The organism is Monashia sp. HAY1-11D, from assembly GCF_056868035.1.
This window is the reverse complement of the sequence record NZ_CP200320.1, coordinates 3243776-3300683: the sequence shown is the minus strand read 5'-3', so window position 1 is coordinate 3300683 and position 56908 is coordinate 3243776. Positions and strand designations below refer to the sequence as shown.

The 56908-nt window shown below is 72.9% G+C and carries 52 protein-coding genes and 1 pseudogene (2 of these 53 cut by a window edge); 16 read left to right on the top strand and 37 right to left on the bottom strand.

Annotated elements, in window-relative coordinates; translation table 11 throughout:
• Positions 1–698, bottom strand: the 5' portion of a protein-coding gene (locus AC1VM9_RS15245; protein ID WP_483123215.1) for a thymidylate synthase. Its footprint begins 115 nt before the window's first position; 698 of the gene's 813 nt are visible here — the first part of the coding sequence; it begins with the start codon at positions 696–698; its stop codon lies off the left edge, out of view.
• A gap of 258 nt (positions 699–956) precedes the next feature.
• On the opposite strand from AC1VM9_RS15245, the gene ilvA reads away from it, so the two are divergent.
• Entirely contained in the window at positions 957–2480 is a 1524-nt protein-coding gene (ilvA, locus tag AC1VM9_RS15240; protein WP_483124030.1) for a threonine ammonia-lyase, biosynthetic, read from the top strand.
• Here the strand turns inward: ilvA and AC1VM9_RS15235 are convergent.
• The 7 genes and pseudogenes from AC1VM9_RS15235 to paaA form a co-directional block, all read right to left on the bottom strand.
• On the bottom strand, positions 2477–3565 hold the full coding sequence (locus AC1VM9_RS15235) for an NAD(P)-binding domain-containing protein (RefSeq protein WP_483123213.1): 1089 nt from the start codon (positions 3563–3565) through the stop codon (positions 2477–2479). The two genes, ilvA and AC1VM9_RS15235, sit on opposite strands and share 4 nt — an antisense overlap.
• 72 nt (positions 3566–3637) lie before the next feature.
• Positions 3638–4126 (bottom strand): 2Fe-2S iron-sulfur cluster-binding protein, encoded by a 489-nt coding sequence (locus AC1VM9_RS15230; protein ID WP_483123212.1) that lies wholly within the window; start codon positions 4124–4126, stop codon positions 3638–3640.
• 148 nt (positions 4127–4274) lie between these two features.
• Positions 4275–4772, bottom strand: a pseudogene (locus AC1VM9_RS15225) (FAD-binding oxidoreductase); the annotation flags it as partial.
• Positions 4773–5321, bottom strand: a complete 549-nt coding sequence (paaD, locus tag AC1VM9_RS15220; RefSeq protein WP_483123211.1) for a 1,2-phenylacetyl-CoA epoxidase subunit PaaD — start codon at positions 5319–5321, stop codon at positions 4773–4775. It abuts the pseudogene before it with no gap.
• 5 nt (positions 5322–5326) lie between these two features.
• Positions 5327–6133, bottom strand: coding sequence for a 1,2-phenylacetyl-CoA epoxidase subunit PaaC (gene paaC / locus AC1VM9_RS15215; protein WP_483123209.1), 807 nt, complete (start codon positions 6131–6133; stop codon positions 5327–5329).
• Complete coding sequence (paaB, locus tag AC1VM9_RS15210; protein ID WP_481340526.1) at positions 6130–6447, bottom strand: 1,2-phenylacetyl-CoA epoxidase subunit PaaB; 318 nt, start codon at positions 6445–6447, stop codon at positions 6130–6132. Before paaB ends, paaC begins: the two co-directional genes overlap by 4 nt.
• The gene (paaA, locus tag AC1VM9_RS15205; protein ID WP_481345043.1) at positions 6444–7496 is read right to left on the bottom strand and encodes a 1,2-phenylacetyl-CoA epoxidase subunit PaaA; all 1053 of its coding nucleotides are present in this window, start codon (positions 7494–7496) and stop codon (positions 6444–6446) included. The genes paaB and paaA overlap by 4 nt, the downstream gene beginning before the upstream one ends.
• A gap of 80 nt (positions 7497–7576) precedes the next feature.
• Here paaA and AC1VM9_RS15200 point away from each other — a divergent pair, with 80 nt between their 5' ends.
• From AC1VM9_RS15200 to AC1VM9_RS15190, 3 genes are all read left to right on the top strand, one after another.
• Positions 7577–8230 carry a GNAT family N-acetyltransferase gene (locus AC1VM9_RS15200; protein ID WP_483123208.1) on the top strand — a complete coding sequence of 218 codons (654 nt, stop codon included), beginning with the start codon at positions 7577–7579 and terminating at the stop codon, positions 8228–8230.
• 107 nt (positions 8231–8337) lie between these two features.
• Positions 8338–9105, top strand: coding sequence for an AzlC family ABC transporter permease (locus tag AC1VM9_RS15195; protein ID WP_481345059.1), 768 nt, complete (start codon positions 8338–8340; stop codon positions 9103–9105).
• On the top strand, positions 9102–9416 hold the full coding sequence (locus tag AC1VM9_RS15190; protein WP_481345045.1) for an AzlD domain-containing protein: 315 nt from the start codon (positions 9102–9104) through the stop codon (positions 9414–9416). Before AC1VM9_RS15195 ends, AC1VM9_RS15190 begins: the two co-directional genes overlap by 4 nt.
• Positions 9417–9510: 94 nt before the next feature.
• On the opposite strand, the gene dapB is transcribed toward AC1VM9_RS15190, so the two are convergent.
• Positions 9511–10299 carry a 4-hydroxy-tetrahydrodipicolinate reductase gene (dapB, locus tag AC1VM9_RS15185; protein ID WP_481340590.1) on the bottom strand — a complete coding sequence of 263 codons (789 nt, stop codon included), beginning with the start codon at positions 10297–10299 and terminating at the stop codon, positions 9511–9513.
• Between the two features lie 172 nt (positions 10300–10471).
• On the opposite strand from dapB, the gene AC1VM9_RS15180 reads away from it, so the two are divergent.
• From AC1VM9_RS15180 to AC1VM9_RS15170, 3 genes are all read left to right on the top strand, one after another.
• A complete protein-coding gene (locus tag AC1VM9_RS15180; RefSeq protein WP_483123207.1) occupies positions 10472–12133 on the top strand; it encodes an FG-GAP-like repeat-containing protein in 1662 nt (553 codons plus the stop codon).
• A 68-nt stretch (positions 12134–12201) separates the two neighbouring features.
• Positions 12202–13656 (top strand): YncE family protein, encoded by a 1455-nt coding sequence (locus tag AC1VM9_RS15175; protein WP_483123205.1) that lies wholly within the window; start codon positions 12202–12204, stop codon positions 13654–13656.
• Complete coding sequence (locus tag AC1VM9_RS15170; RefSeq protein WP_483123204.1) at positions 13653–14729, top strand: cytochrome c oxidase assembly protein; 1077 nt, start codon at positions 13653–13655, stop codon at positions 14727–14729. The genes AC1VM9_RS15175 and AC1VM9_RS15170 overlap by 4 nt, the downstream gene beginning before the upstream one ends.
• Before the next feature lie 125 nt (positions 14730–14854).
• Here AC1VM9_RS15170 and AC1VM9_RS15165 read toward each other — a convergent pair whose 3' ends face one another.
• Positions 14855–17128, bottom strand: coding sequence for a polyribonucleotide nucleotidyltransferase (locus AC1VM9_RS15165; RefSeq protein ID WP_481345049.1), 2274 nt, complete (start codon positions 17126–17128; stop codon positions 14855–14857).
• A gap of 186 nt (positions 17129–17314) precedes the next feature.
• Positions 17315–17584 (bottom strand): 30S ribosomal protein S15, encoded by a 270-nt coding sequence (gene rpsO, locus AC1VM9_RS15160; protein WP_076261108.1) that lies wholly within the window; start codon positions 17582–17584, stop codon positions 17315–17317.
• 242 nt (positions 17585–17826) lie between these two features.
• Between rpsO and AC1VM9_RS15155 the strand changes: the two genes are divergently transcribed.
• Entirely contained in the window at positions 17827–17982 is a 156-nt protein-coding gene (locus AC1VM9_RS15155) for a DUF6131 family protein (protein ID WP_481340542.1), read from the top strand.
• Positions 17983–18084: 102 nt separating this feature from the next.
• Here the strand turns inward: AC1VM9_RS15155 and lpdA are convergent, their stop codons facing one another.
• The gene (lpdA, locus tag AC1VM9_RS15150) at positions 18085–19482 is read right to left on the bottom strand and encodes a dihydrolipoyl dehydrogenase (protein WP_481340544.1); all 1398 of its coding nucleotides are present in this window, start codon (positions 19480–19482) and stop codon (positions 18085–18087) included.
• 197 nt (positions 19483–19679) lie between these two features.
• Here lpdA and AC1VM9_RS15145 point away from each other — a divergent pair, with 197 nt between their 5' ends.
• Complete coding sequence (locus AC1VM9_RS15145; protein ID WP_481340546.1) at positions 19680–19985, top strand: DUF3311 domain-containing protein; 306 nt, start codon at positions 19680–19682, stop codon at positions 19983–19985.
• The gene (mctP, locus tag AC1VM9_RS15140; protein WP_483123202.1) at positions 19982–21631 is read left to right on the top strand and encodes a monocarboxylate uptake permease MctP; all 1650 of its coding nucleotides are present in this window, start codon (positions 19982–19984) and stop codon (positions 21629–21631) included. Before AC1VM9_RS15145 ends, mctP begins: the two co-directional genes overlap by 4 nt.
• Before the next feature lie 133 nt (positions 21632–21764).
• Here mctP and AC1VM9_RS15135 read toward each other — a convergent pair whose 3' ends face one another.
• The 12 genes from AC1VM9_RS15135 to ileS form a co-directional block, all read right to left on the bottom strand.
• Positions 21765–22901: an FUSC family protein gene (locus tag AC1VM9_RS15135; protein WP_483123201.1), complete on the bottom strand. Its 1137-nt coding sequence runs from the start codon at positions 22899–22901 to the stop codon at positions 21765–21767.
• Between the two features lie 24 nt (positions 22902–22925).
• Positions 22926–23543 (bottom strand): penicillin-binding transpeptidase domain-containing protein, encoded by a 618-nt coding sequence (locus AC1VM9_RS15130; protein WP_483123199.1) that lies wholly within the window; start codon positions 23541–23543, stop codon positions 22926–22928.
• A complete protein-coding gene (locus tag AC1VM9_RS15125; RefSeq protein ID WP_483123198.1) occupies positions 23453–24955 on the bottom strand; it encodes a peptidoglycan D,D-transpeptidase FtsI family protein in 1503 nt (500 codons plus the stop codon). Before AC1VM9_RS15125 ends, AC1VM9_RS15130 begins: the two co-directional genes overlap by 91 nt.
• Positions 24952–25452 carry a rod shape-determining protein MreD gene (locus AC1VM9_RS15120; RefSeq protein ID WP_481345052.1) on the bottom strand — a complete coding sequence of 167 codons (501 nt, stop codon included), beginning with the start codon at positions 25450–25452 and terminating at the stop codon, positions 24952–24954. The genes AC1VM9_RS15125 and AC1VM9_RS15120 overlap by 4 nt, the downstream gene beginning before the upstream one ends.
• The gene (gene mreC / locus AC1VM9_RS15115) at positions 25449–26045 is read right to left on the bottom strand and encodes a rod shape-determining protein MreC (RefSeq protein WP_483123197.1); all 597 of its coding nucleotides are present in this window, start codon (positions 26043–26045) and stop codon (positions 25449–25451) included. Before mreC ends, AC1VM9_RS15120 begins: the two co-directional genes overlap by 4 nt.
• A gap of 309 nt (positions 26046–26354) precedes the next feature.
• Positions 26355–27386: a rod shape-determining protein MreB gene (gene mreB / locus AC1VM9_RS15110; RefSeq protein WP_481345054.1), complete on the bottom strand. Its 1032-nt coding sequence runs from the start codon at positions 27384–27386 to the stop codon at positions 26355–26357.
• Between the two features lie 115 nt (positions 27387–27501).
• Positions 27502–27924, bottom strand: coding sequence for a nucleoside-diphosphate kinase (gene ndk, locus AC1VM9_RS15105; RefSeq protein ID WP_481340560.1), 423 nt, complete (start codon positions 27922–27924; stop codon positions 27502–27504).
• The gene (locus AC1VM9_RS15100; RefSeq protein ID WP_481340562.1) at positions 27921–28346 is read right to left on the bottom strand and encodes a DUF4233 domain-containing protein; all 426 of its coding nucleotides are present in this window, start codon (positions 28344–28346) and stop codon (positions 27921–27923) included. Before AC1VM9_RS15100 ends, ndk begins: the two co-directional genes overlap by 4 nt.
• 108 nt (positions 28347–28454) lie before the next feature.
• Positions 28455–28901 carry a hypothetical protein gene (locus tag AC1VM9_RS15095; RefSeq protein WP_481340564.1) on the bottom strand — a complete coding sequence of 149 codons (447 nt, stop codon included), beginning with the start codon at positions 28899–28901 and terminating at the stop codon, positions 28455–28457.
• A gap of 29 nt (positions 28902–28930) precedes the next feature.
• Positions 28931–30268 carry a bifunctional folylpolyglutamate synthase/dihydrofolate synthase gene (locus AC1VM9_RS15090; protein WP_481340592.1) on the bottom strand — a complete coding sequence of 446 codons (1338 nt, stop codon included), beginning with the start codon at positions 30266–30268 and terminating at the stop codon, positions 28931–28933.
• Between the two features lie 53 nt (positions 30269–30321).
• The gene (locus tag AC1VM9_RS15085; RefSeq protein WP_483123196.1) at positions 30322–30924 is read right to left on the bottom strand and encodes a GNAT family N-acetyltransferase; all 603 of its coding nucleotides are present in this window, start codon (positions 30922–30924) and stop codon (positions 30322–30324) included.
• Between the two features lie 89 nt (positions 30925–31013).
• Positions 31014–34280 carry an isoleucine--tRNA ligase gene (gene ileS, locus AC1VM9_RS15080; RefSeq protein ID WP_483123195.1) on the bottom strand — a complete coding sequence of 1089 codons (3267 nt, stop codon included), beginning with the start codon at positions 34278–34280 and terminating at the stop codon, positions 31014–31016.
• Positions 34281–34625: 345 nt separating this feature from the next.
• Here ileS and AC1VM9_RS15075 point away from each other — a divergent pair, with 345 nt between their 5' ends.
• Positions 34626–35159, top strand: a complete 534-nt coding sequence (locus AC1VM9_RS15075) for an NUDIX hydrolase family protein (protein ID WP_481340570.1) — start codon at positions 34626–34628, stop codon at positions 35157–35159.
• A gap of 34 nt (positions 35160–35193) precedes the next feature.
• Here the strand turns inward: AC1VM9_RS15075 and AC1VM9_RS15070 are convergent, their stop codons facing one another.
• The 10 genes from AC1VM9_RS15070 to AC1VM9_RS15025 all read right to left on the bottom strand — a co-directional run bounded on the left by AC1VM9_RS15070 (position 35194) and on the right by AC1VM9_RS15025 (position 48622).
• Positions 35194–37185 carry a TIGR03960 family B12-binding radical SAM protein gene (locus AC1VM9_RS15070; protein ID WP_481340572.1) on the bottom strand — a complete coding sequence of 664 codons (1992 nt, stop codon included), beginning with the start codon at positions 37183–37185 and terminating at the stop codon, positions 35194–35196.
• A 50-nt stretch (positions 37186–37235) separates the two neighbouring features.
• The gene (locus tag AC1VM9_RS15065) at positions 37236–39101 is read right to left on the bottom strand and encodes an AMP-dependent synthetase/ligase (RefSeq protein WP_481346984.1); all 1866 of its coding nucleotides are present in this window, start codon (positions 39099–39101) and stop codon (positions 37236–37238) included.
• Positions 39102–39538: 437 nt separating this feature from the next.
• On the bottom strand, positions 39539–40624 hold the full coding sequence (locus AC1VM9_RS15060; protein ID WP_481340576.1) for an FtsW/RodA/SpoVE family cell cycle protein: 1086 nt from the start codon (positions 40622–40624) through the stop codon (positions 39539–39541).
• 74 nt (positions 40625–40698) lie between these two features.
• The gene (locus AC1VM9_RS15055) at positions 40699–41739 is read right to left on the bottom strand and encodes a bifunctional riboflavin kinase/FAD synthetase (protein ID WP_483123194.1); all 1041 of its coding nucleotides are present in this window, start codon (positions 41737–41739) and stop codon (positions 40699–40701) included.
• A 56-nt stretch (positions 41740–41795) separates the two neighbouring features.
• Positions 41796–42824 (bottom strand): tRNA pseudouridine(55) synthase TruB, encoded by a 1029-nt coding sequence (truB, locus tag AC1VM9_RS15050; protein ID WP_481346982.1) that lies wholly within the window; start codon positions 42822–42824, stop codon positions 41796–41798.
• Entirely contained in the window at positions 42821–43333 is a 513-nt protein-coding gene (gene rbfA, locus AC1VM9_RS15045; protein ID WP_481340582.1) for a 30S ribosome-binding factor RbfA, read from the bottom strand. The genes truB and rbfA overlap by 4 nt, the downstream gene beginning before the upstream one ends.
• A 188-nt stretch (positions 43334–43521) precedes the next feature.
• The gene (gene infB / locus AC1VM9_RS15040; protein WP_483123193.1) at positions 43522–46392 is read right to left on the bottom strand and encodes a translation initiation factor IF-2; all 2871 of its coding nucleotides are present in this window, start codon (positions 46390–46392) and stop codon (positions 43522–43524) included.
• 172 nt (positions 46393–46564) lie between these two features.
• Positions 46565–46783: a YlxR family protein gene (locus AC1VM9_RS15035; protein WP_483123192.1), complete on the bottom strand. Its 219-nt coding sequence runs from the start codon at positions 46781–46783 to the stop codon at positions 46565–46567.
• Between the two features lie 175 nt (positions 46784–46958).
• Positions 46959–47987, bottom strand: a complete 1029-nt coding sequence (gene nusA / locus AC1VM9_RS15030) for a transcription termination factor NusA (RefSeq protein ID WP_481343754.1) — start codon at positions 47985–47987, stop codon at positions 46959–46961.
• The gene (locus AC1VM9_RS15025; protein ID WP_483123190.1) at positions 47987–48622 is read right to left on the bottom strand and encodes a ribosome maturation factor RimP; all 636 of its coding nucleotides are present in this window, start codon (positions 48620–48622) and stop codon (positions 47987–47989) included. The genes nusA and AC1VM9_RS15025 overlap by 1 nt, the downstream gene beginning before the upstream one ends.
• Positions 48623–48792: 170 nt before the next feature.
• On the opposite strand from AC1VM9_RS15025, the gene AC1VM9_RS15020 reads away from it, so the two are divergent.
• From AC1VM9_RS15020 to AC1VM9_RS15010, 3 genes are all read left to right on the top strand, one after another.
• Positions 48793–49746: a hypothetical protein gene (locus AC1VM9_RS15020; RefSeq protein WP_483123188.1), complete on the top strand. Its 954-nt coding sequence runs from the start codon at positions 48793–48795 to the stop codon at positions 49744–49746.
• Positions 49743–50720, top strand: a complete 978-nt coding sequence (locus tag AC1VM9_RS15015; protein ID WP_483123187.1) for an aminoglycoside phosphotransferase family protein — start codon at positions 49743–49745, stop codon at positions 50718–50720. Before AC1VM9_RS15020 ends, AC1VM9_RS15015 begins: the two co-directional genes overlap by 4 nt.
• Before the next feature lie 258 nt (positions 50721–50978).
• The gene (locus AC1VM9_RS15010) at positions 50979–52283 is read left to right on the top strand and encodes an MATE family efflux transporter (protein ID WP_483124029.1); all 1305 of its coding nucleotides are present in this window, start codon (positions 50979–50981) and stop codon (positions 52281–52283) included.
• A gap of 100 nt (positions 52284–52383) precedes the next feature.
• On the opposite strand, the gene AC1VM9_RS15005 is transcribed toward AC1VM9_RS15010, so the two are convergent.
• Entirely contained in the window at positions 52384–52626 is a 243-nt protein-coding gene (locus AC1VM9_RS15005) for a helix-turn-helix domain-containing protein (protein WP_481347149.1), read from the bottom strand.
• Between the two features lie 239 nt (positions 52627–52865).
• On the opposite strand from AC1VM9_RS15005, the gene AC1VM9_RS15000 reads away from it, so the two are divergent.
• A complete protein-coding gene (locus AC1VM9_RS15000) occupies positions 52866–54839 on the top strand; it encodes a thioredoxin domain-containing protein (RefSeq protein ID WP_483123185.1) in 1974 nt (657 codons plus the stop codon).
• A 209-nt stretch (positions 54840–55048) separates the two neighbouring features.
• Positions 55049–55945, top strand: a complete 897-nt coding sequence (locus AC1VM9_RS14995) for a response regulator transcription factor (protein WP_483123184.1) — start codon at positions 55049–55051, stop codon at positions 55943–55945.
• A gap of 72 nt (positions 55946–56017) precedes the next feature.
• Here the strand turns inward: AC1VM9_RS14995 and AC1VM9_RS14990 are convergent, their stop codons facing one another.
• Positions 56018–56410 carry a hypothetical protein gene (locus tag AC1VM9_RS14990; RefSeq protein ID WP_481347502.1) on the bottom strand — a complete coding sequence of 131 codons (393 nt, stop codon included), beginning with the start codon at positions 56408–56410 and terminating at the stop codon, positions 56018–56020.
• Positions 56403–56908: the 3' portion of a S24/S26 family peptidase gene (locus AC1VM9_RS14985; protein WP_483123183.1), read on the bottom strand. Its footprint extends 181 nt past the window's final position; the window shows 506 of its 687 coding nt (coding positions 182–687); the start codon falls outside the window, past its right edge — the gene reads right to left on this strand; it ends in the stop codon at positions 56403–56405. Before AC1VM9_RS14985 ends, AC1VM9_RS14990 begins: the two co-directional genes overlap by 8 nt.

Below are 56908 nucleotides of genomic sequence, written 5' to 3'. Positions count from 1 at the left end.
AGCGCGTGCGGTGTGCGGGTCAGCTGCAGCCGCGCCTGCTCGAGGTGGTTGAGGTAGAGGTGGGCATCGCCGAGCGTGTGGACGAACTCGCCGGGCTCGAGGTCGGTCAGCTGCGCGACCATCTGGGTCAGCAGGGCGTAGGACGCGATGTTGAACGGCACGCCGAGGAAGATGTCGGCGCTGCGCTGGTAGAGCTGGCAGGAGAGGCGGCGCCGGCCGTCCGGGCCGGGCGGCGCGACGTAGAACTGGAACATCGTGTGGCACGGCGGCAGGGCCATGTCGTCGACGTCGGCGACGTTCCACGCGGACACGAGGAGGCGGCGGCTGTCGGGGTTGGTGCGGATCTGCTCGATGACCTTGGCGACCTGGTCGACGCGTCGGCCGTCGGGCGTGGGCCACGAGCGCCACTGGTAGCCGTAGATCGGGCCGAGGTCGCCGTTCTGGTCGGCCCACTCGTCCCAGATGCTGATGCCTCGCTCCTGCAGCCAGCGCACGTTGGTGTCGCCGCGCAGGAACCAGAGCAGCTCACCGATGATGGAGCGCAGGTGCAGCCTCTTGGTCGTCATCGCCGGGAAGCCATCGGCGAGGTCGAACCGCATCTGGTACCCGAACGTGCTGAGGGTGCCCGTCCCGGTCCGGTCGGCCTTCTCCTGGCCGTGGGTGAGGACGTGGTCGAGGAGGTCGAGGTACTGCCGCACGCCCGCAGCCTAACCCCGGCGTGCGACAGGGCCGCGTGGACACGCAGCGGCCTGGCGCGGGGCCGGGCCGACCCGTGCATCTCGTCCGCTGGTCCGTGCGGACGACTCCGGTCCGGCGGCCCTAGTCTCGGTCGCATGTCGACCGTGCCCGACGAGGCTGGCAGCGAGGCTGCCGGCGCGCCAGGCGATGCCGGCGCGACAGGGGCGGCAGGGGCTGCAGGGACTGCGGGGGCTCCGGGGACCTCCGGGGCGGAGCACCTGCGTGAGGTCCTTCGCGCCCCGGTCTACGAAGCCGCCGTGGTGACGCCGCTGGAGGTCATGGAGTCGCTGTCGAGGCGTCTGGACAACACGGTCGAGGTCAAGCGCGAGGACCGCCAGCCGGTCCACTCGTTCAAGGTGCGCGGCGCCTACACCTTCATGCGGCAGCTGGACGAGGCGCAGCGCGCCCGTGGCGTCGTGGCCGCCTCGGCCGGCAACCACGCCCAGGGCGTAGCGCTCTCGGCCGCGATCCTCCACATCGAGGCCGACGTGGTCATGCCGAAGACGACCGCTCCGATCAAGGTCGACGCGGTCCGTGCCCACGGGGCCCGGGTGGTCCTCCACGGCGACACGTTCGACGACGCCAAGGCCGAGGCGATGCGGCTCGCCGCCGAGCGCGGACGCGTCTACGTCGCCCCCTTCGACGACCCGCTCGTCATCGCCGGCCAGGGCACGCTCGGGCTCGAGCTGCTCCAGCAGGACGCCCACCTCGACCGCATCTTCGTCCCCGTGGGCGGCGGCGGCCTCGCCGCGGGCGTGGCCACGCTCGTCAAGTACCTCATGCCGGCCGTTCAGGTCATCGGGGTCGAGCCCGACGACGCCGCCTGCCTCACGGCGGCCCTCGCCGCCGGGCGACCGGTCGAGCTGCCGGAGGTGAGCAGGTTCGCGGAGGGCGTCGCGGTCAAGCGCATCGGCGACCGCACGTTCGAGCTGTGCCGCGAGCACCTCGACGACGTCGTCACGGTCAGCTCGGACGAGATCTGCGCGGCGATCAAGGACATCTTCGAGGACGTCCGAGCCGTCGCCGAACCCGCCGGAGCCGTCGCCCTCGCCGGGCTCAAGAAGTACGTCGAGGAGCACGGCCTTCGGGGCGAGCGCCTCGCGCACGTGCTCTCCGGCGCGAACGTCAACTTCCACACGCTGCGCTACATCTCCGAACGCGCCGAGGTCGGTGAGCACCGTGAGGCCCTGCTCGGGGTGACGATCCCCGAGCGGCAGGGGTCCTTCCTCACCTTCGTCGAGGCCCTGGCGGGGCGGGCCGTGACGGAGTTCAACTACCGTCTCGACGACACCTTCGAGGCACGGATCTTCGTCGGCGTGCGGCTGGCCCGTGGGCTGGCCGAGCGCGCGGAGATCATCGCCGCGATCGCCCTGGCCGGCTACGAGGTCGTCGACCTGTCCGACGACGACACGGCCAAGACCCACGTGCGCTACATGATCGGCGGGCACCCGCCGCAGTGCCGCGAGCGCGTCTACTCGTTCGAGTTCCCCGAGCACCCGGGCGCCCTCCTGCGCTTCCTCACCGAGCTCGGCACCCGCTGGAACATCACGATGTTCCACTACCGCAGCCACGGCGCCGACTCGGGCCGCGTGCTCTGCGCCTTCGAGGGGGTGGACGACCCCGCCGACGCGGAGGACTTCCAGCGGCACGTCGAGGACCTCGGCTACCCGTGCAAGGACGTCACCGCGAGCCCGGCGCTCTCCTACTTCCTGCTGTCGCGCCCGCGCCGGCCGTCGGCCTAGGCGACGGACTCCCGGTTCCGCGTCAGCTGCTGCCGCACGGCACGCGCGGCGGCACGTCCGGCCCGGTTGGCGCCGATGGTCGATGCCGACGGTCCGTACCCGACGAAGTGCACGCGCGGGTCGGCGGTCGACGTCGTGAACGTGTGCTCGTCGAACGGGGCGACGAGGCGGATGCCGCCGTGCTCGCTCCGGAGCCGGAGGGGTCCCAGGTGCCGCACCGTCGGCCGGAAACCGGTGGCCCAGAGGATGACGTCGGCAGGCTCGAACGACCCGTCCGCCCACCGCACGCCGTCCGGCTCGATGCCCTCGAACATCGGCCGGCGTGCGTACGCGCCGAGCTCGGCAGCCCGCTGCTCCTGCGGACGCAGCAGCAGGCCGGTGACGCTGACGACGCTGCTTGGGGGCAGGCCCCGAGCCACCCGCTCCTCGACGAGAGACACGGCCCGACGCCCTGCGTCCTCGGTGAACGGCCCGGTGCGCCAGACCGGTTCACGTCGGGTCACCCAGATGGTGTGTGCGAGGGGGGCGAGCTCCCCGAGCAGCTGCACCGCCGATGCGCCCCCACCCACGACGACGACGCGCTGACCCGCGAGCTCGTCGGGGCCTCGGTAGTCGACGGTGTGCAGCTGCCGTCCGCGGAAGGTCGCGATGCCCGGGTAGTGCGGCAGGAACGGGGTCTGCCAGGTGCCGGTCGCGTTGACGACCGAGCGCGTGAGCCAGCGCCCCTGCGTCGTCTCGACCCGCAGGAGGCCGTCCGGGTCGCCGTCGAGGGGTGCGACGGACGTGACGCGCACGGGCCGCAGGACGGGACGCTCGAGGTGCTGCTCGTACTCGCCGAAGTACCGGGGGACGACGACGTTGGCCGGGTCGGCCGCATCGTGCTCGGGCACGGGCATGCCGGGCAGCTCGGCGATGCCGTGGACGTCCGACATCGTGAGGCTGTCCCAACGATGCTGCCACGCGCCGCCCGGGCGGTCGTTGGCGTCGAGCACGACGAACGGCCCGACACCGAGGCGTCCGAGGTGGTGGGCCGCCGACAGGCCGGCCTGACCGGCACCGATGACGACGACCTCCACGCGTTCCACGTCCGTTGAACGCGCCAGGGGCCGGTGCTCTTCCCCCCGCCACGCACCGGGCCGGCGCCGCCGGGCCGGAGGTCAGGCGTCGTAGTCGAGCGACACCTCGTCGGTGACGGGGTGGCTCTGACAGGCGAGGACGATGCCGGCCTCGACCTCCTCCGGCTCGAGCGCGTAGTTGCGGTCCATCCGCACCTGCCCGGAGACGAGGCGCGCCCGGCAGGTGCCGCACACACCGTTGGTGCACGAGAAAGGCGCGTCCGGCCGTGCCCGCAGGGTCGCGTCGAGGATGGACTCCTCCCTGCTCGGCATGGGGATGACGGTGGTGCGGCCGTCGAGGTTGACGGTCACCGTGGCCTCGGGCGGCGCGCCCTCCTCGACGACGACCCTGCGCCTCGGCTCGGTGCCGTCGTCGACGTGGAAGATCTCGTGGTGCACGTGGTGGACGTCGACGCCGTGCTCGCGCAGCAGCGCCTCCGCACCGGTGACCATGCCGAACGGCCCGCACAGGTACCACTCGTCGACGGTCTCGACGGGCACGAGCCGCTCGAAGATCGCCGCGAGGCGCACGGCGTCGAGCCGACCGTGGAACAGCTCGACGTCCTGGGCCTCGCGCGACAGGACGTTGACGAGGTGGAACCGGCCGGGGAAGCGGTTCTTGAGGTCCTCGAGCTTCCTCGAGGAACATGATCGAGCTGGTGCGGCGGTTGCCGAACAGGAGCGTCGCCCGCGACAGCGGCTCCTCCTCGAGCGCCGTGGTCAGGAGCGACAGAACCGGGGTGATGCCCGACCCCGCCGCGATGGCGACGTGGTGGCGGGCGAGGTCCGGACGCGTCGGGCACGTGAACGAGCCCAGCGGCGTCATGACGTCGAGGACGTCCCCGGGAGCGACGACCTCGTTCATCCACGTCGACATCCGGCCCTCGGGCACGCGCGCGACCGCGACGCGGCGCAGGTGCTCCATGCCGGCAGCCCCGCGCGACTGGCAGATCGAGTACGACTGGCGCACCTCCTCGCCGTTGATGGTCGCGCGCACGGTGAGGTGCTGGCCGGCCTCGAACGCGAACTCGTCCGCAAGGTGCGGGGGCACCTCGAAGGCGACCGCGACGGCGTCGTCGGTGAGCCGCTCGACCGACGCGACACGCAGCGGGTGGAAGCGGGCCCGGTGGCGGCTGCCGGCGGGCACGGTCGAGGGCGAGGTGGTCAGGTCGGTCATTCAGAGGGCCTTGAACTCGTCGAACGGCTCGAGGCACGCGTTGCAGCGGCGCAGGGCCTTGCACGCGGTAGAGCCGAAGTGGGCGATCTCGGTCGTGTCGTCGGAGCCGCACCGCGGGCAGGCCACGACGTGCCGGCCGAGGCTCACGGGGACCGGGCCCGGGACGGTGGTACCGGAGGCCGGGCCCGGCGGCGCGATGCCGAAGCGGTGCAGCGCCTCGCGTCCCTCCTCGGTGATCCAGTCGGTGGTCCACGGGGGCGACAGTCGCGTCCGCACCGTCGCGGCGTACCCGTGTGCGTGCGCGGCGAAGACGATGCGGTCGGCGATCGCCTCCATGGCCGGGCACCCGCTGTACGTCGGGGTCACGGTGACGACGACCGCACGGGCCGACTCGTCGACCTCCACGCCGCGCAGGATGCCGAGGTCGAAGATCGTGACGACCGGCACCTCGGGGTCCGGGATCCGTGAGATCGCCTGCGCCACAGCGCTTTCGGCGAACCGGGCGGCGCCTCCGGCAGCACCGCGGTCCGTCGCCCGGTCGGTGGCCACGGCCGTCACCACGTGGCCCCGGGATGGGACCGGGCGATGTGCTGGAGCTCGGCGAGCAGGTAGCCCATCGGTCGCGAGTGGACGCCGCTGCGCCCACCGCGCGCGCGCCAGCCCGGAGCGGCCGGCACCGTCAGCGTCGCCGCGGCGAGGACCTCGTGCACGCGACGCGTCACCGGCTCCTCCAGGCCCGACGGCAGCACGCCGAAACCGGACTCCGCGACGAGGACGGCGGCGTCGTCGTCGGTGAACAGCTCAGGTACGTACGGGGCGCTGCGCTCGAGGGCGGCCTGCATCCGTTCGTGCGACTCGTCCGTGCCGTCGCCGAGGCGGCAGACCCACAGCGTGGCGTGGTCGAGGTGGTAGCGGACCTCCTTGACCGCCTTGGCCGCGACGCCGGCGACGACGTCGTCCGTGGATCCGGCCAGCCGCGTGTGCAGCTCGACCTGGCGGGCGGAGAACCACAGGAGGCGGGCCATCTCGTCGGCGAAGTCGCCGCGCTCCTGCTCGACGAGGTGGACGTTGCGCCACTGCCGCTGGTCGCGGGACATCGCGAAGTCGTCCTCGAGGCGACCGGTGCCGTCGAGGGAGCCCGCGTAGGGGTAGAGCGCGCGGGCCTGGCCGAGGAGGTCGAGCGCGATGTTGCCGAGCGCCATGTCCTCCTCGATCTGCGGCGCGTTGGTCATCCACTCGGCGAGGCGCTGGGCGTAGACGAGGGCGTCGTCGGCGAGGCCGACGAGGTAGGTGGCCCGCGGGTCGTCGGACCCGAGGGCGCGCGGGGCGGCCATGGCGTCGGTGCGGGTCACGTCGCTCACAGGTACTCGACGTCCTCGGGCACGTCGTAGAACGTCGGGTGCCGGTAGATCTTGTCGGCGGCGGGGTCGAAGAACGAGTCCTTCTCCGTCGGACTGCTCGCCGTGATGTCCTCGGCACGCACGACCCAGATCGACACGCCCTCCTGGCGGCGCGTGTAGAGGTCGCGTCCGTTGCGCAGGGCCAGCTCGGCGTCCGGCGCGTGCAGCGACCCCACGTGCACGTGGGACAGGCCACGCTTGCCCCGCACGAAGACCTCCCAGAGCGGCCAGCTCCTCTCCGTCGAGGGTGCGACGGCGTCCGAACCTCCGCTCACGCGGCACTCTCCTTCGTCCTCGCGGCCTGCTTGGCGGCGTACGCGTTGGCGGCCTCACGGACCCAGGCGCCGTCCTCGTGCGCGCGACGGCGGTGCGCGATGCGCTCGGCGTTGCACGGGCCGTCGCCGCGCAGCACCTGCCAGAACTCGTCCCAGTCGACCTGGCCGAAGTCCCAGTGACCGCGCTCCTCGTTCCAGCGCAGCTCGGGGTCGGGCAGCGTCAGGCCGAGCTTCTGGGCCTGGGGCACCGTCATGTCGACGAACTTCTGGCGCAGGTCGTCGTTGCTGAAGCGCTTGATGCCCCACGCCATCGACTGCTCGGTGTGGCCACCCTTGACGCTCTCACCGGTGTCGGGCGGTCCGAACATCGCCAGCGCCGGCCACCACCAGCGGTTCGCGGCATCCTGGGCCATCTCGCGCTGCGCGTCGGTGCCACGCATGAGGGTCCACAGGATCTCGAAGCCCTGCCGCTGGTGGAAGCTCTCCTCCTTGCAGACCCGGATCATGGCCCGCGCGTACGGCCCGTACGAGCAGCGGCACAGCGGCACCTGGTTCATGATCGCCGCGCCGTCCACGAGCCAGCCGATGGCGCCGCAGTCGGCCCACGTCAGCGTCGGGTAGTTGAAGATCGAGGAGTACTTCTGGGTGCCGTTGTGGAGCCGGTCGAGCAGCTCCTGGCGGTCGACGCCGAGGGTCTCGGCGGCGCTGTAGAGGTAGAGCCCGTGGCCGGCCTCGTCCTGGACCTTGGCGATGAGGATCGCCTTGCGCCGCAGGCTCGGCGCGCGGGTGATCCAGTTGCCTTCCGGCTGCATGCCGATGATCTCCGAGTGGGCGTGCTGGGCGATCTGGCGGATGAGCGTCTGGCGGTACTTGTCCGGCATCGCGTCCCGCGGCTCGATGCGCTGGTCCGCCGCGATGAGGGCCTCGAAGTCGCCGCCGTCCCCCGGACGCTGCTCGGCCTGCCGGCCCTGCTCGACCGTCGCATCGTAGTCGGCGGTCTCGGCCGCGTTGAGCGGCTCGTTCGGGTCGATGACGTCGTTGCCATACATGTGTCCAGTATGCGAGAAGGGCGCCACCGGCGACAAAGTGGCCCCTCCGGGCGTTGCCGGCCGGCTGAGAGGATGCCGGGGTGACGCACCCGCACGACGCCGACCTTCCCGAGACGACGCCGGACCCGACGCGGCACGGGCACGGACACGGACACGGGCACGGGCACGACCACGACGCCGCGCGTGGCCCGGTGGCGGACGCGAGCGTCCGCGTGGCGCGCAGCTCGGACGCGCCCGCCGTCGGGTTCGTGCAGGCCGTCGTTTTCCGCGAGGCGTACGCCGCTGTCCTGGCGCCCGAGGTGCTCGAGCAGCTCGAGCCGAAGGTCTTCGCCGGCGCCTGGCGCGACAGCCTCGAGGGCGAGGCCGCCGGCGACGGCGTCCTGCTCGTGGCCTGCGCCGGCGACCAGGTCGTCGGCTTCGCGGCGGTCGGCGCCTCTAGCGACCCCGACGCGGGCGAGGCGACCGCCGAGCTGCTCGTGCTCGCGGTCCACCCGGACGCCCGTCGGCAGGGCCACGGGTCCCGGCTGCTCCACGCGGTCGTCGACACCGCCCGGGCCCGAGGCCGCGACCACCTCACCGCGTGGTTGCTCACCTCGGACGACACCGTGCGGACCTTCCTCACGGCGTCGGGGCTCGAGCCCGACGGGGCGCACCGCGAGCGCGTCGTCGACGCCGACGGGCGCACCGTCCGCGAGCTGCGTCTCGCCGCGTCCGTCGCGCCGGAGCCGTCGTGACCGGTCCCGCCGCGGGGGACCGTCGGCGTCCCGCCGCGAACAGCGCCGACGCCTCTGCGGCGGAGCGGGCCGCACCGGGGGCCCTCGGCGCGCCGTCGGCCGGTCCACTGCCACGCGCGGAGCGACGGGTCGTCGTCCGTGAGGCGCTGTCGGTCGGGCTCGCGACCGGCGCGTACGGCATCAGCTTCGGCGCGCTCGCCGTCGCCGCGGGGCTCGACGTCTGGCAGGCGATGGCGCTGTCGCTGCTCATGTTCACCGGCGGGTCGCAGTTCGCGTTCGTCGGCATCGTCGCCAACGGACTGCACGCGGCACCGGCCGCCATCGCGGCGTCGTCGCTGCTCGGCGTCCGCAACGGGCTCTACGCCCTCGAGCTGACCCAGCTGCTCACGCCCCGCGGGGTGCGACGCCTCGCGGCCGCCCACCTGACCATCGACGAGTCGACCGCCGTGGCGGTGTCCCAGGAGGACGTCCGCGCGTCGCGCGTCGGCTTCTGGCTGACCGGCGCGGCCGTCTTCTCGCTGTGGAACCTCACGACGCTCGTCGGCGCGCTCCTCGGCGACGCCCTCGGCGACCCGCGCCGGTACGGGCTCGATGCCGCGGCCTGTGCCGCGTTCACGGCGCTGCTGTGGCCGCGCCTGCGCAACCGGGACGCCGTCGCGACAGCGGGTGTGGCGGCGGTCGGGGCCGTCGTCCTCGCTCCGAGCCTGCCGGCCGGGGTGCCGGTGCTCGTGGCCGCGCTGGCCGCCCTGCTCGCCTGGCGGGCGCCCCGCAGCGGCGCGGGGTCCGACCCGGGGCCGGAGGACGCAGCGGCGGACGTGGGCCGGAGCACGGACCTGCGCGAGGGCCGCGTCGCGCGGGACGGGGGCCGGCGATGAGCCTGTGGGTGGCGATCCTCGTGGCAGCCGGGTTGGCGTTCGGGCTGAAGCTCGCCGGCTACCTCGTGCCCTCGAGCGTCCTCGCCGAACCGCGCGTCAAGCGTGTGACGGGCGCGCTGCCCATCGCCCTGCTCGCCGCGCTCATCGCGACGCAGACGTTCACCCTGGCCGGCGGCGCCCTGACGGTCGACGCCCGGCTCGCGGCGGTCGGCGTCGCGGTCGTGGCGCTCCTGCTGCGGGCGCCGTTCATCGTCGTCGTCGTGCTGGGGGCCTGCACGGCAGCCCTGCTGCGCGCCCTCGGCTGGGGCTGACGGCCCGGCGCCCGGGACCGCAACCGGGACCGCGACCCCGACGACGACGCCATCGGCGGCACGGTTCGGGCCCGGCAGCCGTGGGTCGGTCTGCTCAGTCCAGGCCGAGGTAGTGCTCGAGGCCGACGGTGAGGCCGGGGTGGTCGGCGACGGCGCGCACGGCCGCGACGACGCCCGGCATGAAGGAGGCGCGGTCGAACGAGTCGTGGCGGAGCGTCAGCTGCTCCCCCGCGTTGCCGAGCAGCACCTCCTGGTGCGCGGTGAGCCCCCGCAGGCGGACCGAGTGCACGGGGACGCCGTCGACGCGGGCGCCGCGGGCTCCGTCGGGGTCGTGGGTCGTCGCGTCGGGACCGGGCGCCACACCCGCCCCCGCACGTGCTGCGGCGATCATCGCCGCCGTCCGGGCGGCCGTGCCGGAGGGCGCGTCGACCTTGGCGGGGTGGTGCAGCTCGATGACCTCGACCGACTCGAAGAACGGGGCCGCCTTGGCGGCGAACGCCATCATGAGCAGGGCACCGATGGCGAAGTTCGGCGCGACGAGGACGCCGACGCCGGCACCGGTCCGCGAGGGTGGCGCCTGCGCGAGCCGGCCTCGCAGCGTCTCGAGCCGGTCGTCGTCCCACCCCGTCGTGCCGACCACGACGTGGACGCCGCGCTCGACGCAGTGGGCCACGTTGCCGGGGGACGCCGCCGGCACCGTCAGCTCGACGGCGACGTCCGCGCCTCCGAGGTCACCGAGATCGTCGGAGCTGCCGTACGCGCCGACGAGCCGCAGCCCCTCGGCCGCCTCGACGGCCCGGACCGCCTCGGACCCCATCCGCCCGTTCGCACCGATGACCGCCACCGCGATGGCACCGGTGGCCGCGGTGGGATCGTCACGCATCGGGCCCTCGTCGTTCGTCGTCACCACGCCTCGAGGGTAGTGGCGCCGCCACCTGCGAGGACGGCCGGTCCCACCGCGCTCCCCGGCCCGTGCCCCGAGCGAGGACCACGGGACCGCTGGGGATGGTGGCGCGGCGGCCGGCGGAGCACACTGTCACCAGGAAGTGATCGCCATGCCGAACCGCGCCCACCCCGCCTCCTCCACCACCCTCCGACGCACCTCGGTGCTCGTCCGGACGCGCACTCCCGGCACCGCTCGCCACCGGGTCGCTGCCATGGTGGCGGCGCTCGCCCTGGCCTTCTCCTTCGGGGTGGTCACCGCGCCGACGGTCCACGCCACCGTGCTGTTCGGCAACGACATCTCCTGGCCGCAGTGCCCGACCACCCAGGGTGGTTACGGGCAGCCGATGCCGCCCGCCTCGACCCAGTTCGTCGTCGTCGGGCTCACCCACGGCCTGCCGTTCACCGAGAACCCCTGCGTGGGCTCGCAGCTGCAGTGGGTCAGGGACCACGCCACCCCCGCGCACGCCTACACGATGGCGGGCTTCCCGACCGCGGCGCAGCTGTCGACGTACGCCACGCGAGGCCCGTGGTCGAGCACGACCCGGGCCGGACGCCTGTCGAACGTCGGCTACGCCGAGGCGAGCTATGCCGCAGCGACCCTGGACCGCATCGGCTGGCGGCCGCCGGTGGTGTGGATCGACGTCGAGCCCCGGCCCGCCCAGCCGTGGCCGTCGACGACGCGGTCCCAGCGCATCGAGAACCGGTACGTCGTGGAGGGGCTCATGCGCGGCCTGCGTGACCAGGGCTACGCCTACGGCCTCTACTCCAACGCGTCCGGCTGGCAGGCGATCACCGGGTCGTGGCTGTTGCCGGGCGTGCCGGTGTGGGCGACGGCCGGCACCCTCGACTACCCGAACGAGGCGCTCGACCGGTGCACGCAGCCGAGCTTCTCGGGCGGCAGGGTCTACCTGTCGCAGTGGTGGAACACGACCACCGACTTCGACCGCACCTGCGAGCCCTACGCCTTCACGGCGCTGCCCATCGCGGCGTCGACGCTGACCGCGTCCACGGGTGACGTCGACGGCGACTGGCGCACCGACGTCGTGGCCCGGTGGGCGAGCACGGGGACGCTGCGCCTCTACTCGGGCACCGGGACGGGCAGCCTGTCGCTCGGCCGGCAGGTCGGTACGGGGTGGAGCGGCTTCGACCTCCTCGACACCGCGGGCGACCTCGACGGGACCGGAACCCTCGACGTCGTGGCCCGCCAGCGGACGACCGGGGACCTCTGGCTCTACCGCGGCGACGGCCACGGTGGCTGGACCCTGCCGGCCCTGCGCATCGGCACCGGATGGGGCGGCATGAGCGCCGTGCTCGGCCCGGGTGACCTCACCGGCGACGGACGCCCCGACCTGCTGGCCCGCCGTGCCTCCGACGGGACGGTCTGGGTGTACCCCGGCACCGGGCGAGCCTCGTTCCAGCCGCGCCTGCAGGTCGCCTCGGGATGGAACCGGTACGACCGCGTCGTGCCCGTCGGCGACGTCACCGGAGACGGCCGTCCGGACGTCATGACGCGCGAGCCCTCGACCGGGCGCCTCTGGCTGCATGCCGGCACCGGCACCGGGGGGTTCGCGGCACCGGTCGTCGTCGGGACGGGCTGGAACGGCATGACGGCGCTCGCCTCCCCCGGCGACTTCGACAGCGACCGCGTCGGCGACGTCCTCGCCCGCGACCGCGCGGGTGTCCTCTGGCTCTACCCGCGGACGGCGTCCGGCGGGTGGTCGCCGCGGCGCCAGGTCAGCACCGGGTGGAACGTCACGGACGCCATCTTCTGAGCCGCCCTTCGACGACGCGGTCAGGTGGCTCTCAGCCAAAACCCAGCCTCGGGAGCGAGCATCCGCCCGTGACGACCGACCCGGCCGCCCCGCACCGTCCTGACACCGTCGACGCCGCGCCCGTCGGCACCGTCCGCGCCGCCGTCCCCGCCGCCGTCGGGCTCGCGGACGACCCGGTCTCTGCCGCCACCCGGCGAGCCCGCCTGGGCGCGGTGGCGCTCGCGGTCGTGCTGCTCGGCTCGGCCTGCTCGGCGGTGGGCGCCGCGCCGGGCGCCGAGGCACCCAGCTCGGGGCCCACGTCAGCACCCACGTCGGGACGCACGTCGGTCCCCTCCGCCACCCCCACGACGGCGTCCACCGCGACGATGCCGGCCGGGTCGTCGCCCCACCCGTCGGGCTCGCCCTCGTCGGGGGCCACGGCCGGCCCCACGGCACCCGGCGTGGGACTCACCCCGCCGTACGCGCGCACGGGCGCCGGTGACCTCGCGCCCGCGGCCCGCGCGGCGCGGCCTCTCGTGTACGTGCCGGACCAGGTGGCGGGGCTCGTGCAGGTCATCGACCCGCGCACCTACCGGGTCGTGTCGACGCGGCGTGTCCCCGCCTCGCCGGAGCACGTCGTGCCGTCGTGGGACCTCACCCGACTGTGGGTCAACTCCGACCGGGGCAACGCCCTGACGCCGATCGACCCGCGGACGGGTGTCGTGGGCCACCCGGTCGGGGTGCGCGACCCGTACAACCTCTACTTCACCCCGGACGGCCGGTACGCGCTCGTCCTCGCCTCGCGGTTCCACGCCGTCGACGTGCGCGACGCCCGCACGATGCGCCTCGTCCGGTCGCTCCCGGTGCCGGCGTGCGCCGGGGTCAACCACGCGGACTTCACGGCCGACCTGCGGGCGTTCGTGGCCAGCTGCGAGTTCAGCGGCCGCCTGCTCGTCGTCGACGCCGCGGCCACCCGGGTGCTGAAGGTCATCGACCTCAACCACGTGCGCACCCCGGGCGCCACCCCCGCGACGGGCCCGGGGAGCATGGCGGGGCCCCGGAGTGGACTGCTCAGGGGCGCGACGGCGATGCCGCAGGACGTCCGGCTCACGCCGGACGGCCGGTGGTTCATGGTCGCCGACATGCTCCGCAACGGCGTGTGGTTCGTCGACGCGCGCACCTTCCGGCTCGACCACTTCGTCCACACCGGGCTCGGCGCGCACGGCATCTACCCCTCGCGCGACGCATCTCGGGTCTTCGTCTCCAACCGGGACGCCGGGACGGTGACGGTCTTCGACGCGACGACGGACCGGCCCGTCACGACGTGGCGGCTGCCGGCGCACGCCACGCCCGACATGGGCGGCGTCAGCGCCGACGGCTCGCAGCTGTGGCTGAGCGGCCGGTACCGCTCCGAGGTCTACGTCATCGACACCGCGACCGGGCGCCTGCTGCACAGGATCCCCGTCGGCGCGGGGCCGCACGGCCTGCTCGTCTGGCCGCAGCCCGGCCGGTTCTCGCTGGGCCACACCGGGAACATGCGATGAGCACCTTCTCCCCCGCCGACCTCCTGACGGCCTGGACGCCCGACGCCGAGGGCCTCGTCCTCGTCGCGGTGGCGCTCGTGCCGTACGCGCTGCTCGTGCGGCGCGCGGCCCGAGCCGGGCTGCGTCCGTCCGGGTGGCGCGTCGCCCTCTACGTCGGCCTCGGCGTCGGCACGCTCGCGTACGCCACCTGCGGGCCGCCCGCAGTGCTCCGGGCCGACGTCTTCTGGTTGGGTGCCCTCCGGATCGGCGTGCTCGCGACCGTGACACCGGTGGGCCTGGCCCTCGGGGACCCCGTCGGCCTGCTGCGGCGGCTGCACCCCGACAGCGACCACGTGGCCCTGCGGCTGCTGCACGGACGCCTCGCGCGGGCGCTGACCTTCCCGGCCGTCAGCACCGTGCTCGCCACCGGGACCCTGCTCGTCGTCTTCGTGACACCGGTGTTCCTCCGGTCGGTGACGTCACGGCCGGTCGGGGTCGTCCTCGACCTCGTCCTGCTCGGGACGGGGCTGCTGTTCGTCGTACCCCTGCTGGCCGAGGACCTCCTGCCGGCCTGGGCGACGGCTCCGGTGCGGACCTTCCTCGCGTTCGTCGACGGCCTCCTCGACGCCGTCCCGGGCATCGTCGTCATGACCGCCCCGACGCTGCTCGCCCCCGGATACCCCGGCTTCTCGCGCGCCGTGAGCGGGCTGGACCCGCTCCTCGACCAGCACCTCGGCGGCGGCGCGCTCCTCGCGGTGGCAGAGTCGGTGGGGCTGCCCGTCATCGCCGCGGTCTTCCTGGAGTGGGTCCGGACCGACGAGCGCGAGGCCCGCGAGGCGGACCGGCTCGCCGACGAGGCAGCCGGCGCGGGGGCGGCCCGGCTCGCCGGTGACCGGCCCGGCCTGTCCCCCGACACGTCGGCCGGACCCGCCACACGCTCCGCGCCCGCATCCGTCGCGACCCCCGCGACCGCTGCCGCTCCGGCGGCGCCCGATGCCGGCGCCTCCGGCCTGTGGTGGGAGCAGGACGCCCGCTTCGCCGGGCGCTACCGCCGCGCCGAGCCCGCGGCGGGTCCCGACGACGTGGAGAGCTGACCGGCGGGGCTGGCGCACCCGGCACTCCCCGCACACCCGGCAGACCCCGCACACGCGAGCGGCCCGCCACCCAGGTCGGGGTGACGGGCCGCTCGCGATCCGTGCGGGACCGGGGCCTGGTGAGGTCAGACCTCGGCCGTCTCGGCGTCGGCCGGGGCCACGTCCGCGGCCTCCTTGGCCTCGTCGGCCCCGCCCTTGGCCTCGTCCTCGGGGAGGACGGCGCCGAGCGAGAGCTTGCCGCGGGGGTCGATCTCCTTGAGCTCGACCTGGACCTTCTGGCCGACCTTGACGACGTCGTCGACGCTGTCGATCCGCTTGCCGCCGACGAGCTTGCGCACCTCGGAGATGTGCAGCAGGCCGTCCTTGCCGGGCAGCAGCGAGACGAACGCGCCGAAGGTCGTCGTCTTGACGACGGTGCCGAGGAAGCGCTCGCCGACCTCGGGCATCTGCGGGTTCGCGATGGCGTTGATCGCCGCGCGAGCCGCCTCCGCCGACGGGCCGTCGACCGCACCGATGAACACCGTGCCGTCGTCCTCGATCGAGATGTCGGCGCCCGTGTCGTCCTGGATCTGGTTGATCATCTTGCCCTTCGGGCCGATGACCTCACCGATCTTGTCGACGGGGACCTTCACCGTGATGATGCGCGGCGCGTAGGGGCTCATCTCGTCGGGCACGTCGATGGCCTCCGCCATGACGTCGAGGATGTGCAGTCGCGCGTCGCGGGCCTGGGTCAGCGCGCCGGCCAGGACCGACGCCGGGATGCCGTCGAGCTTCGTGTCGAGCTGGATCGCCGTCACGAACTCCTTGGTGCCCGCGACCTTGAAGTCCATGTCGCCGAAGGCGTCCTCGGCGCCGAGGATGTCGGTGAGCGCGGCGTACCGCGTCTCGCCGTCGACCTCGTCGGAGACGAGACCCATCGCGATGCCGGCGACCGGCGCGCGCAGCGGCACACCGGCGTTGAGCAGCGACAGCGTCGAGGCGCAGACCGAGCCCATCGACGTCGAGCCGTTCGAGCCGAGGGCCTCGGACACCTGGCGGATCGCGTACGGGAACTCCTCGCGCGTCGGCAGGACGGGCATGAGCGCCCGCTCGGCCAGCGCGCCGTGACCGATCTCGCGACGCTTCGGCGACCCGACACGACCGGTCTCACCGGTGCTGTAGGGCGGGAAGTTGTAGTTGTGCATGTAGCGCTTGCGCGTCACCGGCGAGAGCGTGTCGAGCTGCTGCTCCATCTTGAGCATGTTCAGCGTCGTCACCCCCATGATCTGGGTCTCGCCACGCTCGAAGATCGCCGAGCCGTGCACGCGCGGCAGGACCTCGACCTCGGCGCCGAGGGCGCGGATGTCCTTCAGGCCCCGGCCGTCGATGCGGACCTCGTCGCGCAGGATGCGCTGACGCACCAGCTGCTTCTGCAGCGAGCGGAACGCGGCGGAGATCTCCTTCTCGCGGCCCTCGAACTGGGCGGCGAGCTGCTCCTTGACGGAGGCCTTGATCTCGTCGAGGCGCTCCTCGCGCTCCTGCTTGCCGGCGATGGTCAGCGCCTGGGCGGTGTCGGCCGACACGGCGGCCTCGACGGCGGCGTAGGCGTCGTCCTCGTAGTCGAGGAAGACGGGGAACTCCTCGACCGGCTTGGCGGCCTTGGAGGCGAGCTCGGCCTGGGCCTCGCACAGCTGCTTGATGAACTTCTTGGAGGCCTCGAGGCCCTCGGCCACGACCTCCTCGGTCGGAGCCTGCTTGCCCTCGTTGCGGACGAGGTCCCACGTCGACTCGGTGGCCTCGGCCTCGACCATCATGATCGCGACGTCGTCACCATTCGAACCCGGCACCACGCGACCGGCGACGACCATGTCGAAGGTCGAGCGCTCGATGTCGGAGAAGTTCGGGAAGGCGACCCACTGGCCGTCGATGAGCGAGACCCGCACGCCACCGATGGGGCCGGAGAACGGCAGGCCGGAGATCTGCGTCGAGGCGCTCGCGGCGTTGATGGCGAGCACGTCGTACTGGTGGTCGGGGTTCAGCGAGAACACCGAGATGATGACCTGGACCTCGTTGCGCAGCCCCTTCTTGAAGGTCGGGCGCAGCGGGCGGTCGATGAGGCGGCAGGTGAGGATCGCCTCGGTCGAGGGGCGACCCTCGCGGCGGAAGAAGCTGCCGGGGATCTTGCCGATGGCGTACATCCGCTCTTCGACGTCGACCGTCAGCGGGAAGAAGTCGAACTGGTCCTTCGGCTGCTTGCCGGCCGAGGTCGTCGACAGGAGCATCGTGTCGTCGTCCAGGTAGGCGACGACGGCTCCACCGGCCTGCTTGGCCAGGCGCCCGGTCTCGAACCGGACGGTGCGGGTGCCGAAACTGCCGTTGTCGATGACGGCCTCGGCGAAGGTGATGTCTGGACCCTCCATGTGGGCCCTCGCTTTCTTTTTCTCATGTAGCCGGTGCACATCGTCGTTGTGTGCCCGGTTTGTCTTCTGTGTACTGCCACGAGCCGGGTGGCCCGCGGGTGCGCTCGGCGTCGGAGCCCGACCCGGCCGCACCTACGACGAAAGGCGGTCACCGCGCACGCGCGGGGACCGCCTTTCGTCACATCGTCATCGACGCAGGCCGAGTCGCTTGATCAGCGAACGGTAGCGCTCGATGTCGGTGGTCTCGAGGTAGCGCAGCATCCGCTTGCGCTGGCCCACGAGCAGGAGCAGACCACGACGGCTGTGGTGGTCGTGCTTGTGCGCGCGGGCGTGCTCGGTGAGGTCCTTGATGCGCTGGGTGAGCAGCGCGACCTGCACCTCGGGGGAGCCGGTGTCGCCCTCCTTGGTGGCGTACTCGGCCATGATCTTCTTCTTGACGTCAGCGTCCAGGGGCATGGATGACCGACTCCTTCTTCACTCGTTGCGCGGTGCGCCAGGGCATGTCCACCTGGGCTCTCTCGTTCCGCGGCCGGAACACGGCGTCTCAAAGACTAACAGCGCCGGCCACCGCGCACTAATCGGCGCCGGCGGGGGCCCGCTTGACCGATTCGTGACCAGTGCCTGCGTTCCTCCTGTGACCGTGCCGGGTACGACATGGTCGTCTCGGGGAAACCTCTCGTAAGGAGCGAAGCGACACCATGATCATTCTCGGACTGATCCTGCTGATCGTCGGGCTGCTCGCCAAGATCAGCATCCTCACGACGATCGGCATCATCCTGCTCGTCGTCGGCGCGGTCCTGTTCGTGCTCGGCGCCACCGGACGCGCTATCGGCGGACGCAAGCACTGGTACTGATCGGTCGCAGCAGACGTCGAAGGGCGCCCCATGGCTCACGCCGTGGGGCGCCCTTCGCGCGTCGGACGCGTCCCGTGACGGGACGCCTCGGAGGTCGAGGCCTCAGAGGTTGATCATGTGCCCCGCGATGCCCTCGATGGCCTCCTTCATGGCCTCGCTCAGGGTCGGGTGGGCGAAGACGTTGCGGGCCACCTCGTCGGCCGTGAGGTCCCACTGCTGGGCCAGCGTCAGGGCCGGGAGCAGCTCCGTGACCTCGGGGCCGATCATGTGGGCACCGAGCAGCTCGTTGTGCTCGGCGTCGGCGACGATCTTGACGAAGCCGACGCCCTCGGCCATGCCGCGTGCCTTGCCGTTGGCCGAGAAGGGGAAGCTGGCCGTCTTGACGTCGTAGCCCTTCTCCTTGGCCTGGGCCTCGGTGTATCCGAAGGAGGCGATCTGCGGCTGGCAGAAGGTCGCCCGCGGGATCATGTCGAAGTTCAGCTCCATCGTCTCGGCGTCCGCGATGGTCTCGGCGGCGACGACGCCCATGGCCTCGGCGGTGTGCGCCAGCATGAGCTTGGCGGTGACGTCACCGATGGCGAAGACGTTGGGCACGCTGGTGCGCCCGCGGCCGTCGATCGCGACGGCGCCGCGCTCGGTCATCTGCAGACCGAGGGACTCCAGGCCGTAGCCCTCGGTGCGCGGGGCGAAGCCGAAGGCGGCGAGGAACTTGTCGGCCTCGAGGACGGTCTCGTCTCCCCCGGCGGCCGGGGCCACCGTGACGCGTACGCCCGAGCCGGTGTCCTCGACGTTCTTGACGGCGGTCGAGAGCAGCACCGTGACGCCGAGCTTCTTGTACTGGCGCAGCAGCTCCTTGGACACGTCGGGGTCCTCGGTCGGCACCATGCGGTCGAGGAACTCGACGATGGTGACGTCGACGCCGAAGTTCTTCATGACGTAGGCGAACTCGACGCCGATGGCGCCCGAGCCGCCGATGACGATCGAGCCCGGCAGGTCCGCGTCGAGGATCTGCTCCTCGTAGGTGACGACGTTGTCGCTGACCTGCATGCCGGGCAGCATCCGGACCTGGGCGCCGGTGGCGATGATGAGGTTGTCGAAGGTGACCGAGCGCGACGAGCCGTCGTTGAGCGCGACGTCCATCGAGGTCGCCGACGTGATCGTGCCCCAGCCGTCGATCTCCTCGATCTTGTTCTTCTTCATGAGATAGTGCACGCCCTTGGCGCTCGCGTCGGCCACCGAGCGGCTGCGCGAGTGCGTGGGCCCGTAGGACATCGTGGCCTCGCCCTCGATGCCGAAGGTCTTCTTCTCGTGCGTGATGATGTGCGCGATCTCCGCGTTGCGCAGCAGCGCCTTGCTCGGGATGCAGCCGACGTTGAGGCACACCCCACCCCAGTACTGCTTCTCCACGACGGCGACCTTCTTGCCCAGCTGCGCCGCGCGGATCGCCGCGACGTAGCCACCGGGACCGGCACCGAGCACAACGACATCGAAATCAGCCATGGGGGTCACCCTATCCGGGAGGCACCCTGGCCCCGACCGCGGTTCCGCCGACGCAGACCGCGAGGTCACGAACCGGGTGTCGTTCGCCAACAGTTCGGCATTCAACGGTGTCAGGGACCCCATTCCGGGGCACGCTGGGAGTACGTTCCTGACGCACGGCCGGACCGGTCCGGCCCCGACCAACGGAGGTCACCGTCGTGAGTTCCACTCCGCACCGCCACTCGGCTCCGCCGGCGAACAAGGGCCTGCTGGCCGTCGCCGGAGTTCTGCTCGCGATCCCGCTCGTCGCGCTGACGCTCGTCGGCACGTACGCCAAGGACGAGCCGCGCGTCGCCGGCTTCCCGTTCTTCATCTGGTACCAGTTCGTCTGGGTGGTCATCACCTCGGCGCTGACGTACACCGCCCACCGCCTCGTCCTCAAGGCGCGGCCGCACCGGCCGATGAACCCCGAGGGTGACGAGTACCTCGACGACGACACGACGACGGGTGGTGGGCTCCGATGAACCAGGGAGTCAACGGCATCGCCCTCGCCGTCCTCGTCTTCTTCTTCGTCGTCGTCGCAGCGGCCGGCTTCTGGGCGGCGCGCTGGCGCCGTCCGGCGAGCATGGAGAGCCTCGAGGAGTGGGGCCTCGGCGGCCGGACCTTCGGCACGTGGATCACGTGGTTCCTGCTCGGAGGCGACCTCTACACGGCGTACACGTTCGTCGCGGTTCCCGCGGCCATGTGGGCCTTCGGCGCCGTCAACGGCTTCTTCGCCGTGCCCTACACGATCGTGCTGTACCCGATCATCTTCGTCTTCATGTCCCGCCTCTGGTCCGTGTCGCACCGGCACGGCTACGTCACGCCGGCCGACTTCGTCCAGGGCCGTTCGGGTTCGCGCGTGCTGTCGCTCGCCGTGGCGGTCACCGGCTTCCTCGCGACGATGCCGTACATCGCCCTGCAGCTCGTCGGCATCCAGGCCGTCCTCGAGGTGGCGGGCGTCGGCGGCGGCGGCAACATCCTCGCCAAGGACGCACCGATCTTCATCGCGTTCCTCGTGCTCGCGCTGTACACGTACACCTCGGGCCTGCGCGCGCCGGCGATCATCGCGTTCGTCAAGGACATCCTCATCTACCTCGTCATCATCGTCGCGGTCATCTACCTGCCCTCGAAGGTGGGCGGCTGGGGCCACATCTTCGACGCGGCCAAGCAGAAGATGACGACGACGACGAACGCCGCCACCGGCAACCCGAACGTCTTCATCCCCGGGCCGAAGGCCTACTGGGCCTACGCGACGCTCGCCCTCGGGTCGGCGCTCGCGCTGTTCATGTACCCGCACTCGGTGACGGCCAGCCTGTCGGCCAAGAGCCGCACCACCATTCGCAAGAACGCCTCGATCCTGCCGGCGTACTCGTTCCTGCTCGGCCTCCTCGCGCTCCTCGGCTGGGTCGCGATCGCCGCCGGCACCAAGCCGGTCGGGCTCGACGGGAAGGTCAACGGACAGCTGGTGATCCCCCAGCTGTTCGAGGACATGTTCCCGTCGTGGTTCGCCGGGGTCGCTTTCGCCGCCATCGCGATCGGTGCGCTCGTTCCTGCCGCGATCATGTCGATCGCCGCCGCGAACACCTTCACGCGCAACGTCTACCGGGCCTGGCTGCGGCCGAACGCGACGATCGAGCAGGAGGCCAAGGTCAGCAAGATCACCTCGCTCGTCGTCAAGGCGTTCGCCCTGCTGTTCGTCCTCTTCCTCGACAAGAGCAACGCGATCAACTTCCAGCTCCTCGGCGGCATCTGGATCCTCCAGACCTTCCCGGCGCTCGTCTTCTACCTCTACACGCGCTGGTTCCACCGGTGGGCGCTCCTCGTCGGCTGGGCGGTGGGCATGGTGTACGGCACGCTCGGGGCGTACAACGTGACGAACAAGGCAAGCGGCGCGCCCTTCGCCGGCTCGGTCGCGCAGATCCCGGTCATCGGCCAGCTGGGGTACATCGCGCTGACGGCGTTCGTCCTCAACGTCATCGTCGCCGCCGTGCTCACCCTGGTGTTCCGAGCCGCGAAGGCGCCCGAGGGGATCGACCAGACGATCCCGGCGGACTACTTCGCCGACGCCGGCGACCCGCGCGTCGAGAAGCTGCCGGCGACGCCGGAGCAGGCCGCGCAGTCCCGCTGACGGCCTCGACGCGTCGAGCAGGGAGGGCCGGGTCCGGGCGACCCGGCCCTCCCGCTGTGTTCCCGCTCTTGCCGCCGACCCGCCGACCCGCCGAGCTCGTGGCGGCGTGGTCGAGTCGGGTGTGTCGCCGGGCTCAGTCGCGGTCGCGCTCGGGAGGGATCGCGGCATGGGCGTCCTCCTCGCCGAGCCCGGCCACCTGGAGCAGGTCCACGACGAGCGAGCGCAGCTGGGCCAGGACGGTCTCGGACGCGAGGCTCGACGTTCGCGGCAGCTCCCCCGTGGCCGCGGCGACCTCGAGCAGGCCGCGCAGACCGACGGAGGCGGCCGCGTTCTCGGACAGCGCCCGGGCCATGACGTCGTTGGCGTCGGCGAGGCGGCCGAGCAGCGCGCGGTAGCTGTCGGGCAGGTTCTCGCCCCGTGCCACCGAGATCGTCACCCGACGAACGAGCACGCGGGTGCTGCGCATGGCGATGTCGAGGGGCTCGACGAGCTCGGCCATGGACCGGACGCGCGGGGCGTGCCGGCGCCGCGACAGCGGTGAGCTCGTGATGACGTCAAGGCCCTCGTCGGCGGCCTGGCGCAGCTCGCGCAGCAGCGACTCGGTGCCGCGCGCCGACGCGAGCACCGAGGCCGCCGCGTCGACGTCACCCCCGGCGGCCAGGGTGGCCGCCTGCCGCAACAGCTCGCTGATCTTGGCGACGGCCTCGGAGGCCGCCACGCGGGGCCGGCGCAACGGCGCCTGCGGCACGACGACCGCGGCGACGAGAGCCACCGCACCACCGATGAGCGCGTCGGTCCAGCGTGACAGCGCCTGGCCCGGGCTCGCGGCGAGGGCGACGATGACGACGCTCTGCACGGCTGCCTGCGTCACGAGCAGCGGACCGCCGTCGAGCAGGACGGCGAAGGCCATCGAGAACAGCACGACGACGGTGATCTGCCACGGACCGCTGCCGGCGACGTGCACGAACACGTCGGCCGTGAAGACACCGACCGCCACCCCCACTGCGACCTCGAGCACGCGTCGGACCCGCTGCCCGTACGACATCCCGAGGCAGACGATGGCCACGATCGGGGCGAAGAACGGCGTCGCGTGCCCGACCAGGTCGTGCGCGACGAGCCACGCGACGCCTGCGGCCACCGAGCTCTGCAGGAGGAGGAACGCCCGGGACCGCAAGCGGGACAAGCGGGTCCGCACCGTGAGCCGGCTGCGACGCCACGCCCGGTCGAGGGCCTCGACGACGGGCGCGTCGGTCCGCAGGTAGTCGTCCACGTCGGCCTCTCGGGTCCGGGTCGGTCACATCCTCAGGGCAAGGATGGCATCGAAGATCTCACGCACGGCGGGGGCCGCGACCCGCGACCCCGAACCGCCCTGGCTCACGACGACGGCGACGACGTACCTGGGCCGGGTCGTGGGGCCGTACCCGACGAACCACGCTGTGGCCTTCTTGCCGAACACCTCGCCGGTGCCGGTCTTGCCCGCGACGGGGTACCGGTCCTGCGGGAAGCCGGCGAACGCGGTGCCGGCCGACCCGCCCGGGCGCGTCACGTCGCCGAGGGCGGCCCGGACGTACGCCCCGACGTCGCGGCGCAGCGGCACGGTGCCGACCCGTCGGGGCGCGATGGGCGTCGTGGTCCCGTCGGCCGCTCGGTAGCCGGCCGCGACCTGGGGCTGCCACAGTGTGCCGCCGTTGGCGAGCGCGGCGTACACGGTCGCCATCTGGAGCGGGGTCACGGCCGTGTCCCCTTGTCCGATCGAGAAGTTGACGGCGTCGCCGGCTCGGTACTCGTAGCCGCTCGCGCAGTTCTCCCGCGCCAGGCGGGTCAGGTAGGCAGCCCGGGCCCGGTCGGTGCGGGCGAGCCGGGGTAGCCGGTGCCGGCCCGACGACAGGTGGTCTCGCGCGTGGCGGCCCACGTCGCCTCCTTCCACTGCCGGTCGGCGACGCGTCCGGCGGACTCCCCCGGCAGGTCGACGCCGGTGCGCCGGCCGAGGCCGAACGCCCGGGCCATGGACACGAACGGGTCAGGCGCGGTCACCGGCGCGGTGAGACCACCCTGCGCGCGCCACGCCTCGTACGCCAGGCGGTAGAAGACCGTGTCGCAGGAGACGACGAGCGTCCGGTGCAGGTCGATGGGCCCGTAGCCCCGGGACTCGAAGTTGTGGAACACGTGGCCGTCGACGTCGAGGGCCGGGGAGCAGTCGTAGGTGCCGTCGAGCCGGGCACCGGACTGGACGGCGGCCGCGACCGAGATGACCTTGAAGGTCGACGCGGGCGGGAACGTCTGCGCCGTGAGCCGCGACGACAGCGGGACGCCGGCGGCCTCGCTCGTCAGCCCCGCCAGCTCGCGCGCGGTGATGCCACCGGTGAAGAGCCCGGGATCGTAGGTCGGGTGGCTCGCGGCCGCCACCACGGCACCGTTCGTGGCGTCGAGGACGACGGCGGCGCCGGCGTCGGCCGGCAGCCTCTGCGCCCGGGCCCGCCCGACGACCCGCGCGAGCGCGGCCTCGACCCGCGCCTGGAGGCGGGCGTCGACGTGGGTGACGACGTCACGCCCCGGCACCGGCGGGGTCCGCGAGACGATGCCCGTGACGATCCCGCGCGGGTCGACGGCGACGACCGTCGAGCCGTTCACGCCGCGCAGCACGGCGTCGTACTGCTGCTCGAGTCCCGAGCGGCCGACGACGTCCTCGGCGTCGAGCGTGCCGCCGCTGGAGGCGACCTCGGACGCGTCGGCCCTGGCGACCCAGCCGAGCAGGTGCGGCGCGAGTGCACCATCCGGGTGCGGGTAGCCTCGAGCCGGCTCGGCACGCACACCGACACCCGGGTACCGCTCGGGCTGCTCGAGCAGGGTGAGCGCGCGGCGCTCGTCGACGCCGCCGGCCACCGGGACGGGCACGTACGGGGAGCCGTTGAAGCAGGCCGGCGCGCGCGGCGCACCCGCCGTGCCGCAGAGCATCGTCTTGCCCCAGAGGCGGTCGAAGGGCAGGCCGAGCCCGGCGGCCACGGACGCCACGAGCCTCCTGCCGCCGTCCCCGGCGCGGGCGAGGCTGGCCCGCTCGATCGTCACCGTGGTCGTGAAGGTGGTGGACGCCAGGGGCGCGCCGGTGCGGTCGAGGATGCGGCCGCGCAGGGCGTGCTCGGTGACGGTCCGGGTGTGGGCCGTGGTGGCCGCCCGCGCCAGCTGGGGCCCCTCGACGAGCTGCAGCTCGCCGAGGCGCCCGACGAGCAGGCCGAAGAGGACGACGACGAGCACGACGACGACACCGACGACCCCGGTCCGCGGGCGGGCCCGGAGGCGCCGCGCACGGTGCGGCCGCCCCCTCACCCGAGTCTCCGGCGCACCAGTGCGCGGTCGAGGGCGATGAGGACGGGCACGGCGACGAGCCCGACGGCCACGGTCGAGGCCAGGCGGGCAGCGCTGCCCGGGACGTCGACGCCGCGCTCGGCCACGAGCGCCATGACCGCGCGGACCAGGCCGACGACGGCTGCCGACGCCGCGAGTGCCGCGAGCGGCCGCAGGCCCGAGCGGGAGGCCGGGCTGGAGAAGAGGCCTGCGACGAGGCCCCCGACCGCGGTGACGAGCGGCACCAGGCCGAGCGGCGTGCTGACCGGCGGGACGAGCTGCACCGCCCACCCGGCCGCGAGGCCGACGAGGGCGCCGTGCACCGGACCCCGCAGGACGGCCGTCGTGGCGACCCCGATGAGGACGAGGTCGGGCACCCAGGCACCGGGCACCCCCAGGCCGGGCAGCACGGTCGCCGCGACGAGGGCCGCGACGGCCACGTACCCCGCCCGGAGCACCCCGAGCAGCGTCGGCCTCACGGCGCCGCTCCCGTCGCGGACGGCTGCGTTCGTGCCGCCGACGCCACCCCGACGAGCCCCGGCCCCGCGCCCGGTTGCTGCGTGGCGCGCGGAGCGGTGCGCGGTCCGGGGACGAGCACGGCGACGATGTCGACGGCGTCGAGGTCGACGGCGGGCCGGACCGTCGCCGTCACGCTCAGGCCCCCGCTCGATGGGTCGACGTCGGTGACCGTACCGACGAGCACGCCTGCGGCATAAGGGCGTTGGTCGATGCTGCCCATAGTTCGCACGACGTCGCCGACGACGGCGGTCCCCGGCCGGACCAGCGACAGGGTCAGTGACCCACGGGGGCGTGCCTCGCGGTCGGCGGTCCCCGACGCCGCCACCGTCGCGAGCATGCCGGCCGGACCGACTCGCACGCCGACGACCGATCCCGTGGACCCGAGCACCTGCACGTCGCTGGTCCAGGGCGACACCGACACGACACGCCCGACGAGGCCTTCGGCGGCCACGACCGTGGAGTCGGTCTCGACGCCGTCACGCGCCCCGACGTCGATGGTGACGCGCCGGCCGCCGAGCGGGCCGAGAGCCGTGCCGACCACGCGCGCGGGCACGAAGGCGTGACCGGCAAGCGTCTCCGTCCCGAGGAGCGAACGGAGCCGGCCGAGTCGTCGAGGGAGTGCTGCTGGTCGGCGACGACGGCGCGCAGCCGGGTGTTCTCCTCCTCGAGGCGGTCTCGGTCACTCCGCGACGGGCCCGCGAGGAGGCGCTGCACCGGCCCGAGCACGGCACCGGAGGCCCGGCGCACCGCGGCGGTCGCCGCGGAGCCGGCCAGGTCGGCGACGAGCAGCACGAGCGTCAGGGTCACGAGAACCGCGAGGAGCCGGCGGCGAGCCGTGCCGGTCATGGTCGGGTGCTCGTCGTCACGGCCGGGCACGCGGGTCGCCGACGAGGACGCGCTCGAGGCTGGGGAAGTCGTCGACGCACCGGCCGGCGCCCCTCGCCACCGCTCGCAGGGGGTCGTCCGCGACGTGCACCGGCACGCCGAGCTCGTGCCGCATCCGCTCGTCGAGCCCGCGCAGCAGGGCTCCGCCGCCGGTCAGCGTGATGCCGCGATCGACGATGTCGCCGGCGAGCTCGGGCGGGCAGACGTCGAGCGTGGCCCGCACCACCTCGATGATCTGCAGCACCGGTCCCTCGATGGCGCGGCGCACCTCGGCCGAGCCGACCTGGACGGTCCTGGGCAGGCCGGTGACGAGGTCGCGCCCGCGCAGGCGGGTGGTCAGCTCCTCGCGCAGCGGGAACACCGACCCGACGGCGACCTTGAGGTCCTCCGCGCTGCGCTCACCGAGCAGGAGGGAGTACTCGCTCTTGACGTGGCTGACGAGCGCCTCGTCGACCTCGTCGCCGGCGACACGCAGCGACGTCGACGTGACGATGCCGCCGAGGCTGATGACCGCGACGTCCGTCGTGCCGCCGCCGATGTCGACCACCATGCTGGCCGCCGTCTCGTGGACCGGGAGCCCGGCACCGATGGCGGCGGCCATCGGCTCCTCGACCATGTAGACCCGGCGGGCACCGCAGCGCGTCGCGGCGTCCTCGAGGGCCCGCCGCTCGACGCCGGTCACCTCGCTCGGCACGCAGAGGACCATCCGCGGCCGGACGAGACGGGACGTGCGCACCCGGTCGATGAACCAGCGCAGCATGCGCTCGGTCTCGTCGGCGTCGGACACGACGCCGTCGCGCAGGGGGCGGACGGCGCGGATGCTGCCCGGCGCGCGACCCAGCATCTCCTTGGCGCGGGCGCCGGCCGCGACCAGGCGTCCGGTGCCGGTCTCGACCGCCACGACGGACGGCTCCTCGAGGACGACGCCCCGTCCGCGGACGTGGATCAGCGTGTTCGCCGTCCCGAGGTCGACCGCGAGGTCGCGTCCCAGGGGCGGCCAGGTGCTCATGGCCGGGATTGTGTCTCGCCCCGGCGGCAGGACCGAGCCCATCCGGCGAGTGTCGCCGGATGCGTGACCTGCGGGACCAGAGGGACCTGTGGGGCTCCGGGGAGCCCGCCGAGGGTCAGAGCCCGGGGAACCAGATGGCGACCTCGCGCGCGGCCGACTCCGGAGAGTCGGAGCCGTGCACGATGTTCTGCTGGACCTTCGTGCCCCAGTCGCGGCCGAGGTCGCCACGGATGGTGCCGGGGAGCGCCTCGGTGGGGTTGGTGGCACCGGCGAGGGCACGGAAGCCCTTGATGCAGTCCTGGCCCTCGATGACGACGGCGGCGACCGGTCCGGAGCTCATGAACTCGACGAGCGGCTCGTAGAACGGCTTGCCCTCGTGCTCGGCGTAGTGGGCGGCCAGCTGCTCGCGCGTCGGGGTGAGTACGGCGAGCCCCGCGAGGCAGTACCCCTTGGCCTCGATGCGGCGCAGCACCTCACCGGTGAGGCCACGGCGGAAGCCGTCGGGCTTGACGAGGACGAGAGAACGTTCCGAGGTCACCCGTCCACCCTATCGGCCGGGTCGGCCGCGCCCGTCGCGGCCTCCCGCTCGCGGCGGGCCATCTCCGCGTCGATCGAGGCGCCCTTGACGAGGCAGGTGACCCACAGGGCGAGGAAGAAGAGCCCGACGACGAGCATCATCGGCACGACGACCGCGCTGGCCAGGGTCAGCACCTGCACCGCCCAGCCGAGCGTCAGGCCGTACGGTCGACGCATCGAGCCGGCAGCCAGCACGCACAGCGCCGCGAGGCCGAACCCGACGACGAGGTAGGCCGTGCCTCGTCCCGGCTCGTCTGCGGCCGACGTCACGCCGCGGGCCACGAGCGCGCCGAGCAGGATGCACAGCGACTGGCCGCCCAGGACGGTGGCGAGCATGCGCCACGTGAACTTTCCGGTGGTGCCGTGCAGGCGGAGGGCGTTCATGGGTGTCGTCCTGTGTCGGTGATCGTCGGTGTCGTGGTCGGTGTCGTGGTCGGTGTCGTGGTCGGTGTCGTCGTCGATGTCGGGCGCTGAGGGAGCGGACGGAGCGGCTCAGTAGTCCTGGGCGGTGTCCCACGTGCGGATGACGGCGCGGGCCTCGGCGCCGCTCGCGCCGGTGGCCTCCGCGTAGAGGCTCATGGCGTCCTCCCGGCGGCCGGAGCGGACGAGCTCGCTGATGCGGGCCCGCGCCTCGTCGGTCAGACGGCCGTCGGTGAAGGAGGCCGCGGCATCGCGCACCCCCGGGCCCCGTCCGGGGACGAACCACTGGTCGATGGCTCGCCTGGCGTCCGTGAGCGGTGCCCCCGTCGCCTCCCGGTAGACCTTGATGGCGTTGACCCGGTGTCCCGCGCTGATCTGGCGGCTGACGGTGGCCCGCACCTCGTCGGTGAGGCCGACCACCTGGCGGTCCGGGTCGCGGCGTCCGACGACCCGCCCCCACAGCACGACGACGACCACGACGAGCGCGACGACGACCACGAGCTTGAAGAGGGGGTGCATGCGCCCAGCCTAGGTGGAGGGTCGCAGCGTCAGACGTCGGTGTGACCGAGCAGCATCCGCACCTCGCCGGCCGTGATGACCGAGCCGGTGGCGACGACTCCGCCGCCCATGCCCTCCTGCTCCGCGAGGGTCACGGCCTGCTCGAGGGCGTCGGGCAGCGACGGGACCACCGTGACCCGCGAGTCGCCGAAGAGCTCGCGCGCCAGCTCGCCGAGCCGCTCGGGGTCGAGGGCGCGCGGTGACGTGCTGCGCGACACGACGACATGGTCGAGCGCCGGCTCCAGCACCTCCAGCAGGCCGACGGCGTCCTTGTCGGCGACGATGCCGACGAGCCCGACGAGACGGGTGAAGGTGAACGACTCCTGCAGCGCTGCGACGAGGGAGCGCGCGCCGTGCGGGTTGTGCGCGGCGTCGACGAGGACGGTCGGCGAGCGACGGACCACCTCGAGACGACCGGGCGAGGTCATCGACGCGCAGGCGGTTCGCAGCACGTCGGTGTCGAGGGGCTGCGTCCCGCCGCCGAGGAACGCCTCGACCGCCGCGACGGCGGTGGCCAGGTTGCTCGCCTGGTGCGCACCGTACAGCGGCAGGAACAGGTCGGGGTGGTCACCGGCGAGGCCGCGCAGCGACACCTGCTGCCCGCCGACGGCGACCTCACGTTCGAGCACGCCGAAGTCGTTGCCCTCGAACACGATCCCTGAACCACCGACCTCCTCGACGCGGTCGAGGAGGACGCGCGCCACGTCCTCGTCCTGGACCCCGGACACCGTGAACGAGTCGGCCTTGATGATGCCGCTCTTCTCCTCCGCGATGGCGACGACGTCATCGCCGAGGATGTGGGTGTGGTCGAGGTCGACCGGTGTCACCACGGCGACCTGCCCGTCGACGACGTTCGTGGCGTCCCAGGACCCGCCCAGCCCCACCTCGATGACGGCGACGTCGACCGGCGCGTCGGCGAACGCGGCGTACGCGACGGCGACCAGCACCTCGAAGAAGTTCATCCGGCGCCCGCCGTCGGCGAGGGAGCGCGCGTCGACGATCTCGACGAGAGGCGCTACGTCGTCGTAGGCCGCGATGAACTTGTCGCGCGGGATCGGTTTGCCGGACAGCGTGATCCGCTCCCGGATGTCGTGCAGGTGCGGCGAGGTGAACCGCCCGGTCGACAGACCGGTCTCGCGCAGGATGGCGTCGATCATCCGGCTCGTCGACGTCTTGCCGTTGGTGCCGGTCAGGTGGATCGAGGGGTAGGCGCGCTGCGGGTCGCCGGCCAGCTCCATGACGGCACGGATCCGCTCGAGCGAGGGACCGATGTCGTTCTCGGGGGCACGGGCGAGGATCTCCTCCTCGATCTCGCGGACGCGCTTCATCTCCGCGAGGTTGCGCGCGGCCTCGATGGCCGCGGCGTCGGGCCGCCCGCCGCTCACGACGCGTCCTCCGTCCCGGACGGGTCCTCCACGGCGAGGTCGCGACCGTCGACCTCCGCGTCGGTGAGGTGGGCGACCTCGGCGCCGTCGGTGGTCGATGCGGGTCTCGGCAGCGGGCGTGCCATCCAGACGCTCACCGGCATGTCCGACCCGCCGGCCTCCCGGTGCGTCTCGGTGAAGCCGTGACGCGCGTAGAAGCGCGCCGCGCCCTTGTTGCCCTCGATGTGCGACAGGACGATGCGATCGTGGCCACCCTCGACGGCCCGCTCGACGACGGCGTCGAGCAGCCGCGAGCCGATGCCGCGCCCGTGGTGGTCGGGGAGCACGTAGAGCTTCCACAGGACGAAGTCGTCGTCCTGTGGGCCGAAGGTGGCCACGCCGACGACGTCGTCGCCCTGCAAGGCGACGATGGTGCGGCCCTTGCGGATCGAGGCCGCGACGACGTCGGTCGTCCACCACTTGGCCAGGCCCATGGCGACGTACTCCGGGCCGACGAGCGGCTCGTAGGTCGCGAGCCACGTGCGGTGCCCGACCGACAGCACGCCGGACAGGTCGTCGCCGACCGCCGGGCGCACCACGATGCCCTCCACGTCCGGCATGCCCTCCACGTCCACGCGGCCCTGGCTACCCTGGCGGCCCTGCCCGAGGCCCTCGCCGCGACCACCGTGCGTGCCCGTGCCAGCCGCGATCATCGCTTCTCCACGACGATCGTCGCGGTGTGGTCGTCGCCGACCACGACCCGCGTGCCCACCCCGTCGGGCAGGGCGTGCTCCGGGCCCGCCGACGCGAACTGAACGGCGAGGGTCTCGCCGACGATGAGGTCACGGTGGTCGACGGTCGCCTCGAACACCTCGGGCGAGCCCTGGATCGTCAGGCTGATGCGGTCGCTGACGTGCAGCCCGGCGTCGCGCCGCGCCTGCTGCACGGCGCGGACGAGGTCGCGGGCCACGCCCTCGGTGGCGAGGGCCGGCGTCACCGCGGTGTCGAGCACGACGAACCCGCCGCCGGGCAGCATCGCCGTCGCCGCGCTGTCGGCGCCGTCACCGGACACCACGGTCTCGAGGGCGTACTCCCCCTCGACGAGCGCGAGGCCACCGGACGTCACGACGCCGTCGGGCGAGACGGACCAGTCACCGGACTTGCTGCCCCGGATGGCCGCCTGGACGTCCTTGCCGAGACGCGGGCCGGCGGCACGCGCGTTGACCGTGAGCCGCTGGGTCACGCCGAAGTCGGCCTCGCTCGCGGTGGCCAGGTCCACGAGCACCAGCTCCTTGACGTTGAGCTCGTCCTGCACGATGGAGCGGAACGGTTCGAGCGCCCCCGGCTCGGGCACGACGACGGTGAGGCCGCCGAGCGGCAGGCGTGCCCGCAGCTGGCGTGCCTTGCGCAGGCTCGACCCGACCGAGCAGACCTCCCGGGCCCGGTCCATGGCGAGGACGAGGTCGTGGTCGGCCGGCAGGTCGTCGACGAGCGGGTAGTCGGTCAGGTGCACCGACCGGCCGCCCGTGAGGCCACGCCAGATCTCCTCGGTGACCAGGGGCAGCAGCGGCGCGATGGCGCGCGTCACCGTCTCCAGGGCCGTGTAGAGCGTGTCGAAGGCCGCGAGGGACTCCTCGGTCTCGCCGCCCCAGAACCGGTCGCGCGAGCGCCGGATGTACCAGTTGGTCAGGACGTCGAGGAAGCCGCGCATGGTGTCGCAGGCCGCCGCGATCTCGTACGCGTCCAGCTGCTCGGTCATGTCGCCGACGAACTCGCGCAGCTTGGCGAGCAGGTAGCGGTCGAGCGCGTCGGTCGAGCCCGTCGACCACCTCGCCTCGTAGCCCTCGCCGCCGCGTGCCGTGTTGGCGTAGAGCGCGAAGAACGACCAGGCGTTCCACAGCGGGATCATCACCTGGCGGACGCCGTCGCGGATCCCCTGCTCGGTGACGACGAGGTTGCCGCCGCGCAGGATCGGGCTGCTCATGAGGAACCAGCGCATCGCGTCGGCACCGTCGCGGTCGAAGACCTCCGTGACGTCCGGGTAGTTGCGCAGCGACTTGCTCATCTTCTGCCCGTCGGAGCCGAGGACGATCCCGTGGCTGACGCACGACTTGAACGCGGGCCGGTCGAAGAGAGCCGTCGCGAGGATGTGCAGCGTGTAGAACCAGCCGCGCGTCTGCCCGATGTACTCGACGATGAAGTCGCCGGGGAAGTGGTGCTCGAACCACTCCGCGTTCTCGAACGGGTAGTGCACCTGCGCGAAGCTCATCGACCCGGAGTCGAACCAGACGTCGAAGACCTCCTCGACGCGGCGCATCGTCGACGTCCCGGTCGGGTCGTCGGGGTTGGGACGCGTCAGCGAGTCGATGAACGGGCGGTGCAGGTCGGTGACCGTGACGCCGAAGTCGCGCTCGAGCTCCTCGAAGGACCCGTAGACGTCGACGCGCGGGTACTCCGGGTTGTCCGACTTCCACACCGGGATCGGGCTGCCCCAGAAGCGGTTTCGTGAGATCGACCAGTCGCGGGCGTTGGCCAGCCACTTGCCGAACTGGCCGTCCTTGATGTGTGCGGGCGTCCACTCGATCTGCTGGTTGAGCTCGAGCATGCGCTCCTTGATCTTCGTGACCTCGACGAACCACGAGGACACCGCCATGTAGATGAGCGGCTGGCGGCAGCGCCAGCAGTGCGGGTAGCTGTGGTCGTAGGTCTCGCGACGCAGCAGCACCGTGCCGGGTGTGACCGAACCGGTGTCGCCCTCGCCGCGGGTGGCGGCCTTGAGGTGGTCGATGATGTGGGGGTTGGCGTCGAAGACGTGCATGCCCTCGTAGTCGGTGACCGGGTAGGTGAAGCGCGCCTCGGTGCTCACCGGGACGACCGGCGCGATGCCCTCGCGGTCGGTGACGAGCTTGTCCTCCTCACCGAAGGCGCCGGCGCTATGGACCAGGCCCGTGCCGTCGGTCGTCGTGACGAAGTCGGCCTCGACGACCCGGTGTGCGCGCTCGTGGCCTTGGTAGTAGCTGAACGGCGGCGTGTACGTCCGGCCGAAGAGCTCGGATCCCTTGAGCCGCTGGACGATCCGCTGCTCGGCGTCCTCGCCCAGCTCGCGCTTGTAGGCAGCGAGCCGCGCTTCCGCGACGATGTAGCGCTCGGCGGTGCCGGTGACGTCGGACTCGACGACGACGTAGTCGATGTCGGGGTGGACCATGATCGCGAGGTTGGCCGGGAGGGTCCAGGGCGTCGTCGTCCACACGAGGGCGAGCTCGCCGGTCTCGAGGCGCAGGCCGACGGTCACGGCCGGGTCCTGACGCATCTTGTAGACGTCGTCGTCCATCCGCAGCTCGTGGTTGGACAGCGGGGTCTGGTCGTTCCAGCAGTAGGGCAGCACGCGGAAGCCCTCGTAGACCAGGCCCTTCTCCCACAGCTGCTTGAAGGCCCAGATGACCGACTCCATGTAGCCCGGCTCGAGCGTCTTGTAGTCGTTGTCGAAGTCGACCCAGCGGGCCTGGCGCGTCACGTAGTCGCGCCACTCCCCCGTGTACTTGAGCACCGAGGCGCGGCACGCGTCGTTGAACGTGTCGATGCCGAGCTCGATGATGTCCTGCTTGGTCTTGAGGCCGAGCTGGCGCTGCGCCTCGAGCTCGGCGGGCAGGCCGTGGGTGTCCCAGCCGAACCGGCGCTCGACGCGGCGGCCGCGCATCGTCTGGTAGCGCGGGACGATGTCCTTGACGTAGCCGGTGAGCAGGTGGCCGTAGTGCGGCAGGCCGTTGGCGAAGGGCGGCCCGTCGTAGAAGACGAACTCGTTGTCGCCGTCGGTGCCGGCGTCGCGGTTCTCCACCGAGGCGATGAAGGTGCCGTCCTCGTCCCAGTACCGGAGGACGCGCTCCTCGATCTCGGGGAAGCGCGGGTTCGACGGGACGCCGGTCGCGCGGGCGTCGTCGGGCGTCGGGGCGGACGTGGTGACCTTGGGGTAGGTCATGCTGCGGGCTCCTGGGTCGGCGGTCTCTCGGCTGGTCGTGTGCCGGGGACGACGTCACCGCCGCGGTACCACCCCGCTTGCCGCGCGGGCCCGGGGGCGCGCGACCGCTCGTTCCTGGCTGTGACGGGCCACCCGTCCGGTTCTACTGGGACGCCGCCGGCTCGCGGTGTCGGTTCTTCCGGAGGCTCGCCGCTGATGACGGCTCGAACGCCTGTGCCCGCCAGTCTAGCCTGTCGGCTGCCTCGCCCGCCCTGCACCGGCCCGGCCGGGGCCGTCTCGACCTCACGCGGGCCGCCCGGCGGGCCGTCCCCGGCGGCCGGCCGGCCGTTTGGCACTATGTGAGCCATGACGGAAGTGGAGACGACCGGTGCGTGGCTCAGCCGCGAGGACCTCGACAACGCACGTGAGCGGCTCCCGATGCTCTACGTCCACGCGGTCCCGGTCCGCGTCGACGACAAGGGACAGGTGACCCACCTGGGCCTGCTGCTGCGCGCCGACAGCGACGGCGGCATCGGCCAGGAGGTCGTCGGCGGGCGCGTCCTCTACCACGAGAAGGTGCGCGACGCGCTGCTGCGACACATCGAGAACGACCTCGGTCCCATGGCGCTGCCGCGGATCCCCTTGTCGCCGCAGCCGTTCACCGTCGCCGAGTTCTTCCCCACGCCCGGGGTCACGCCGTTCCACGACCCGCGCCAGCACGCCGTGTCGCTCGCGTTCGTCGTCGCCGTCATGGGCGACTGCCGGCCCCAGAAGGACGCCCTCGACCTGTCGTGGGTCACCCCGGACGAGGCCGTGACGATCTCGGTGTCGACCGACATGAGCAACTCGCACGGCGTCCTCGTGCGCCAGGCCCTGGCCCACGTGGGGCACCCCGTCTGAGCCGACCGAGGGGGCGCGAGCGCACGAGCCGGCGTCAGTGCTGGTGCTCGAGCAGCTCTTCCCTCTTGCTGCCGAGCACCGTCAGCGGCAGCAGGGTCTTGCCCGTCGGGCCGATCTCTATCTCGGTGCCCATCTGCGGGCAGACGCCGCAGTCGAAGCACGGCGTCCACCGGCAGTCGTCGACCTCGGTCTCGTCGAGGGCGTCCTGCCAGTCCTCCCAGAGCCAGTCCTTGTCGAGGCCGGAGTCGAGGTGGTCCCAGGGGAGCACCTCGGACTGGGCACGCTCGCGGGTCGTGTACCAGTCGACGTCGACGGGCAGCCCCTCGAGCGCCACCTCGGCAGCGCGCATCCAGCGCTCGTAGGAGAAGTGCTCCGACCAGCCGTCGAACCGGCCGCCGTCACGCCAGACCTGCTCGATGACCCGGCCGACGCGGCGGTCGCCGCGTGACAACAGCCCCTCGACGATGCCGGGCTGGCCGTCGTGGTAGCGGAACCCGATCGACGAGCCGTAGCGCCGGTCGGCGCGGATCGCCTCGCGCAGCTTGAGCAGGCGTGCGTCGGTGGCCTCGGCGCCGAGCTGGGCGGCCCACTGGAACGGGGTGTGCGGCTTGGGCACGAACCCGCCGATCGAGACCGTGCAGCGGATGTCGCGGCGGCCCGAGACCTGTCGGCCCGTCTCGATGACCTTCTTGGCGAGCTCGGCGATCTGCAGGACGTCCTCGTCGGTCTCGGTGGGCAGCCCGCACATGAAGTAGAGCTTGACCTGGCGCCAGCCCGCGCCGTACGCCGCGGCGACCGTCTTGATGAGGTCCTCCTCGGACACCATCTTGTTGATGACCTTGCGGATCCGCTCCGAGCCGCCCTCGGGGGCGAAGGTCAGGCCCGACCGGCGGCCGTTGCGGGTGAGCTCGTTGGCGAGGTCGATGTTGAAGGCGTCGACCCGCGTCGACGGCAGGGACAGGCCGGTCTGGGTGCCCTCGTAGCGGTCGGCCAGGCCCTTGGTGATGTCGGCGATCTCGGAGTGGTCGGCCGAGCTGAGGGACAGCAGGCCGACCTCCTCGAACCCCGTGGCGGCCAGGCCCCGCTCGACCATCTCACCGATGCCGGTGATCGACCGCTCGCGGACCGGGCGGGTGATCATGCCGGCCTGGCAGAACCGGCACCCGCGCGTGCACCCTCGGAAGATCTCGACCGACATCCGCTCGTGCACCGACTCGGCGAGCGGCACGAGCGGCTGCTTGGGGTACGGCCAGGCGTCGAGGTCCATGACGGTGTGCTTCGAGACGCGCCACGGCACGCCGTGCGCGTCGGCGGCCGGGGCGACGCGCTGGATGCGCCCGTCGGGCAGGTAGCTGACCTCGTAGAACGCCGGGACGTAGACCCCGCCGGTGCGGGCCAGGCGCAGCAGCACCTCGCGGCGCCCACCGGGGCGCCCCTGCGCCTTCCACTGCCCGACGATGTCCGTGATGGCGAGGACGGCCTCCTCGCCGTCGCCGATGACCGCGGCGTCGACGAACTCCGCGATGGGCTCGGGGTTGAACGCCGCGTGGCCCCCGGCGACGACGACGGGGTCGTCGTCACCGCGGTCGGCGGCGTGCAGCGGGATGCCGGCGAGGTCGAGCGCCGTCAGCATGTTCGTGTAGCCGAGCTCGGTGGAGAAGCTGAGGCCGAACAGGTCGAAGTCGCGCACCGAGCGGTGGCCGTCGACGGTGAACTGGGGCAGCTGGGCCGCCCGGAGCTGGGCCTCCATGTCGGGCCACACGGCGTAGGTCCGCTCGGCGAGCGCGTCGGGACGCTCGTTGAGGACCTCGTAGAGGATCATGACGCCCTGGTTCGGCACGCCGACCTCGTACGCGTCGGGGTACATCAGGGCCCAGCGGGTGGTCAGCTCCTCGCCGCCGGGGCCGTGCCCACCGACGTTCCAGTCCTTGACCGTGGAGTTGAGCTCACCACCGACGTACTGGATGGGCTTGTTGACCCGCTCCAGCAGGGGCTCGAGGGCGTTGAACAGGGACTCTCCGGGCATTGGTCCATGGTAAGCGGCCGGACGCGTCGGCCCGAATCGCGAGAGCGCTGTCACGCGTCGGCGGCGTACATGGCGTCGAGCTCGGCGCGGTGCTTCTCGGTGACGATCTTGCGCCGCAGCTTCATGCTCGGGGTGAGGTCGCCCTCCTCGACCGTGAGGTCGTGGTCGAGGATGGTGAACTTCTTGATGGTCTCCCAGCGGTTGAGCCCGGCGTTGAGCCGGTCGACATAGCCCTGGACGAGCTCGCGCGCCTCGTCGGAGCCGGCGATCTCGGCGTAGGAGCGCCCGGCGAGCCCCTGCGTCGCCGCCCACGCGGTGATGGCGTCGGGGTCGAGCGTCACGAGCGCCGTGGCGTAGTTGTGCCCGGCGCCGTGGACGAGGAACTGGCTGACGAACGGGCACTCGCCCTTGATCTTCGCCTCGATCTCGGCCGGCGCGACGAACTTGCCGCCGGAGGTCTTGAACACGTCCTTCTTGCGGTCGGTCACGTAGAGGAAGCCGCGCTCGTCGATGCGGCCGATGTCGCCGGTACGGAACCAGCCGTCCTCGCTGAGGACCGCCGCCGTGGCCTCGGGGTCGTTGTGGTACCCCCGCATGACGCCCGGCCCCTTGACGAGGATCTCGCCGTCCTCCTCGGCGATGCGCACCTCGGTCCCCGGCAGCGGCCAGCCCACCGAGCCGTAGCGGTACTGCCCGGGGTCCGGCGGGTTGACGGCGGTGCCCGACGACGTCTCCGTCAGGCCGTAGCCCTCGCCGACGAGCAGGCCGACGGCACCGAACCACCGGGCGACGTCCGGGTCGAGGGGCGCCGAGCCGCTGATCATGAACCGGACCCGGCCGCCGAACCGCTCCTGCACCTTGGACAGGACGAGGCGGGTGGCCAGACGGTGCTGGGCGGCGAGCAGGGCCGGGGGCTGCTCCCCCACCTCGCGCAGGTCGCGCACCTTCGCACCCACGCCGAGCGCCCAGTCGATGAGCCGCTTCTTGACGCCGGTCTCCTGGCCGAGCATGAGCATGACCCGCCCGCGGGCCTTCTCGAAGATGCGGGGCGGACCGGCCATGAACGTCGGTCGGATGACCGCCATGTGCTCGACGATCTTGTCGATGCGGCCGTCGACCGCGGTGGGAAAGCCGATCTGCAGGCCGGTCGCCAGCAGCATCTTGCCGAACACGTGCGACAACGGCAGCCAGAGGAACTGGAGGTCGTCCTTCGTCAGTGTGCCGATGGCCTCGATGACGGCACCCTCGTACACGACGCTGTCCTGCGCGAGCCGCACCCCCTTGGGACGACCCGTCGTGCCGGACGTGTAGATGACGACCGCCAGGTTGTCCGGGCCGAGCTGGTCGATGCGCGAGTCCACGAGGTCGGGCGTCGCCTCGAGCCACTCGGCGCCCCTCCGGGCCAGTTCGTCGGTCGTCATGACCCAGCCGTCGTCGCTGCCCGGTCCGGTGAGCGCGACGACCTGACGGACGTCGGGGATCTCGCTGCGCACCTGCCGGAGCTTGGCCACCTGGGCCTCGTCCTCGGCGAAGACGATCCCGCTGCCCGAGTCGGACAGGATGTAGGCGACGTCCTCGGCGATGGTCGTGGGGTACACCGTCGTCGTGGCGCCGCCGGCACAGATGACGGCGAGGTCGGCCAGGACCCACTCGACGCGGGTCGTCGACGCGATGGCGACGCGGTCCTCGAGCTGCACGCCGAGGCTGATGAGGCCGGCGGCCCACCGGCGCACGACCTCGTCGGTCTCGCGCCACGTCAGGGTGCGGAGCGTAGTGCTCTCCGGAGCGAAGAAGAGGTACGCCGGCGCGTCCGGGGAGTCGGCGACGCGGCGCCGGAACAGCTCGCCGACGCTCGGGGCCCGGTCGTCGAGCACCTCCTGTCGCACAGGCTGGTCGGCACGTGACATCAGCGGCATGGGGGCTCCTTCGTCGCCACGGCGGCCCGTCATCGGCGTCAGCGGGCCGTCGTCCTTGCCGGGATGATGTCAAGGAACCCCGGTCCAGTCACGCATCGGTGACCGAACGACACCGCACCGTGACCCGTGGGTAACCCCGGGCGAGAACCGGGGCCGGCGGGTCCGACGCGAACGAGGCCTGCCCGCTGGGCGTCTGGCCCCACTCCCTACGACACTGCTCACTCTGGCTGAGCACTGACGTACGGGACGGGGGGTGTGCTCCCGGAGGGTGGGTGCCCGCGTCGCTGCGACACTGCTCACTCTGGCTGAGCACTGACGTACGGGACGGGGGTGTGCTCCCGGAGAGTGGGTGCCCGCGTCGCTACGTCACTGCTCACTCTGGCTGAGCACTGTCGTAGCGAGTGGGGGCACAGGGGCCGACGTCCTTGGCCCCGACGTCAGCGCCGGGCGGTCGTCGACGCGACGTTGCCGACGATGCCGACCGCGACCCAGCTGGCGATCATGGAGGACCCGCCGTAGGAGACGAACGGCAACGGCAGGCCGGTCACCGGGGTCAGCCCGAGGTTCATGCCGATGTTCTCGAAGGACTGGACGCCGAACCAGACGGCCACACCGAGCACGACGAGCCGCCCGAAGGTGTCGGCCCGCCGTGCCACGAGGCAGGCCCGCACGACGATGAACCCGATGAGCAGCACCAGCCCGACCGCCCCGACGAAGCCCAGCTCCTCCCCCGCGACCGAGAAGACGAAGTCGGTCTCCTGGAACGGGACGAAGCCGGCCTGCGTCTGCCGGCCCTCGAAGAGGCCCTGGCCGGTGAGGCCCCCCGCCCCGATGGCGATCCGGACCTGGCGGGTCTGGTAGCCGATGCCCGATGGGTCGAGCGCCGGGTCGAGGAAGGCCCGGAGGCGGTTGCGCTGGTATCCGGCCAGGACGGGGGTGGTGAACGCTGCGACGACGGCCGCGGCGCCGGTCAGGGCCACTCCGGCGGTCCAGACGAACGGGGCCCCGGCCGCGGCGATGACGACGACGGCCATGGCCACGAGGACCAGTGCCGATCCGAGGTCCGGCTGGGCCAGGACGAGACCGACGGACACCCCTGCCACGAGCCAGGCGAGTGCGACGTCGCGATGCCGCTGGCGTCCCCCCGTGTCGCGACGGTCGGCCCGCTCCGCGAGGAGCATCGCGAGGGCGACGGCGAGAGCGACCTTGGCCAGCTCGGAGGGCTGGAGCGTGAAGCCTCCCGGCAGTCGGACCCAGGACCGTGACCCGTTGACCGTGGCCCCGAGGGGCGTCAGGACGGCCGCGAGGCCGACGATGCCCGTGAGGTACACGAGCGGAGCCAGCGCCCGCAGCACCCGGACGTCGACGCGGGTCACCCCGACCGCGGCCGCCGCCCCGAGACCGACCGCGACGAGCTGCTTGACCGCGAGGGCCGACCCGTGGTCCGCACGGGTCGCCGACCACACGAGGACGACACCGACGAGCGAGAGCCCGCCCGCGCCGATGAAGAGGCCGAGGTCCACGCCCAGCCATCCCGCCCGCCTCCGGCCGCCGGCCCGAGTCGGGCCGCCGGTCATCGGGACGCGGACCGGCGAGGTCAGGCGCGTCCCTGCGTCGGCAGTTCGGTGGGCCGCTGGGTGGGCACGATGGCCGACAGGACGGAGCGGCAGCGCTCGACATCGTTGCTCATCTGCTCGACGAGCGCGTCGATCGAGTCGAACTTCAGGGTCGGTCGCAGGTGCGACACCAGCTCGACGGCCACGCGCTCACCGTAGAGGTCGAGGTCGGTGCGGTCCAGGACATAGGCCTCGACGCGACGCTGCTGCCCGTCGAAGGTCGGGTTGGTGCCGATCGACACGGCTGCCGGCAGGGTGCGGTCGGGGTCTCGCGGGTCGAGGTCGAGGCGCAGCAGCCAGCCGGCGTAGACGCCGTCGGCCGGCACGAGACCCTCGTGGTCCTGGGACAGGTTGGCCGTCGGGTACCCGAGCTCGCGACCCCGGTGGTCGCCGTGGACCACCGTCCCGGTGACGCGGTGCGGCCGGCCGAGGATCTGGGCGGCGTGCTCGACGTTGCCGGCGAGCAGCTCGGCGCGCAGCTGGGTCGAGCTCCAGCGGGCCCCCGGCGACGAGGCGTCGGCCTGGGTCGTCTGGTGAGCCGCGCCGGTGTCGCCGATGTCCTCCAGGGCGATGACCTCGAACCCGTGCTCGGCGCCGAGCGTGCGGAGGGTCTGCACGTCCCCGGAGTTGCGCACCCCGAAGCGGGTGTCCTTGCCGACGACGACCGCGACCACGCCGAGCGCGTCGACGAACGTCGAGCGGACGAACTCCTCAGGGGTCTGCTGGGCGAAGGCCGGCGTGAACTCCAGCACCAGGGTGGCGCCGAGCCCGACCGACTCGAGGGCGTCGAGCCGTTGCCCGAGGGACATGACGGCAGCCGGGGCACGCTCCGGGTACAGCACGGCGATGGGGTGCGGGTCGAAGGTCACCGCGACCGGTGTGGCGTTCCGCTCGGCGGCCTCGCGCACGACACGCGTCAGGACCTCACGGTGCCCGCGGTGCACGCCGTCGAAGTTTCCCAGCGTGACGACCGTGGGCCCGAGGTCGCCCGGGATGTCGTCGAGTCCGAACCAGCGATGCACGGCGACCACTGTAGTGGCCGTCGTCGGGCTCCCCGCGTCGTGGTCGCGTACGCGCGTCAGACCCCGGCGGGCGCGGCGCCACCGCCCGCCGCCGCCGCAGGCCCGCCTGCTGGGGCGGGGACCTGGGCCACGGCGCCGGACCGGTCGGCCGCCGTGACGAAGACCACCCGCGAGCGGGCCAGCGGCCGGGTCTCGTCGAGGACGGCGACGAGGGTTCCGTCGGGGTCGATCGCGGCGACCGCGTCGGCACGCCTGGGCCCGCTGGGGATGCGCTGCCCGTAGCCGAGGCTCGTCGCCTCGCGCGCGGTCACCTCGTGCACGGGCAGGGCGGCACGGGCGGCGTCCGCGACGGGCAGCAGGGGCAGCGCACCGGGAGCGCCTGCCTCGGCGAGCGCTGCGAGGTCGTCGAGGGTGTGCGCCGCAGACAGGTCGATGCCACCGACGCGGGTGCGGCGCAGCGCCGTCAGGTGGCCGCCGACGCCGAGCGCGGCACCGAGGTCGCGGGCCAGGGCCCGGACGTACGTCCCGGAGGACACGTCGACCTCGACCTCGACGTCGACGACGTCGATGGCAGGCCCGACCTCGGGGGCGGCCCGGCGCGGACGCACCGAGTCGACGTGGAAGCGGCTGACCGTGACGGGGCGTGCCGGCAGGTCGACCGCGTCGCCGCGGCGCACTCGGGCGTAGCTGCGCACACCGTCGACCTTGATCGCGCTGACCGCGCTCGGCACCTGCTCGATGTCACCGGTGAGCGCGGCGACGGCCTCCGGCAGGCCGTGTTCGACCGCGGCGAGGTCCTCGACGCCGAGCGCCTGGGTGGTCTCGCCCTCGGCGTCGTCGGTCACCGTCGCCATGCCGAGGCGGATCGTGGCCGTGTAGGTCTTGTCGCAGCCGACGAGGAACGTCAGCAGCTTGGTGCCGCGCTCGACGCCGAGGACCAGCACCCCCGTGGCCATGGGGTCGAGGGTGCCGGCGTGGCCGACGCGTCGCGTGCCCGCGAGCCGACGCACCCGGGCGACGACGTCGTGGCTGGTCCAGCCGGCCGGCTTGTCGACGACGAGCAGGCCGCCGGGACGTTCGCTCATCGCGCGTCCGCGTCCGCCCCTGCCTGGGCATCGAGGTCGGCATCGAGGTCGGCATCGAGCCGTTCGTCGAGGTCGGAGTCGTTCTCGCCGTCGGTCGGCTTGCGGTACGGGTCGGCGTCACCTGCGTACGAGGCGCCGGCCGCCACCCGGGCCAGCTCAGCGTCGCGGGCGCGGGTGCGGGCCAGCACGTCCTCGAGGTGCGCGGCGCCCTCCGGGAGGGCGTCGGCGATGAACTCGAGGGAGGGCGTCAGCCGGATGCCGATGCCCTTGCCGACGGCCGAGCGGATGCGACCGGTGTTGGCGGCGAGGACGTCGGCGGTGGCCTGGCGCTCCTCGTCCGTGCCGAACACGGTGTAGAAGACGCTGGCGTGCTGCAGGTCGCCGGTGACGCGGCAGTCCGTGATCGTCACGAACCCGAGCCGCTCGTCCTTCAACCGGAACTCGAGGTACTCCGCGACGATGACCTTGATCCGGTCGGCGACCTTCCGAGCGCGTGCGGGGTCGGCCATGGTGGTCTCCTTGTCCTCGATGCTGCTCCTGCAGCCGATGGTGCCGGGGTGCGGCGTCGCCGCAAGGGGCGACGATCCACCCTAACGGGCGGGCGGGGTCGCGCCACGGCCGGCGTGACGCGCCGGCGCCGGCCCCCCGGATGGGGGCCGGCGCCGGGTGCGACGACGGTGGTCGACGCGGTGGACGGTCAGACGCGCGGCTTCTCGCGCATCTCGTAGGTGGCGATGAGGTCGCCGAGCTGCAGGTCGTTGAACGACCCGAGGTTGATACCGCACTCGTAGCCCTCGCGGACCTCGGTGACGTCGTCCTTGAAGCGCCGCAGACCGGAGATCTCGACGTTCTCGGAGACCACGACGCCCTCGCGGGTGATGCGGGCCTTGGAGCCGCGCTTGATCTCGCCGCTGCGCACGATGGATCCGGCGATGTTGCCGAACTTGCTCGAGCGGAAGATCTCGCGGATCTCCGCCGTGCCGAGCTCGACCTCCTCGAACTCCGGCTTGAGCATGCCCTTGAGCGCCGCCTCGACCTCCTCGATGGCCTGGTAGATCACCGAGTAGTAGCGGATCTCGACACCCTCGCGCTCGGCGTAGTCGGCGTTCTGCCCCTCGGCGCGAACGTTGTAGCCGATGATGATCGCGTTCGAGGCCATCGCGAGGTTGATGTTGTTCATCGTGATGGCGCCGACACCGCGGTCGATGATGCGCAGGTCGACCTCGTCGCCGACGTCGATCTTGAGCAGGGCGTCCTCGAGCGCCTCGACCGAGCCCGACACGTCACCCTTGAGGATGAGGTTGAGGGTCTCGACCTTGCCTGCTGCGAGGGCCTCGTTGAGGTCCTCGAGCGAGATGCGCTTGCGGGCCTTGGCGAGCACGGCCTGGCGGTCGGCCGCCTCACGACGCTCCGCGATCTGGCGGGCCGTGCGGTCGTCCGGCGCCACGACGAACGTGTCACCGGCGCGCGGCACCGAGCTGAGACCGAGCACCTGGACCGGACGCGAGGGGCCGGCCTCGTCGACGTTGTTGCCGTGCTCGTCGAGCATGGCGCGGACGCGGCCGTAGGCCGAGCCGGTGACGATGGAGTCACCGACGTGCAGCGTCCCGGTCTGGACGAGCACCGTCGCGGTCGCACCACGGCCACGGTCGAGGTTGGCCTCGATCGCGACGCCGCGGGCCTCCTTGTCCGGGTTGGCCCGGAGGTCGAGGGCGGCATCGGCGGTGAGCAGGACCGCGTCGAGCAGTCCGTCGATGTTCTGACCCTGGCGGGCCGAGACGTCGACGAACATCGTGTCGCCGCCGTACTCCTCGGCGATGAGGTTGTACTCCGTCAGCTGCTGACGCACCTTGGCCGGGTTGGCACCCTCGACGTCGATCTTGTTGACGGCGACGACGATCGGCACGTCCGCGGCCTGCATGTGGTTGAGCGCCTCGATGGTCTGCGGCATCACACCGTCGTCGGCAGCGACGACGAGGATCGCGATGTCGGTGACCTTCGCCCCACGGGCACGCATGGCGGTGAACGCCTCGTGACCCGGGGTGTCGATGAAGGTGATCGCGCGGTCGACGCCCTCGTGCTCACGGTGCACCTGGTAGGCACCGATGTGCTGGGTGATGCCACCGGCCTCGCCGGCCACGACGTCCTCGTTGCGGATGGCGTCGAGCAGGCGGGTCTTGCCGTGGTCGACGTGACCGACGACGGTGACGACCGGCGGGCGAGCCTCGAGGTCCTCGTCGTCCTCGCCCTCGATGCCGGTCTCGAGGTCGATGTTGAAGGAGTCGAAGAGCTCCTTCTCCTCCTCCTCCGGCGAGACGACCTGGACGTCGTAGCCCAGCTCGGCGCCGAGGAGCTTGAAGGTGTCCTCGTCGAGCGACTGCGTCGCCGTGGCCATCTCACCGAGGTGGAACAGGACGGTGACGAGCGATGCCGGGTTGGCGTTGATCTTGTCGGCGAAGTCGGTCAGCGACGAGCCCCGTCGGACGCGGATGACGGTCGAGCCGTCACCGCGCGGGACGGTGACGCCACCGATCGACGGCGCCTGCATCTGCTCGAACTCCTGGCGCTTGGCGCGCTTGGACTTGCGACCGCGGACCGGACGTCCGCCACCACGGCCGAAGGCACCGGCCGTCGAGCCGCGGCCGGCGCCGCCACCACGCGGACCACCGCCGAAGCCACCACGACCGCCACCGGCGGGGCCACCGGGACCACCACCGAAGCCGCCGCGACCGGCACCGGCGCCGGCACCCCCGGGGCCACCGCGGCCGGGACCACCGGCCGGACGCTGACCGGGACGGCCGACCGTGCTCCGCTCGGGCATCATGCCGGGCGTCGGACGGGCACCGCCGGGACGGGGCGCGCCCGGACGAGGTGCGCCACCGGGACGCGGCGCGGCCGGGGCGCCCGGACGCGGGCCGCCGGGGCGCGACTGCGGCCGGGGCATGCCCTGGCTCGAGCTGAACGGGTTGTTGCCCGGACGCGGACCGCCCTCACCGCCCGGACGCGGGGCACGGGTCTGGCCCATGCCCTGGCTCGGGGCGAACGGGTTGTTGCCCGGACGGGGCTGACCCGGACGGGGCGCGGGGCGCGGCGACGCGGGGACGCCACTGGTCTGCCGGCCGCCGTCACGCGAGGACTGCACCGGGGCCTTGGCGGCCGGGGCCGCCGGGACGGCGGGGGCCGCCGGGGCGGGCGCCTTCGGCGTGGGGGCAGCCGGACCCGGACGCGCCGGGGCCGGAGCCGCCTCGCGCGCGGCCGGGGCGGCCGGAGCGGGGGCGGCGGGAGCCGGAGCGGCCGGCGTCGGGGACGACGGCATCGCGGCAGGACGCTGGGACGGCGCGGGCGCCGCCTGCTTCGCGGCGGGCTTGGCCGCCGGCTTCGTGTCGCCCTTGGCACCGTCACCGGAACCCTCCCGCGGGAAGGTCTCGATGATCTTGCGGACGACGGGGGGCTCGATGGTCGACGACGCCGACCGGACGAACTCCCCCTGGCTCTTCAAGTGTGCGAGCAGGGTCTTGCTCTCGACTCCGAGCTCCTTCGCGAGCTCGTAGACCCGGACCTTAGCCACATCTCTCCTGTCTCGGTCCGGCCTGAACAGGAGTGGCCGAACCGTGGTTATTGCTGGGGCTTGCTCATCGCTGAGTACTCATCGGGTGCTCATAGCGTTTTCAACCCGCCTTGGTTCGTTTCTGGTGGTTCTGACGCGCGGGCGACGGGAGTCGCCTGCGCCTGGTTCGCTGCTACGCGTCCGGAACGCCGAGGTGCCGTGCCACCGCGGTCACGTCGACCGCGGCCTGCAGTCGCAGGGCACGTCCGAACGCCCTACGGCGCACTGCCAGCCCGAGGCACTCGGGCGTCGGGTGCAGCCACGCACCACGACCCGGCAACCGGTGGCGTGGGTCGGGGCGCAGGACGACCCGGGCGTTCGCCCCGGTCCCTGCGTCCGTCGCCGCGACCACTCGCAGCAGAGCCGACCAGCTATCCGTTCCTCGACATCCCACACAGGTGCGGGACGGCTCGGCACGGAGTCCAGTCCGGTCGGCCACACGCCAGTCTACCGCGTCACGGGCCCGGCCCGCTCGACGGGGTCGAACGGCGCCTGCGCGCCGGGGCGGAGCCCGCGCGACGCGGGCGTCACTCGGGCGTGACCTCGACGCCGGCCGCCTCGGTGTCGGCGCGGATGTCGATGCGCCAGCCGGTCAGCTTGGCGGCGAGCCGGGCGTTCTGGCCCTCCTTGCCGATGGCGAGGCTCAGCTGGTAGTCGGGCACCACGACACGCGCCTTGCGTGCGGCGGCGTCGACGATGTCGACCGACTGGACCCGCGCCGGTGACAGCGCTGCGGCCACGAAGGCAGCGGGGTCCTCGGAGTAGTCGACGATGTCGATCTTCTCGCCGCGCAGCTCGGTCATGACGGCCCGGACGCGCGCCCCCATGGGACCGATGCAGGCGCCCTTGGCGTTGACGCCGGCGACCTTGCTGTGGACCGCGATCTTCGTGCGGTGGCCGGCCTCGCGGGCCAGCGCCGCGATCTCGACCGTGCCGTCGGCGATCTCCGGGACCTCGAACTTGAAGAGGGTCCGGACGAGGTTGGGGTGCGTGCGCGACAGGCTGACCTGGGGGCCCTTGGGGCCGCGCTTGACGCTGACGACGAAGCAGCGCAGCCGCTCGCCGTGCACGTAGCGCTCACCCGGCACCTGCTCGGCGAGGGGAAGGATGCCCTCGACGCTGCCGAAGTCGACGAGGACGTTGCGCGGGTCCTGGCTCTGCTGGATGACGCCGGAGATGACGTCGCCCTCGCGGCCCTTGAAGTCGCCGAGGATGGCCTCGTCCTCGAGGTCGCGCAGCCGCTGCACGATGACCTGACGCGCCGTCGAGGCGGCGATGCGACCGAAGCCCTCCGGCGTGTCGTCGAACTCGGGCCCGGGCTCGCCGCGCTGCGGGCGCTCGCCCTCCTCGGCCGCGGGCAACAGCTCGCCCTCCTCGCGCGCCCACACGACGACGTGCCCCGACTTGCGGTCGAGCTCGACCCGGGCGAGGCGGTAGCTGCCCTCGGTCCGGTGGTAGGCGACGAGGAGGGCCTGCTCGATGGCGGGGATGAGCACGTCGAGGCTGATGTCGCGCTCCCGCTCGAGCGCGCGGAGTGCGGCCAGGTCGATGTCCATCAGGAGTTCCCTTCCGTGGCGGACGCGTCATCGGCCCGCTCGTTCGTGTCGTCGGTCGTGTCGTCGGTCGTGTCGTCGGTCGTGTCGTCGTCGTAGGTCGCGTCGTCGTTCGCGTCGTCGCCGCTCGCGCCCGGCCGCGTGAACTCCACCTGCACGACGCCGCGCTGGACGGCGTCGAGGTCGAGGGTCACCCGTCGGGCGGGCGTCTTCTTGGTCGGCGGCACGTCGAGCACCAGCGCGTCGGTGCCGACCTCGACGAGGCGGCCGGTGGCGGTGCCGTCCCGGTGGACGACCTCGACGAGCCGGCCCACCTGGCGCCGGAGCTGGTCACGGGAGCCGAGCGGTCGCCCGACGCCGGGTGAGGACACCTCCAGGACGTACGGCGCCTGGCCGAGCAGGTCGCCCGCGTCCAGCTCGTCGCTGACCGCGCGCGTGGCGTCCGCGACCGAGTCGAGCGAGAGGGGCGGGACGGGGCTCGTCGTGTCGGCGGCGTCGAGGCCCGAGATGTCGGAGTCGACGAGCACCCGCACGACGCGGCGCTTGCCCGCCGGGGACACGCTGACGTCCTCGACGACGAGACCGAGAGGGGCGAGCACGGGTTCGAGAGCCGCTCGGATGTCCTGGGCCGTGCTCATGCGTCGACGCCTCCTGCTCTTCTCGAATGCCGGTGTGCACCGCGGGATGCGCGGGTGACCGGGGGCCAGCCGGGCGGTCCGGTCGGTCCGGAACGCCGCGTGGCCCACTCTATCGGCGCAGCGGGGTGGCCGCAGACCGCCGTCGGCGGGCGGCGTGGGAGGATCCGGGCATGGTCGGCGACTTGGGGGGACGGCGGCCCGCGCTGTCCGAACGGCTCGGCAACCCGCCGCGTCGGCTCATCCTCCTCGGCGGCGGTGCCGCCGCCCTCGCCTGGCTCGTCGACCGTGGCCTGCGCCTCGACCTGCCCCAGCCCCCGCCGCCCGTGCCCACCCGCCGGCCGGCGCCGGACGAGGGGCTCCTGCTGCGTGTCGTGGCCGACCTCGCGGTCCTCGTCGGTGCCGCCGACGCCCTCGTGTCGGCCGGCGCGGGCGGAACGGTCGAGCGCCTGCGCGCCGTCCAGCGCGAACAGCGCCGCGTGCTGACCGGACGGCTCACCAACGCCGGCGTCCCCTCGGCGGTCATCGACGCAGCCGTCCGACGGGCCCTCGCCACCGCGTCGACCGAACGCGTGCGCCGCCGCGCCGACCTCGGCGCCCTCCTGGCCGACGTCCCCCCGGGCCGGTGGGCCGACGTCGCCCGAGCCGGCGCGGCGACGCGTCAGCTGCTCCTCGCGGCCCTGTCGGTGCGGCTCGCCGGAGCCGTCCTTCTCGGCAGCGACGTCGCCGTCCCCGACACGGCGAGCCCGGCCCGACCCGCGCTCGTCGCCCGCACGCAGCCCCTCGTGTACGCCTTCCAGGTCGTCGCCGCGCAGGCCGGTCCCGCCGACCGACCCCGGGCCCTCGACACCCTCGCCGGCCTGGCGCGCCTCGAGACCGCGATCTCGGGCGCCTCCGCCTCCATGCCGAGCGGTTGGGCCCTCCCCTACCCCGTCACGACGCCGCACGACGCGTCGCGCCTGGCCCACGACGTCCTCGTCGACGCGGTCGACGCGTCGAGCGAGCTGGCGGGCCCCACGCCGAGTGCCGCGTCGGTGGAGGACGTCGCCCGCTGGAGCGGGCGCGTGCAGGCGCTCGCCGTGGACTGGGACGTGCCCCTGCGCGCCTTCCCCGGGGCCGTCTCGTGAGCATCGACCTCATCCCGGCGCACTTCGCCCATCGCATCAGCGGCTACGCGGCCGACGGCTACGCCTCCGGGGAGGACTGGCTCGACGAGCTGCCGGTGCTGCTCGGTGACCTCCTGCGCGAGTGGGAGCTGGAACCGGTCGGCCGGACCATGAGCGGCGCCTGTTCGGTCGCGCTGCCGGTCCGGCTGCTCGGCGCGGGGCGCGAGGCCGCCGGCGTCAGCGGGGAGGCGGTGCTCAAGGTCAGCTGGCCGCACGCGGAGGCCGCGACCGAGGCACTCGCCCTGCAGACGTGGAACGGGCACGGCGCGGTCCGCCTCCTGCGTGCCGACCCCGCGCGGTTCGTCCTCCTCCTCGAGCGCCTGCACACTCGCGACCTCACCACCGTGGAGGTCGACGACGCGTGCGTCGTCATCGGCGACCTGCTCCGGACCCTGCGTCGTCCCCCGCACCCGCGCGTCCCCCGGCTCGTCGACCACGCGGAACGGCAGGCGCGCGAGCTGCGGGCGGCCCCGGCGGTGCTGCCCCGGCGGTACCTCGACCAGGCCGCGGCGCTCGCCCGTGAGCTGGTGGCCCGGCCGCCCGCGGAGGACCGCCTGCTGCACACCGACCTGCACTACACCAACGTCCTCGGCGCGTACCGGTCGCCGTGGCTGGCCATCGACCCGAAGCCGATGGCCGGCGACCCCGCCTTCGAGGTGGCGCCGGCGCTGTGGAACCGCGCCGACGAGCTGGGCACCGGCTCCGAGGTGCGGTGGTCGCTGCGCCGACGACTCGAGATCATCTGCGAGCACGCGGGCCTCGACGAGGGCCGCGCCCGGGCCTGGACCATGGTCCGCGAGGCCGACAACGCGCTCGAGGCAGTGAGGTCCGTGACCTCCGGGACCCGAGGGACGTCCGCGGACGACACGTCGCGCCAGTGGGCGCACGACCGCGTCAGCCTGGCCGTCACGATCATCAAGGCGATGAACGACTGAGCGGCGCGTGCCCGGTCGGCAGCCGGGCACGCCGCTCGGCAGCGGCGCCTGCTGACCGGGTCAAATCGTTTCGACCCAGGTGGTTGAAGGTCGTACGATCGACTCCGCGCACCGTCGTGCGACCCTCCCCCTTCGATGTCGAAAGGCACTCGCTTGCCCCGCCCTGCCCTGCTCACCCGTCGCGGAACCCGGAGGACCCCCGTCGGGGCCGGACCGTCGCCGGCGCGCGAGATCGCGCGCATCGCCGTACCGGTGAGCATGGAGTTCGTCCTCATGCTCGTGCTCAACTTCGTCAACCAGATCGTCGTCGGCGGGCTCGGGGCGACGGCCATCGCGGCCGTGGGTTTCTCCAACAGCCTCACGTTCATCCTCGCGGTGACGCTCGGCTGTCTCGGCACGTCCGTGAGCATCCTCGTCGCGCGTGCCCACGGCGCCGGCCGCAGCCGCGACCTCGACCACACCGTCACCGCTGCCGTCCTCGTGGCCCTCGGTCTCGGCGCCGTCGTGTCGGTCGTGCCGTGGTTCCTGTCCGAGCACCTCATGGCGCTGGTCGGGGCCTCGCCCTCCGTCGCGGCCGCCGGCACGGGCTACTTCCGCCTCACCGTCCTCGCGACCCTGCCGGTCATGCTCAGCGCCGTCCTGTCCGGCGTGCTGCGCTCCGTGGGCCGGCCGACGAGCCCGATGATCGCGACGATGGTGACCGTCGTGGCGAACTCCGGGATCGCCCTGGCGCTCGTCACGGGGATCGGGCCGTTCCCGGCGCTCGGCGCCGCGGGAGCCGGCTGGGCCACGCTCGCAACGGCGGTCGCCAAGGCGCTCATCCTGCTCTGGATGGCCTACCGGCGCGGCGCGGTCGGCTGGAGCGTGCCGCACAGCCTGCGGCAGTGGCGGGCCGTGGTCGTGCCGTTGTTCGTCCTCGCCGTGCCGCTGGGCGTGACCGAGCTGTTCTGGACCGTCGGCACCTTCCTCTACAACGTCGTCTTCCAGCAGCTCGGTGACGAGGCCCTGGCCGCGGCCCAGATCGTCACGACGCTCGAGGGTGTCTTCATCGTCGGCAGCATCGGGCTGATGAGTGCCACCACGACGCTCGTCGGCCGGTCGGTCGGGCGCGGTGACGTCCGTGACGCGATGGCGTGGGTGCGTCGCCTGACCCGGGCCGGGCTGGGAACCGCCGCCGTCTTCGGCGCCCTCTTCGCCACCTCGGTGCTGCTGCTCGACGCGCTCTTCGGCCGGGCCGGGCAGGACGTGCGGGTCATGGCCGGGGTCGGCATCCTCCTCAACGCCGCCTTCCAGGTGGTGAAGGTGCGCAACATGATCATCGGCGCCGGCGTCCTGCCGAGCGCCGACGACGTGCGCGGCGTCATCATGGGCGATGCCGCCGGCGCCTTCGTCGTGGGCCTGCCGCTCGCCGTGCTGCTCGGCCTGCACACGCCCCTCGGCTACGTCGGCATCTTCCTCGCTCGCATCGTCGAGGAGCTGGCCAAGCTCGCCGTCTTCACGTGGCGGGCTCGGCGCGTCCGCTGGGAGCGCCTCGTCTCCGCCGGCGACCCGCTGCCCACCTGACAGCGCACCTGACGGCGCACCTGACGGCGCACCTGACGGCGCACCCGACAGCGCACCCGACGCCGTGCGACGCGGCCGGTGCACGGACCGCTCGCTCGCGTCAGGGCCGGCCGGGCTCGTCGTCGGGGCGCGCGCCGGTCGTGCGCTCGAGGTGGTCGAGCACGTCGCGCCGCTCGAAGCGGCGGTGCCCACCGAGCGTCCGGACGCACGGCAGCAGGCCCGAGCGTGCCCACTTGGTCACCGTGGTGACCGACACCCGGAACAGCCGTGCGACCTCCGCCGGCGTCATGAGGTCGACGGGCTCGTGCCCCTCGCCCGCCCGCCCCGCGTCATGGCTCGCCATCGCTCCCCCTGCCGTCCCGCCCTGGGCCGGTCCCCCCGCGGGGTGGAACCCGCACGGACCGTCCGGTGACGGTTCCCCGCGCCGCACCGGACCCGGCGCAGACCCACCGGACCGCCCGACGCCGCCCCCTCGACGGCGTCGAGGACGACGATAGGCGCCGGCGGGGCTCGATGGTGGTGAAGTCGTGCAGGCGGCAGACCCGCTCGCCACCGCGGGGACCGGTGATGGACAGTGGAGGGATGCCGAACCGTCTCGCCGACGCCACGAGCCCCTACCTGCTCCAGCACCGCGACAACCCCGTCGACTGGCACGAGTGGGGCCCCGAGGCGTTCGCCGAGGCCCGCGAGCGCAACGTCCCCGTGCTGCTCTCGGTCGGGTACGCGGCCTGTCACTGGTGCCACGTCATGGCGCACGAGTCCTTCGAGGACGACGCCGTCGCGGCGGCCCTCAACGCGGGGTTCGTGCCCGTCAAGGTGGATCGCGAGGAACGGCCCGACATCGACGCCGTCTACATGTCCGCGGTCACGGCGACGACCGGGCAGGGCGGCTGGCCCATGACGGTCTTCCTCACCCCGGAGGGCGAGCCGTTCTTCGCCGGCACCTACTTCCCGCGCGAGCACTTCCTGCGCGTGCTCGCCGCGCTCGACGAGGCCTGGCGCACCCGGGAGGACGAGGTGCGCGCGTCGGGCTCGCACATCGCCGGGGCCCTGCGCGAAGGGCTGCGCTCCCCCGACCCGCTCGACCCGGCGACGGACCTGCTCGACGCCGCCGTGGCCCTGCTCGCCCGCCAGTTCGACCCGCGTTCGGCGGGTTTCGGCGGGGCGCCCAAGTTCCCCCCGTCGATGGTCCTCGAGTTCCTGCTCCGCCACCACGGTCGCACCCGCGACGCGACCTCGCTCGAGCTCGCCTCGCGGACCCTGGAGCGGATGGCGCGCAGCGGCATGTACGACCAGCTCGGCGGCGGGTTCGCCCGGTACGCGGTCGACGCCGACTGGGTCGTGCCGCACTTCGAGAAGATGCTCTACGACAACGCCCTGCTGCTACGGGCGTACGCGTCGTGGTGGCGCCTCGGCGGCGGCGACCTCGCCGAGCGCGTCGTCCGCGAGACCGCGACGTTCCTGCTCCGCGACCTGCTGACGCCGCACGGCGGGTTCGCCTCCTCCCTCGACGCCGACGCCGACGGGGTCGAGGGCCTGACGTACGCCTGGACCCCGGCCCAGCTGCAGGAGGTCCTCGGTGACGACGCCGCGGCCGCGGCCGCGCTCCTCGTCGTGACGCCGGCCGGCACCTTCGAGCACGGCTCCTCGACCCTCCAGCTGCCGCGCGACCCGGACGACCCGGACTGGTACGCCGGCGTCCGGACGCGCCTGCTCGCAGCCAGGCGCACCCGACCCCAGCCGGCCCGCGACGACAAGGTCGTCACCTCCTGGAACGGGCTGGCGGTCGCGGCCCTCGCCGATGCCGGCGCCCTCCTCGGTGAGCCCGCCTGGGTCGAGGCGGCGGCACGGTGCGCGAGGCACGTCCTCGACACCCACGTGCGCGACGGGGTCCTCCTGCGAGCCTCGCGCGACGGACGACCCGGGTCGGCCCGCGCCGTCGCCGACGACCACGGCAACCTCGCCGAGGGTCTGCTCGCCCTGCACCGCGCCACCGGCGAGGCCACCTGGCTGGTGCACGCGCGTACCGTTCTCGACGGCGCCCGTGCGTTCGCGGCGGACGACGGCGGCTTCCACGACACCGCTGCCGATGCCGAGTCGCTCTACCTGCGACCGCGCAGCGCCGCCGACAACGCCGAGCCGTCGGGTCAGTCCGCGCTCGCGGGCGCCTTCGTCACCCTCGGCGCCCTGACCGGCGACGTCGAGGCCCTGCGTACCGGCAGGTCGGCGGTGGCCGCGGGACTCGGGCTCGCGGCGCGCGAGCCACGCTTCGGGGGGTGGACCCTCGCGGTGGCCGAGGCGCTGCTCGACGGCCCGGTCCAGGTGGCCGTCGTCGGGACCGGACCGGAGGCGTCGGCGATGCTCGAGGTGGCGCGCCGCAGCCCGCGCCCCGGAGCCGTCGTCGTGGCCGGTGGACCGGGCGCGGCCGGTGTGCCGCTGCTCGCCGACCGACCCCTCGTGGGCGGCCGGGCCACGGCGTACGTGTGTCGCGGCATGGTGTGCGACCTGCCCGTCACCGACGCCTCGGCGCTGTCCGACCGGCTCGCCGCGCTCTGAGGACGCCGCCCGCTGCTGGGCCACGTGGGACGGGGCGCCGGCGCACCGGTTGCGTGCGCCGGCCTCCTCGGGGGCGTCGTCCCGAGTCCGATTCTCGAGGTCCGAGCGCAACTGAGCCGGTGCTCCTGCTGCAAGAAAGACGCAAGAAGTCGGCGGCCACTGGGCCCGTTCCGGGGTGCGTCATACGCCCCATCTGTCACAATCCACGCATGACGGGCACCGAGCGCAGGGCAGTCGTCGTCGAGGACGACGACGACATCCGGCAGCTCATCACGCACAGCCTCGCCATGCAGGGGTTCGCCGTCGCCGTCGCGCGGTCGGGTCGCGAGGCCATCGACCTCGTGACGACGACCGACCCCGACGTCGTGACCCTCGACCTCGGGCTGCCCGACCTCGACGGCATCGAGGTGTGTCGGCGGGTGCGCGAGACGAGCCAGGCCTACATCATCATGATCAGCGCCCGCACCGAGGAGATCGACCGCCTCATGGGGCTCGAGACGGGTGCCGACGACTACCTGACGAAGCCGTTCAGCCCGCGCGAGCTGCAGGTGCGCGTCAACGCGCTGCTGCGTCGGCCGCGCACGTCGTGGGACCCGAGTGCCGGCGTCACGGGACCCATCCCGGTCGCCGGCTCGAACGGCGCGACGTCGATGCCCGGGTCGGTTGCGGTGTCGGGTGGCGGGCTCGGGACCGGTCCGGCAGCGGGGCCCCGCGTGTTCGACGCCATCGGCCGGGACGACCTCACGGCCGGCGCTCCTGGGCACCGCCCGGGTGCCGGTGAGCCGGGGTCCGTGGTCCGGCACGGCCTGCTCGCCGTCGACACGGAGAGCCGCACCGTCACGGTCGACGAGCGCGAGGTCGAGCTGACCCGGACCGAGTTCGACCTGCTGACGACGATGCTCGCCGCGCCACGACGCGTCTGGTCGCGGGCCGTGCTGCTCGACACGCTCTGGGGGGCCGGCTGGTCCTCGGAGGAGCACCTCGTCGAGGTGCACGTCGGCAACCTGCGTCGCAAGCTGACCCGGGCCGCGCCCGAGGGCACCCGTCCGCTCATCCGGACGGTCCGCGGCGTCGGCTACCGCATGGAGGAGCCGGACGCCCCGTAGGCGTCCGGCTCCTGCCCCGCGGCGCTCACCCGACCGAGCCGGCCCACCCAGCCACGCCCGGTCCGCCACGGTCTATCCGCGCTGCCACCCGGACAGGTGCAGCCCGAGGGCCACCTCCGTCTCCGCGGTGTCGTGCGCGAGCTGTCCGAGGCACTCCCACGTGCGCTCGGTCTCGTCCGCCTCGACGGCGTCGATGAGCAGGGTCGTCCGGGCGGCGAGGCGACGAGCCCCCACGGTCCCCGACGTGACGCGGAGGCTGAGGAGCACCTCCAGGGCCCCTTCCTCGTCGCCGGTCGTCAGCGCCGCCTCGATGCGCCCGACGCGTTCGGCGAGCAGTCGCAGGTAGGTGCGGGCGACCGACGAGGCCACCAGCTGGCTCTCGAGCTCCTCGCCGAGGGCGAAGAGCGTGCCGGGCTCGAACACGGGCTCGAGGTCGGCCTGCAGGTGCAGCGGCGTCTCACACATCGGTGCGCTCCTTTCCGGTGGTCCCGATGCCCCGCAGGCCCATGAGGAGCGCGAGGCCGAGGACGCCCCAGAGCGCCCACGTCTGCTGCAAGGGGGCGCTCAGGACGCCGACGACCTCGCCGAGGTGCCGCACGACGTGCGTCGAGCGCCAAACGGTGCCGCCCTCAGCGGTCACGACCCACGGGTCGACCGTGTCGCTCGCGTCTGCCCGGGTGACGAGGCTGACGCGGCCGGCGGCGTCGCGCCCGACCGAGACCACGCGCCTCGTCTCGTACCGGCCGGCCTCGACCGGGGAGCGGTAGGTGATGACCTCGCCCACGGCGACCTCGGCCGCACGGACCGGGACGCTGACGACGAGGTCGCCGCGCTCGATGCCCGGTGCCATGCTCGCGCCGAGCATCGTCGACGTGCGGTAGCCGAAGACGTGCGGACCGATCGCGACGACCGCGAGGACCGCCGCGGCAGTGAGCACGAGCGTCGCCGTGGCGATCGCCGACA

Bases quoted from the DNA above. Each gene is read 5' to 3' on its own strand.
- paaA (WP_481345043.1), bottom strand. From the start codon at position 7,496: ATGTATGGCAACGACGTCATCGACCCGAACGAGCCGCTCAACGCGGCC.
- AC1VM9_RS15190 (WP_481345045.1), top strand. From the start codon at position 9,102: ATGAGCCTGTGGGTGGCGATCCTCGTGGCAGCCGGGTTGGCGTTCGGG.
- dapB (WP_481340590.1), bottom strand. From the start codon at position 10,299: ATGCGTGACGATCCCACCGCGGCCACCGGTGCCATCGCGGTGGCGGTC.
- AC1VM9_RS15180 (WP_483123207.1), top strand. From the start codon at position 10,472: ATGCCGAACCGCGCCCACCCCGCCTCCTCCACCACCCTCCGACGCACC.
- AC1VM9_RS15170 (WP_483123204.1), top strand. From the start codon at position 13,653: ATGAGCACCTTCTCCCCCGCCGACCTCCTGACGGCCTGGACGCCCGAC.
- AC1VM9_RS15165 (WP_481345049.1), bottom strand. From the start codon at position 17,128: ATGGAGGGTCCAGACATCACCTTCGCCGAGGCCGTCATCGACAACGGC.
- rpsO (WP_076261108.1), bottom strand. From the start codon at position 17,584: ATGCCCCTGGACGCTGACGTCAAGAAGAAGATCATGGCCGAGTACGCC.
- AC1VM9_RS15155 (WP_481340542.1), top strand. From the start codon at position 17,827: ATGATCATTCTCGGACTGATCCTGCTGATCGTCGGGCTGCTCGCCAAG.
- lpdA (WP_481340544.1), bottom strand. From the start codon at position 19,482: ATGGCTGATTTCGATGTCGTTGTGCTCGGTGCCGGTCCCGGTGGCTAC.
- mctP (WP_483123202.1), top strand. From the start codon at position 19,982: ATGAACCAGGGAGTCAACGGCATCGCCCTCGCCGTCCTCGTCTTCTTC.
- mreB (WP_481345054.1), bottom strand. From the start codon at position 27,386: ATGAGCACCTGGCCGCCCCTGGGACGCGACCTCGCGGTCGACCTCGGG.
- AC1VM9_RS15100 (WP_481340562.1), bottom strand. From the start codon at position 28,346: ATGAACGCCCTCCGCCTGCACGGCACCACCGGAAAGTTCACGTGGCGC.
- AC1VM9_RS15095 (WP_481340564.1), bottom strand. From the start codon at position 28,901: ATGCACCCCCTCTTCAAGCTCGTGGTCGTCGTCGCGCTCGTCGTGGTC.
- AC1VM9_RS15090 (WP_481340592.1), bottom strand. From the start codon at position 30,268: ATGAAGCGCGTCCGCGAGATCGAGGAGGAGATCCTCGCCCGTGCCCCC.
- AC1VM9_RS15085 (WP_483123196.1), bottom strand. From the start codon at position 30,924: ATGCCGGACGTGGAGGGCATCGTGGTGCGCCCGGCGGTCGGCGACGAC.
- ileS (WP_483123195.1), bottom strand. From the start codon at position 34,280: ATGACCTACCCCAAGGTCACCACGTCCGCCCCGACGCCCGACGACGCC.
- AC1VM9_RS15075 (WP_481340570.1), top strand. From the start codon at position 34,626: ATGACGGAAGTGGAGACGACCGGTGCGTGGCTCAGCCGCGAGGACCTC.
- AC1VM9_RS15070 (WP_481340572.1), bottom strand. From the start codon at position 37,185: ATGCCCGGAGAGTCCCTGTTCAACGCCCTCGAGCCCCTGCTGGAGCGG.
- AC1VM9_RS15065 (WP_481346984.1), bottom strand. From the start codon at position 39,101: ATGCCGCTGATGTCACGTGCCGACCAGCCTGTGCGACAGGAGGTGCTC.
- truB (WP_481346982.1), bottom strand. From the start codon at position 42,824: ATGAGCGAACGTCCCGGCGGCCTGCTCGTCGTCGACAAGCCGGCCGGC.
- rbfA (WP_481340582.1), bottom strand. From the start codon at position 43,333: ATGGCCGACCCCGCACGCGCTCGGAAGGTCGCCGACCGGATCAAGGTC.
- nusA (WP_481343754.1), bottom strand. From the start codon at position 47,987: ATGGACATCGACCTGGCCGCACTCCGCGCGCTCGAGCGGGAGCGCGAC.
- AC1VM9_RS15025 (WP_483123190.1), bottom strand. From the start codon at position 48,622: ATGAGCACGGCCCAGGACATCCGAGCGGCTCTCGAACCCGTGCTCGCC.
- AC1VM9_RS15020 (WP_483123188.1), top strand. From the start codon at position 48,793: ATGGTCGGCGACTTGGGGGGACGGCGGCCCGCGCTGTCCGAACGGCTC.
- AC1VM9_RS15010 (WP_483124029.1), top strand. From the start codon at position 50,979: ATGGAGTTCGTCCTCATGCTCGTGCTCAACTTCGTCAACCAGATCGTC.
- AC1VM9_RS15005 (WP_481347149.1), bottom strand. From the start codon at position 52,626: ATGGCGAGCCATGACGCGGGGCGGGCGGGCGAGGGGCACGAGCCCGTC.
- AC1VM9_RS15000 (WP_483123185.1), top strand. From the start codon at position 52,866: ATGCCGAACCGTCTCGCCGACGCCACGAGCCCCTACCTGCTCCAGCAC.
- AC1VM9_RS14995 (WP_483123184.1), top strand. From the start codon at position 55,049: ATGACGGGCACCGAGCGCAGGGCAGTCGTCGTCGAGGACGACGACGAC.
- AC1VM9_RS14990 (WP_481347502.1), bottom strand. From the start codon at position 56,410: ATGTGTGAGACGCCGCTGCACCTGCAGGCCGACCTCGAGCCCGTGTTC.